We start from the raw sequence: 57,671 nt of genomic DNA, 5'->3' as shown, positions 1-57,671 counted from the left end.
GGGCGCCGCAGACGCAGCGTGCGCCACGGGTGTTCCGCAGCCGGTACGGGGTGTTCTGCCAGCCCCACTCGGCCAGGATCTGCCGTGCGTAGCCGAGATGGGCCGACGGGCGGAGGTCGCTCTGCCCGACCCGCCGCCAGAGGTGGACGCGGTCGGGCAGCATCGCACCCAGCCTCCCGGGCAGCGGACGCTCGTGCGGGGGCGCGGCGGGCAGCGTCCGCAGGGTGTCGTCGACGAGCCGGTACACGGGCACGGACAGCAGGGTCCGCCAGTCGAAGGGCTCTGTGGGCGCCGGTTCCGCAGGTTTCGTGGGTTCCACGGGCCGTGCGGACGTGGGCTCCGCCGGAGTGAGCAGGGCCTCGGAAGGCTCGGGAACCGTGCGCTCCCAGCCCGTGACGATCTGCTGCCACGCCTGAGTGTCGTGCAGCTGGGAAGCCTGGCCGTCGAGCTGGTCGGGGGTGAGGAGAGCGGTCGCCATGAATACGTCATCTCCGTACATTTCGGTCCTCTGTGTGAGGCGAATGTCGGTCACGCACGGCGATTGCTCTAGTGGAACGTGGCGTTCGGGTGTGTGACATCCGAACGGATCGGATGCCTGACGCCTGTCCCCTGACGCCTGTTCCCTGATGCCTGACGCCTGACGCCCGCCACCTGATCTGAGGTGGCGGGCGTCAGAGGGCAGATCTCGGAGGCATGCCCGGGATCTGATGCCCGGGCGCCAGCTCCCGGCCACCAGCTCCCGGCGACCGGCTCCCGGGCGTCAGCTCCCGGGTCAGGTTGAGGTGGCGGCGGAGATGACGGGAAGGCCCGCGCCGCGCCACGCCTGGAAGCCGCCGGTCAGGTCGGTGGCGCGGTGCAGGCCCAGTTGCCGCAGGGAGGCGACCGCGAGGCTGGAGGCGTATCCCTCGTTGCAGATGAGGACGATCCGGAGGTCGTGGCCGACCGCTTCGTCGGCGCGGTGGCTGCCGCGGGGGTCGAGCCGCCACTCCAGTTCGTTGCGTTCGACGACCAGTGCGCCCGGGATCAGTCCGTCCCGGGCGCGGAGCTCCGCGTACCGGATGTCCACCAGGAGGGCCCCGGCCTCCGCCGCCGCGGCAGCCTCGGGCGGGCTGATCCGGTCGTAGCCGGCCCTGACCCGCTCCAGCAGTTCGTCGATGCCCAGGGGCATCGGGGCGGCCGGCACGGCCTCGCCCCGGTCCGTGTTCCGGTCCTCGCTCACTGCCAGTCCTCTGGGCTCTCGGTCTGCTCCAGGCGGAGCACCGCACCGGTGCGGCTGAACCGGCGGATCCGCGGCAGGGGCGGGTAGTAAGCGTGGACGGAGACCGCGTGGGCGACCTCGGACTCGTTGAGGACCTCATGGACGTGGTTCTGTCCGAAGGCCCTGCCCTGACCGGTCGCCAGCTTCCTCGACCGGTCCACCCCGTCCGTCAGCTCCAGCGTCTTCCAGCCGTCGGTGGGCAGCCGCACGGCCAGCGAGTGCTCCTTGAGGGCGCCGGCAGCGGTGGTGAACGCGCCGAACGAGTCGGCGTGGTCGTGCCAGCCCGTGCCGGTGCCCGGCGGCCAGCCGATCAGCCATGCTTCGCTGCCGCCCGGTCCGTCGAGCCGGATCCAGGTGCGGCCCTCGGGATCGAGGGGGAGCGAGGCGATGAGCGACTCGTCCCGAGCGGCGCCGCGGACGAAGTCCATCAGCTCCGCGACGGTCGGTGCGGCGGAAGAGATTGCGGAGCCCCCGGCCACAGGGGTGGAAGTTGCGGAGCCCCCGGCCACAGGGGTGGAAGGGGAAGGAACAGCGGCAGCCGTGGGCACGGCGGAGCTGGGGGAAGACACGAGGACCGTCCTGGGAGTTCGCGCGCGGGTTCCGGCCGTGCGGAAAACAGCACGTACCGGCGGAGGGAGGCGAGTCAGCAGGACGGGCGACACACGCAGCCCGCGTAACGGACGAGGTCCATATGGACCCTCCGCCACAGGCGCACATCGGTGTCGGTCATGATCTGGAGTACACCACGCGCGCCTGTGACGGTCAATCGATCAATGGAGACCGGCGGTCCCGTCGGCGTGGACCCGTGCCCGGGGCTCCGGTTCGCGCCCCGCGTCGTGTTCGTCCCCGCCGTCGCCCGGTTCCACGGGCTCCCGCTCTTCGCGGGGCGCACCGCCCAGAGCGGCCCGTGCCGCGGTGAGCAGCTCCGCCGGCCGTACGCCGCCGAAGGCGGCCACCAGATGCCCGTCCGGCCTGACCAGCAGGACGGTGTGCGCCGATGCTCCGGGATAGCTCTCGGTGACCAGCAGCTCCGTCGCCCCGGGGAGTGCCGCCACGGCGTCCGTGAGGCGGGGCATGACGCCTGCGGTCTGCCAGTGCCGCCGGTCCCAGACTCCGGTCCCCGGTGCGACCAGGACCACCAGCGGATGGCCCTGCCCCAGCCGCTCCCTCAGCCGCACCGTCGTCCCGTCCGGCGCGGTCACCATCACATCGGCGACCGGCGCACCGGAGGGCGTACCGACGACGGCGTGCGCCTCCGTGTGCGGTGGTGCAAGGGGGGAGTGCGAGTACGAAGGGGGCGCACCCAGCGCTCCGCAGCCCAGATGGCCGTCGGAGAGCAGGGTGTCGTGACCACGTGCGGCGCCCGGGACCAGGGTCCGCAGACCGCCTCCGCCGCGCAGTATCGGCAACGACTGGTCGGCGGCGCGCAGTCGCGAGGCCACCGCCGCCCGGCGCTCCGCCTGATAGCTGTCGAGGAGGTGCTCGGCCGGGCCGTGGTGCCAGGCGTGGGCCAGTTTCCAGGCCAGGTTCTCGGCGTCCCGGATCCCCTCGTCCAGTCCCTGCGTGCCCACGGCGCCCAGCAGGTGCGCCGCGTCCCCCGCCAGGAAGGCCCGCTGCTTGCGCCAGCGCCGGGCGAGCCGGTGGTGGAGCGTGTGGACGCCGGTGTCCAGCAGCTCGTACGCCGGGGTCTCGCCGCACCAGCCGGCCAGCGTGTCCCGGATACGGGTGATCAGAGCTTCGGGAGTGACCAGTTCGCCACGTGGCGGCAGCAGCCAGTCCAGCCGCCAGACGCCGTCCGGAAGCGGCCGGGCGGAGACCTCGGCGCCCCCGGTCCGCCAGGGAGGCTGCCGGTGCAGGACGGCCTCGTCGGGCCAGGGCAGCTCGGCCCGGAGTGCGGCGACGGCATGCCGCTCCACCGCCGTACGGCCGGGGAACCGGATGTCCAGCAGCTTGCGCACGGTCGACCGGGCGCCGTCGCAGCCGACCAGATAGCTCCCGCGCCACCAGGTCGAGCCCGGCTTCCTCGTGTGCACCGTGATGCCGTCGGGGTCCTGCTCCAGCGTGTCGATCCGGCTCAGCGGCACACGCTGGACCAGCGGTTCCTTGTCCGCCGCCGCGCGCAGCGCGGCGCTCAGCGCATGCTGCGTAACATGGAGCGGCGCGGGAAGGAGCCCGGTGAGCGGGACCTCGTCCGCGTCGCCGCCGCCCCCGTTCAGCGGCACGTTCCGGACCAGCTGCTTCCGGCGCATCGAACGCCACCCGGACCAGCGCAGTCCGGCCCGGTCCAGCTCCCGGCAGCCGAGGCGGCCCACCAGATCGGCGGTGTCCTCGCGCAGTACGACCGTGCGGGCGGGGCGGGGCTCCTCCGTGCCGGGGCCCTCGTCGAGAACGACCGAGGGGACGCCCTGGGCGGCGAGGGCCAGCGACAGCGTCAGTCCGACGGGCCCGCCGCCGACGACGATCACCGGGTCCACGGCTCGTACCCTCCGGCCCTTACGGTCATGCGGAACGTGGCATAGGAAGCCGGGTGCGTGATCACAGAACGTATGCAACCCACTGGTGGTGCTTGCGTCAAGTGACCGAGGCAGCGACGCGTGCGCCGCTGCCTCGAATGCTCCTGCTCGTCAGGGCCGGGAAGGGCCCGGGGACGGTCAGTCCTTCCTCACACCGGTCCCACCGGCACCGTCGGCCGTCGGGCCTGCGCCCCCTGCGCCCCCCGCGTCCGGGCCGGGAACGGCCTCCATCGCCGGGATGCCGGCGGCCGGGGCGCCGGGCGCCACCTTGATGCCGGTCTTGGCGCGGCGGCCCCGCTTCTCGATCCACGTCGCCAGCGCCGAGAGCAGCAGGCACATCGCGATGTAGAGCGTGCCGATGACGACGATCGTCGAGACGTACGGGTACTGGCCGTTCACCTGCGTGTTGGAGGCGATCAGCCGCGCGGTCTGGAGCAGCTCCGGGTACAGGATGATGAAGCCGAGCGAGGTGTCCTTGAGGGTCACCACGAGCTGACCGATGATCGTCGGCAGCATCGACCGGACGGCCTGCGGCATCAGGACGCTGACCATGACCTGCGTCTTGCTCATGCCGAGCGCGTACGCGGCCTCGCTCTGGCCCTTGGGCACCGAGTTGATGCCGGCCCGCAGCACCTCGGCCTGGACGCAGCCGTTGTAGACGGACAGACCCGCGGCCAGCGCCCACATCGAGTAGTCGGTGAGGAAGCCGACCCAGATGGCGTAGATGGTGATCAGCAGCGGGAGCGAGCGGAACAGCTCGATGAAGGTGGTCGCCGCCCAGCGGACCGGCTTGTGGTCGGAGAGCCGGCCCACCACCAGCACCACACCGAGGACCAGCGAGCCGACCGCGGCGAGACCGAACGCCTTGAGCGTGGCGATCAGGGCGTCGGCGATGTTCTGCCGGATGCCCGTGTAGTTGAAGATGTCCCACATCGCGGGGGCGAGATGCCCCTTGTCGGCGAGCCGCATGATGCTGATCGCGATCAGCGCCGCGATGGCGAGGCTGCCGACGACCGCGTAGATCCGGTTGCGGACGACGGCCTTGGGACCCGGGGCGTCGTAGAGAACGCTGGCGCTCATCGGGCGACCTCCATGCGACGCTCCAGCAGCCGGAAGAGGCCGCTGATGGTAAACGTGACGATCAGGTAGCCGATGGCCACCCAGATGAAGACGGGGACGATGTCGTAGCCCTTGTCGCTCATCAGTTTCTGCCAGCCGAACAGCTCGGCGACGCTGAAGGCGCCGGCGATCGCGGAGTTCTTCGTCAGCGCGATGAAGATGCTGCTCAGCGGCGGGATCACGGTCCGGGTCGCCTGCGGGAGCACCACGATCTGCAGGGTCTGGGCGAACGTCATGCCGATGGAGCGCGCGGCCTCGGCCTGTCCCAGGGGCACGGTGTTGATGCCCGAGCGGACCGCCTCGCACACGAACGAGGAGGTGTAGAAGCCGAGCGCCAGCGAGCCGAGCACGAACGGGCTCATCCCCGGGAAGAGGATCTCGGGTACGACGAAGAAGAAGATCAGGAAGAGCAGCGTCAGCGGGGTGTTGCGCATCAGCGTCACCCAGGCGGTGCCGAAGTACCGCAGCGGCGGCACCGGCGAGACCCGGAATCCGGCGATGAGCACACCGAGGACCAGGGCGATAACCGAGCTGACGGCGGTGATCGACACGGTTCCTATGAAGCCGTCGCGGAACTCTGGGAAATTGTCGAGCAGTACGTTCATGAGGTCTCCGCGTCGGCGGTCAGCGGCATCAGGGCAGGGGAAGGGGCGCCCCGTACGCCCGCGGCCCCCGGAAGAACCGGGACGGCGGTGGTGTACGGGACGCCTGGGTCACTCGCGGGGCGTCGTGACGGATGACGGGGTGCCGGCCGACGGACGGCGGGCCGGAGCCCGCGGCCCGTCGGCCGACGGCGTCAGTAGCGCTCGATGGCCGGCGGCTCGACGTAGTCCGAACCGGACAGACCCAGCGTGGCCTCGTAGATCTTCTTGTACGTGCCGTCCTTGACGCGCTCCTCCAGCGACTTGCTGATGGCCTCGCGGAGCACCTTGTCGTCCTTGTTCAGGCCGACGCCGTAGGGCTCGTCGGTGAACGGGTCGCCGACGACGTGGAGCTTGCCGGAGTTGGCGGCGGCGTAGCCCTTGAGGATCGAGTCGTCCGTGGTGACGGCGTCGACCTGCTTGGTCAGCAGCTGCTGCACGCAGTCGGAGTACTTGGCCAGCTCGACGACGCTCGCGCCGTACTCCGGCTTCTTGATCTCCTGGAGCGGTGTGGAGCCGACGATCGAGCAGACCTTCTTGCCCTTCACCGAGTCCTTGCCGGTGATCGACTTGTCGTCCTTGCGCACCAGGAGGTCCGCGCCGGCCTTGTAGTACGGCCCGGCGAAGCCGACCTGCTTCTTGCGCTCGTCGTTGATCGTGTACGTGCCGACGTAGTAGTCGACCTGGCCCTTAGAGATGGCCGTCTCACGGACGCCGGAGTCGACGGTCTTCCACTCGATCTGCTTGTCGGAGAAGCCGAGGTCGGCCGCGACCATCTTGGCGATCTCGATGTCGAAGCCCGAGCGCTCCTTGGTCGACTGGTCCTCGAAGCCGAGGTACGGCTGGTCGGCCTTGGCACCGATGATCAGCTTGCCGCGCTCCTTGGCCTTCTTGAAGACCGGGGAGTCCAGGGCGACGTCCTTGGCCGCGGTGTACGTGGGCAGTGCGGGGGCCTCGGAGGAACCGGGCTTCGTGCCGCCCGGCTTGTCGCCGGCGGAGCCCTCCTTGCCGCCGCAGGCGGTCGCGGTCAGGGCGAGGACGGCGATGGCCGCGACGGCGGCGGACTGACGGAGCTTCATGTGAGCAATCCTTAGGTCGTGGGTCGTTGTCGTCAGTGGTGAAGGATCTTCGACAGGAAGTCCTTGGCCCGGTCGCTGCGCGGGTTGCTGAAGAACTGGTCGGGGGTCGCCTCTTCGACGATCTTCCCGTCGGCCATGAACACGACGCGGTTGGCGGCGGAACGGGCGAAGCCCATCTCGTGGGTGACGACGATCATCGTCATGCCGTCCCGGGCCAGCTGCTGCATGACCTCCAGGACCTCGTTGATCATCTCCGGGTCGAGCGCCGACGTGGGCTCGTCGAAGAGCATGACCTTCGGGTCCATCGCCAACGCCCGTGCGATCGCGACGCGTTGCTGCTGGCCACCGGAGAGCTGCGCCGGGTACTTGTCGGCCTGTACGCCGACGCCCACCCGGTCGAGCAGGGTCCGGGCCTTCTCCTCCGCCGCCTTCTTGTCGGCCTTGCGGACCTTGACCTGGCCCAGCATGACGTTCTCCAGCACCGTCTTGTGTGCGAAGAGATTGAACGACTGGAAGACCATGCCCACGTCGGCACGCAGCCTGGCCAGCTCCTTGCCCTCCTGGGGCAGGGGCTTGCCGTCGATCGAGATCGCTCCCGAATCGACCGTCTCCAAGCGGTTGATCGTGCGGCACAGCGTGGACTTGCCGGACCCGGAAGGCCCGATGACGACCACGACCTCGCCACGGGCGATGGTCAGGTCGATGTCCTGGAGCACATGCAGCGCGCCGAAGTGCTTGTTGACGTTGCTCAGTACGACCAGGTCGTTCGCCGCGGGCGCGGCATCCTCGGCGTCCTTGGTCACTGAAACTCCGCTCATCGGCTTCTTGCTCCGTCCTCCTCGGTTGAACAAGGACAGTAATGACGCAGTGCTACCAACGTCATTACATCTGAGCGGAAATTGAGCATAACGATCCGGCGGCAACCGGACACTCCGCGTGAACAGGACGTCACGCGCCGCCCCGGAGGCGTACCGGGTGCGTAACGGAACCCTGCTGTAACCGGGAGGCTCTTGACTGGTGTGCCGTTCATCGGCGTGGATGCCAGGAACGAGAAAGACGTGAAACACCGCAGAACGGGAAGTCTCATCGGGGCTCACGGGAGATCTCGTGGATGAAGCGCGGGTTAATGTCGGGCCCTACGCGGTGACGCCGTGCGACGGTGCTGCCGACGGAACGACGAAGCGAACGTCCCCCAGGAGCCGCACGGCCCCGGGGGAGCACGGAGACCCGAGGAGCCGCACGGCCCCGGGAGAAACGGAGAGGAGGGCCATGAGACTGCTGCTCGTCGAGGACGACGACCATGTCGCGGCGGCCCTGTCCGCCGTGCTCGCCCGGCACGGATTCCAGGTCGTGCACGCCCGTAACGGCGAGGAGGCCCTGCGCGCCCTGCTGCCCGCCGACAAGGAGCCCTTCGGGGTGATCCTCCTCGACCTCGGCCTGCCCGACCAGGACGGCTACGAGGTGTGCGGGAAGATCCGCAAACGCACCGCGACCCCCGTGATCATGGTCACCGCCCGCGCCGATGTGCGCTCACGGATCCACGGCCTCAACCTCGGCGCCGACGACTACGTCACCAAGCCGTACGACACCGGCGAACTGCTCGCCCGTATCCACGCGGTCGCCCGGCGCACCACCAGCGGCGAGGACACCGCGCCGACCCCCGCCGCCGCCCTGCGCCTCGGTCCGGTCGCCATCGAGCTGCCGACCCGCCGGGTCAGCGTCGACGGCGCGGAAGTCCAGCTCACCCGCAAGGAGTTCGACCTGCTGGCCCTTCTCGCCCAGCGCCCCGGCGTCGTCTTCCGCCGCGAGCAGATCATCAGCGAGGTCTGGCGCACCAGCTGGGAGGGGACCGGACGCACCCTGGAGGTCCACGTCGCCTCCCTGCGCTCCAAGCTGCGGCTGCCCGCCCTGATCGAGACCGTGCGGGGCGTCGGCTACCGGCTCGTCGCGCCGTCCGCGTAACCGGCGGGTACGTCTCCCGGTGCGCTCCCGTCTGCTCCCGCTGCTCATCGTCCTGATGGCCGCCGTCCTGCTCACCCTCGGCTTCCCGCTCGCGATCAGCGTGGCCGCCGCCGAGCAGCAGCGGCTGGTGATCGACCGGATCGACGACACCGCACGGTTCGCCGCCCTGGCGCAGTCCATCACCGACACCTCCCCGGACAGCGAGGAGCGGCGCCGCACCCTCCAGACCGACCTGGAGCTCTACGCCTCCGTGTACGACATCCGCGCCGGCGTCTTCTTCCGGCACTACCGGGCCCTGGCCAAGGCCCCCGGCTACTGGACCCTGCCCGCCGAGGGCGAGGGCCGCACGGCCTTCAACGAGGCGCTGCTGGGCCGCCGCTCGCACGACCCCCCGCAGATCTGGCCCTGGCGCGACGGACGCGTCGTTGTCGCCTCACCGGTCGTGCGCGACGGCGATGTGGTCGCCGTGGTCGTCCTCGACTCGCCCACCGGCGAGATGCGGTCCCGGATCCTGCGGACATGGCTGTTCATCGGCCTCGGCGAGGCGCTGGCGCTGCTGGTGGCGGTCGGCGCGGCCGTACGGCTCACCGGCTGGGTCCTGCTGCCCGTACGGACCCTGGACGCGGCCACCCACGACATAGCCGGCGGCCGTATGCGCTCCCGGGTCGCCGCCTCCGCCGGGCCACCGGAGCTCAGACGCCTGGCGCGTTCCTTCAACGAGATGGCGGACAACGTCGAGGACGTGCTGGAGCAGCAGCGCGCCTTCGTCGCCGACGCGTCGCACCAACTGCGCAACCCGCTCGCCGCCCTGCTGCTGCGCATCGAGCTGCTCGCCCTGGAGCTGCCCGAGGACAGCGAGGAGATCGCGGCCGTGCGCACCGAGGGCAAGCGGCTGGCCCGGGTTCTCGACGACCTCCTGGACCTCGCGCTGGCCGAGCACGCCGAGGCGGACCTCCAGCTGATCGACATCGTCCCGCTCGCCGCCGAACGGGTCGCCTCCTGGCGCCCGATGGCGGAGCGGGAAGGCGTGAACCTCACCCTGGACGGGGCCCCGGCGGCCACCGCCTGGGCCGACCCCGTCGCGCTCTCCAGCGCCCTGGACGCGGTGGTCGACAACGCCCTGAAGTTCACCCCCGCCGGAGAGGACGTCACCGTCACCGTCGCCGCCGGAGCCCGCGCGGCGACCGTCGTGGTCTCCGACCGTGGCCCCGGTCTCACCGAAGCGGAGCTGGAGCGTGTCGGGGACCGCTTCTGGCGCAGCACCCGCCACCAGAACGTCAGTGGATCGGGCCTGGGCCTCTCCATCTCCCGGGTGCTGCTCGCGGCGGGCGGCGGCTCGATCGCGTACGAGCACCACGAACCGCACGGCCTGCGGGTGACCGTCTCGGTCCCCCGCGACCTGACGGGGAGCTGACGGGGAGCCGGACGGGAGGCGCCGTGGGCCCCTCAGGAGCGGCGGGGCTTCAGGAGCGGCGGGGCTTCAGGCGCGGCGGGGCTTCGCGCGGCGGGGCTTCACGGCTTCACCGAGCGGTAGTAGGCCTTGGCCCCGTCGTGCACGTCCAGCGGATCCGTGTAGATCGCCGTCCGCAGATCCACCAACTGCGCCGCGTGGACCTCGCCGCCGATCCGGTCCCGGCTGTTGATCACCGTCCGGGTGAAGGCCTCGGTCATGGCCGCGTCCGTACGGTCGGTCGTCACGAGCAGGTTGGCGACGGCGACCGTGGGCACCGCCTGACCCTGCTGGGCCTGCGGATACGCGTCGCCGGGCATCATGGCGGACCGGTAGAAGCGGGTGGGACCGGTCGCCGACTGGAGCTTCGCGACCAGCTCGGCCGCCAGCGGCACCAGCCGGATGTCGAAGCGCCGCGACAGCTGCTGCACGGCCGCGGTCGGCAGCCCGCCCGACCAGAAGAACGCGTCGAGCCGGCCCTGGGTCAGCCGTACGGGCATGGTGTCGATGCCCACCGGCACCGGTGTGACGTCGGCGGCCGGATCGAGCCCCGCCGCCGCCAGCAGCCGGTCCGCGACCAGCCGCACCCCGGAACCCTCCTGGCCGACGCCCACCCGCTTGCCCCGCAGATCGGAGACCCTCCGCACGTCGGAGTCGCGGGGGACGACCAGCTGGACGTAGTCGTCGTACAGCCGGACACAGCCGCGCAGGCGCTGGGCCCCCGGCCTGCCGTCGCGCAGATAGGTGGCCACCGCGTCGGCGGTGGCGATGGTGAAGTCCGCCTCGCCCGTCGCCACCCGGGCGAGGTTCTGCTGCGACCCCTCGCTGGTCCGCAGCTGTGTGGACACCTCCGGCATGTCCTTGGCGAGCGCGACCTCCAGCCGCTCCCCGTACCGCTGGTACACACCGCTGGGCACACCGGTGGAGAAGATGAGCGACCCGCTCGGGTCCCCCTCGTCCCCCTCGGGCTGCAACCACCACACGAGCAGCCCGAGCACGACCGCGAGGACGGCGCCCGTCCGCAGGGTGCGCCGGCGGCCGTATCGGGACAGAGCGTGGAACATGCGCGCGATCCTGCCAGCTCGACCGCCCCCCTGACCAGGCTTCCCCATGAGGCCCGGCCCACAGCGGACCGGGTGGGCGGCGGACGGAAGGCAGACGGGCGGCGGACGGGAGGGGCCGGGCAAGGGGATGGGAGGGGCCGGGGAAGGGGACGGGAGGGGGCCGCCCGGCAACCGCCTACCCTTGTCCCATGAGCAGCGGCAACCGGAGCGAAGCAGTGGGCGTCCAGAAGAGCTACGAGGTGCGCACCTACGGGTGTCAGATGAACGTCCACGACTCCGAACGGCTGTCGGGTCTCCTGGAGGGCGCCGGCTACGTCCGGGCTCCCGAAGGCTCCGACGGCGACGCCGACGTCGTCGTCTTCAACACCTGCGCGGTGCGGGAGAACGCCGACAACAAGCTGTACGGAAACCTCGGCCGCCTCGCGCCCATGAAGACCAAGCGCCCCGGGATGCAGATCGCCGTCGGCGGCTGTCTCGCGCAGAAGGACCGCGACACCATCGTCAAGCGGGCCCCCTGGGTCGACGTCGTCTTCGGCACCCACAACATCGGCAAACTGCCGGTCCTCCTGGAGCGCGCCCGCGTCCAGGAGGAGGCGCAGATCGAGATCGCCGAGTCCCTGGAGGCCTTCCCCTCCACGCTCCCCACCCGCCGCGAGTCCGCCTACGCCGCGTGGGTCTCCATCTCGGTCGGCTGCAACAACACCTGCACCTTCTGCATCGTCCCGGCGCTGCGCGGCAAGGAGAAGGACCGCCGCACCGGCGACATCCTGGCCGAGATCGAGGCACTGGTCGCCGAGGGCGTCTCCGAGATCACCCTGCTCGGCCAGAACGTGAACGCGTACGGCTCCGACATCGGCGACCGCGAGGCCTTCTCCAAGCTGCTGCGCGCCTGCGGCGCCATCGAGGGCCTGGAGCGCGTCCGCTTCACCTCGCCGCACCCCCGCGACTTCACCGACGACGTCATCGCCGCCATGGCCGAGACGCCCAACGTGATGCCGCAGCTGCACATGCCGATGCAGTCCGGATCGGACAGCATCCTGAAAGCGATGCGCCGCTCCTACCGCCAGGAGCGCTTCCTGGGAATCATCGAGAAGGTGCGCGCCGCGATGCCGGACGCCGCCATCTCCACCGACATCATCGTGGGCTTCCCCGGCGAGACGGAGGAGGACTTCGCGCAGACGATGCACGCCGTCCGCGAGGCGCGGTTCGCCAACGCGTTCACCTTCCAGTACTCCAAGCGCCCCGGAACCCCCGCCGCGGACATGGACGACCAGATCCCCAAGGAGGTCGTCCAGGAGCGGTACATGCGCCTGTCCGCGCTCCAGGAGCAGATCTCCTGGGACGAGAACAAGAAGCAGGTCGGCCGCACCCTGGACGTCATGGTCGCGGAGGGCGAGGGCCGCAAGGACGGAGCCACCCGGCGCCTCTCCGGCCGCGCCCCCGACAACCGCCTGGTCCACTTCACCCAGCCCGAGAAGGCCGTGCGCCCCGGCGACGTCGTGACCGTCGAGATCACCTACGCCGCCCCGCACCACCTGCTCGCCGAGGGCACACCGCTCGCCGTACGGTCCACCCGCGCGGGCGACGCCTGGGAGAAGCGCACCACCGAGGCGGCCGCCAAGCCCGCCGGGGTGATGCTCGGCCTCCCCGGCATCGGCGCCCCGGACCCGCTCCCGGCCACCGCGGCCCCGGCCTGCGGCATCGGCTGACGGACCGGGCCGCTCAGCGGTCCCGGCCGGGACCCGCTCCAGCAGCCGGACGGAGGCTCGGGGCAGCAGCCGTCGGCCGCGGCGCACGGCCCCGTGGGCAGTGGCGTCGGCCCCGGCACGCGGCCCCGTGGGCAGTGGCGTCGGCCCCGGCACGCGGCCCGGTGAGCTGTGGCGTCGGCCCCGGCACGCGGGGCCGGCGCGGCCGACCGGCCCCCGGCCTCCGGCTGACGGCAAGTACGCTGACCGGCATGCTTGTCGCCGCCGCCGTGTGCCCCTGTCCGCCGCTCCTGGTGCCCGAGGTCGCCGCCGGGGCCGCCCCCGAACTCGACGCCGCACGTGACGCGTGCCTCGACGCCGTGGGGGTGCTCGCCGCCTCGCGCCCGGACCTGCTCGTCGTCGTGGGGCCGGGCGACGACCGGTCCGCCGGGCTCCACCCGGCAGGGGCGCGCGGGTCCTTCCGAGGCGTCGGCGTGGCCCTCGACGTGACGCTCGGCGACGCACCGCGGGACGCCGCCGCCCCGGACCGGCCGCTGCCGGGATCCCTCACCGTGGGCGCCTGGCTGCTGGGCCGGGCCCGGTGGACGGGCGCTCCCGTCGAAGGGTTCGCCGTGGCGGAGAGCGAGGCCGCCCCGGAGTGCGCGGCGGCCGGGCACTCCCTGGCCCGGCGTGCCGAGCGGGTCGCGCTCCTGGTGATGGGCGACGGCAGCGCCTGCCGCACCCTCAAGGCCCCCGGCTACCTCGACGAGCGGGCCGCCGCCTTCGACGCCCGCGCCACCGAAGCGCTCGGCTCCGCGGACCTCGACGCCCTCGCCGCGCTCGACGCGACGCTCGCCCGTGACCTCAAGGCGGCCGGGCGTGCCCCCTGGCAGCTGCTCGGCGGCGCCGCGCGGTCCGCCGGGCTCGCGGGCCGGCTGCTGTACGAGGACGCCCCGTACGGCGTCGGGTACACCGTCGCCGCCTGGTCCTGAACGGGCCGGCGGCGGGTACGGGACACTCTGCCCCGTACCCGCCGCCGGCCCGCGGTCACCGTGTCAGGGGGCGGGCGGCGGCGGAGGAGGGGTGTTGCCAGGGGTACCACCGGGCGTACCAGGGGTACCGGGCGTACCGGGAGCACCTGGGGTGCCAGGGGTGCCCCCGTCCTTGTTGCCCAGCTTGTCCACGGCCTCCTTGGCCTTGCGCGTCCCCGAATCGATCTTGTCGCTGTATTTGCCCTTGGTCTTCTGGTCGACCGTGCGCGCGGCCTTGTCGAGGCCCTGCTCGATCTTGCCCCCGTGCTGCTGCGCGAGGTCGCCGACCTTGTCCTTGGCCGGTCCCAGCTTGGCCTTCAGGTTGTCCAGGAACCCCATTGGGTCACCTTCCGTGCAGTGAGGACTGTTGAGAACTGTTCGCGGGAGCGTTCTCCCGCCCCCATTGTCCGTCACTTGTCCGTTCTTGCCGTTTTTACACGCCTCATTGCGCTTCCCCGGCGCTCCCCCGACGTCGCTCTCCGCGCACGGCCGCGCCCCCCACGGACACCCGGTGCGGTCGGGAGCGCCCGGATTTTTGGGAGACTGTCCGGGTGACCCCTCCCGCTCCCGCCCCCCGCGTCATCACCGTCGTAGGCCCCACCGCAGCCGGAAAGTCGGATCTGGGGGTCTTTCTCGCCCAGCGGCTCGGCGGCGAGGTGATCAACGCCGATTCCATGCAGCTCTACCGGGGCATGGACATCGGCACCGCGAAGCTGACGCTCCCCGAGCGCGACGGCGTGCCGCACCGGCTGCTGGACATCTGGGACGTCACCGAGACCGCCAGCGTCGCCGAGTACCAGCGACTGGCCCGCCTGGAGATCGACCGGCTGCTCGCCGAGGGACGCACGCCGATCCTCGTCGGCGGCTCCGGGCTGTACGTGAAGGGCGCCATCGACGCCCTGGAGTTCCCCGGTACGGACCCCGGGGTGCGCGCCCGCCTCGAAGCGGAACTGGCCGAGCGCGGCTCGGGCGTCCTGCACGAACGCCTCGCCGCCGCCGACCCGGCGGCGGCCCGGTCCATTCTGGCGACGAACGGCCGCCGCATCGTCCGCGCCCTCGAAGTCATCGAGATCACCGGCAAGCCGTTCACCGCCAACCTCCCCGGCGAGGAGCCGGTCTACGACGCCGTGCAGATCGGCGTCGACGTGGACCGCCCCGAACTGGACGAGCGCATCGCCCTGCGCGTCGACCGGATGTGGGAGGCGGGGCTCGTGGACGAGGTGCGCGCCCTGGAGGCGGCCGGGCTGCGCGAGGGCCTCACGGCATCGCGGGCCCTCGGCTACCAGCAGATCCTCACGGTGCTCGCGGGGGAGCGCACCGAGGACGACGCGCGGGCCGAGACCGTACGCGCCACCAAGCGCTTCGCCCGCCGTCAGGACTCCTGGTTCCGCCGTGACGCGCGTGTCGTGTGGCTTGGCGGCGGCCACCGCGACCGGGGGGAACTCCCGCACCGGGCGCTGGCGTTGGTCGAACGAGCGGTCACAGCCTGATCACGTGATGGCATCGGGAAGCTCCGCCCGTCAATTCGGCACCCGTGATCGTGCCATCATCGAGCATCGATCCACCAGTGGAGTCCGAGTTGGGAGGGCGCGTGGCGATGGAGGCCGGCCCTCGCGACACGGAGCAGCGCGACACAGAGCACGACGTGCCGTCACCGCGGGAGACCGCGGGACGGCTGAGTCCTGACGGTCCCGACGAGCAGGACATGACCCCCGAGGTCGAGGTCGAGCTGCGGCCCACCCGCAAGCTGCGGATCTGGCAGCTCGCCCCCATCGTCGTACTGGCCGCGGTCGGCTCGCTGATGTTCGCCTTTCCCCTCGCCTTCGAGTTCGGCGACGGCGGCGCCATCGTCGCCATGCTGGGGCTCCTGATCAGCTGCTGCGCGGCCGGCTGGGGCATGATGGCCGCCCGCCGCGTCGGGCACACCTGGCCGGGCCTGCCCTCCCGCGGCTCCGGCGCCCGCCCCGACTGGCGGGTGATCGCGCTGTACGCCGCGACCGGCGCCGCCCTGGTCGCGCTCGCCGTCTGGCGCGTGGACCGACTGCGCTGACGGCGGGACACGCCCTGCGCCGGGCCCGCCCGCGCGTCATGGGCCCCGGCGCCGGGGCCCTGTGCCGGTCGCGGGCCCGGCCGCCGGGTCCGCTCGTGCGGGTTGTCGGCGCCGCCTCGTACAGTTGGCCTGTGAGCACCTCGCAGATCGCCTTCCTCAAGGGTCACGGCACCGAGAACGACTTCGTGATCGTCCCGGACCCGGACAACGCCCTCACGCTGCCCGCCGCCGTCGTCGCCCGGCTCTGCGACCGCCGGGCCGGCATCGGCGGGGACGGCCTGCTGCACGTCGTGCGGTCCGCCGCGCACCCCGAGGCGCGCTCCATGGCGGACGCGGCCGAGTGGTTCATGGACTATCGCAACGCGGACGGCTCGATCGCCGAGATGTGCGGGAACGGCGTGCGGGTCTTCGCCCACTACCTCCAGCGCGTCGGCCTCGTCGAGGAGGGCGACCTCACCGTCGCCACCCGGGGCGGCCCCAAGCGCGTGCACCTCGCGAAGAACGGCGACATCACGGTCTCCATGGGACGCGCCCTGCTGCCCGAGGAGAACGTCACGGTCAGCGTCGGCGACCGCAGCTGGCCCGCCCACAACGTCAACATGGGCAACCCCCACGCGGTCGCCTTCGTCGACGACCTCGACCACGCCGGCGACCTGCTCACCGCCCCGCCCGTCAGCCCCGGCGCCGTCTACCCCGACGGCGTCAACGTCGAGTTCGTCGTCGACCGGGGCCCGCGCCACGTCGGTATGCGCGTCCACGAGCGCGGCTCCGGCGAGACCCGCTCCTGCGGCACCGGCGCCTGCGCGGTCGCCGTCGCCACCGCCCGCCGGGACGGCGCCGACCCCGCGAAGACCGGCCTGCCCGCCACCTACCGGGTGGACCTCCCCGGCGGCACCCTCGTCATCACCGAGCACCCCGACGGCGGTATCGACATGACCGGACCGGCGGTGATCGTCGCCGAGGGCGTCATCGACCCGGTCTGGCTCGAAACCTCCTGAGGAATGGCTCGCTCGAAACGATGACCAGCCCGAGCTTCGCTCGAATGGGTGATCCGTTTCACGCTGGGCGAGAGCTGGACTGCGCCACGTGGTGGGGTCGATAGCATCAAGCACCGGTCCCGAGGGGCATCCGCTCCTCCCCAGCGCCGGTCGACGTCGCCGGAGGTGCCCATGAGTGCAGAGGCCGCCGATCCCGGCGCTCCCCTACGCAGGCGGAGCCGCCCCCGGATCGACCTGCGCAGACTGGGCCGGGTGGCACTGCGGGGCCCGGTCTCCCGCGACCGGCTGCCCGACGCCATCGGACATGTCGCCGAGGCGCACCGCGCCCACCACCCCGACGCCGACCTGACCGTCCTGCGCCGGGCCTACGTCCTCGCGGAGTCCTCGCACCGCGGCCAGATGCGCAAGAGCGGCGAGCCGTACATCACGCATCCGCTGGCCGTCACCCTGATCCTCGCCGAGCTCGGCGCCGAGACCACCACCCTCACCGCCTCCCTGCTCCACGACACCGTCGAGGACACGGAAGTGACGCTCGACCAGGTACGCGAGCAGTTCGGCGACGAGGTCTGCTATCTCGTCGACGGCGTGACGAAGCTGGAGAAGGTCGACTACGGCGCCGCCGCGGAACCGGAGACCTTCCGCAAGATGCTCGTCGCCACCGGCAACGACGTCCGGGTCATGTCGATCAAGCTCGCGGACCGGCTGCACAACATGCGCACCCTCGGCGTGATGCGCCCCGAGAAGCAGGCCAGGATCGCCAAGGTCACCCGCGACGTCCTCATCCCGCTCGCCGAACGGCTCGGCGTGCAGGCGCTCAAGACCGAGCTGGAGGACCTGGTCTTCGCGATCCTGCACCCCGAGGAGTACGAGCACACTCGCGCCCTGATCGCCGCCGCGGCAGGCCCGGACGCCCCCCTCGACACCATCGCCGACAACGTACGGGGCACCCTGCGCGACGCGGGCATCACCGCCGAAGTCCTCATCAGGCCACGCCACTTCGTCTCCGTACACCGGGTCCGCGGGAAACGCGGCGAACTGCGCGGCACCGACTTCGGCCGACTGCTCGTCCTCGTCACCGAGGACGCCGACTGCTACGCCGTCCTCGGTGAACTGCACACCTGCTTCACTCCGGTGATCTCCGAGTTCAAGGACTTCATCGCCGCTCCCAAGTTCAACCTGTACCAGTCGCTGCACACCGCGGTCGTCGGCCCCGGAGGCGCCGTCGCCGAAGTCCTCATCCGCACGCACCGGATGCACAAGGTCGCCGAGGCGGGCGTGGTCGCGCTGGGCAACCCGTACGCCCAGGACCACGCCGCCACCCCGCAGAGCGAGCCGTCCGACGAGCGCGCCGACCCCACCCGGCCCGGCTGGCTCTCCCGGCTGCTGGACTGGCAGGAGTCCGCCACCGACCCCGACACCTTCTGGACCACCCTGCGCGACGACCTCGCCCAGGACCGGGAGATCACCGTGTTCCGCACCGACGGAGGCACCCTCGGGCTGCCCGCCGGGGCCAGTTGCGTCGACGCCGCCTACGCGCAGTACGGCGACCGGGCGCACACCTCCATCGGGGCCCGGGTCAACGGCCGCCTCGCCACCCTCAGCACCGTCCTCAGCGACGGCGACACCGTGCAGCTGCTGCTCGCCCAGGACACCGCGTCCGGTCCCTCGCCCGACTGGCTCGACCACGCGCGCACCCCCACCGCCCGGATCGCGATCACCGGCTGGCTCACCGACCACCCCGACGAGGCGAAGCCCACCCCCTCGACGATGACGTCCGTGGAGACGGGCGGACCCGGCCCGGCCGAGCCCGCCGCCCCGGAGCGCGACGCCCAGGCCACCGCGTCGGCGCGCACCCGGTCGGGCCCCCGCGCCACCGGCGTCCTCGTCGACGGGCCGGACGCGCCGGTGCGCCTCGCCGGCTGCTGTACGCCGGTGCCCCCCGACGAGCTGACCGGCTTCACCGTCCGCGGCGGCACGGTCACCGTGCACCGCCGCGAGTGCCCCGCCGTGGCCGCCATGCAGGAGATCGGCCGCGCCCCGGTCGGGGCACGCTGGGCCGAGGCGGAGGGCCGGGAATCCGGCGCGGGCTGCCGGGTCACCCTGGTCGCCGAGTCCTTCGGCCGCCCCCGGCTCCTCGCCGACCTCACCGAGGCCATCGCCACCGCCGAAGCAGCGATCGTCTCCGCCACCGTGGAACCGCCCAGCGAACAGCGCGTCCGCCACACCTACACGCTCCAGCTCCCCGACGCGGCGGGCCTTCCCGCCCTGATGCGTGCCATGCGCGAGGTCGCCGGGGTCTACGACGTCACCCGCGCCCAGCACCCGGCCCCGGCCGGCTGAGCCGCTGCCCGGACCCTCGCCGGCGGCCCCGGCGGGCTGAGCAGCCCCAGAAGCCCGGAAACCAGAAGCCCGGAAACCCGGAAGCGCCCCGGCCCGAGGCGGTGTCTCACGGCCGGCGGAACCGCTCCTCCCACCGGTGACGCGTTCTCGTTCGAGTGGCGCGGCGCGCGGCTCCCCGGCCGGGCGGCGATGCGCTGATAGCGGTAGTCCATGCCGCTCCTCTCCCGCCGCCTGCGCGCCGCCCTGCTGGCGTCCGCCTCGGCCACCCTCGTCGCCGCCACCCTGCCCGCCCCCGAGCCCCTGGGCATCGGCGACCGGCTCTTCCCCGAGCTGGGCAACCCCGGATACGACGTCCTCGCGTACGACATCGCCTTCACGTACCACGGCCGCAACACCGAGCCCCTGGACGCGGTCACGAAGATCAGGGCCCGCACCACCGCCCCGCTGGACCGGATCAACCTCGACTTCGCCCGGGGCACCGTCCAGGGGGTCGAGGTCAACGGACTTGCGGCCGACTTCGGCAGCAAGCGCGAGGACCTGGTCGTCCAGGCCCCCCGCCGCCTCCCCGCGGGCGTACCGCTGAACATCACCGTCCGGCACACCAGCGACCCGAGCGGATCCGGGGACGACGGCGGCTGGGTCCGCACCGCCGACGGCCTCGCCATGGCCAACCAGGCCGACGCCGCCCACCGGGTCTTCCCCGGCAACGACCACCCCTCCGACAAGGCGTACTTCACCTTCCGGATCACCGCCCCCGAGAAGCTGACGGCGGTCGCGGCCGGCCTGCCGGCGGGGAAGACCCGGCGCGGGGCCACGACCACCTGGGCCTACCGCACCGAGCACCCCATGGCGACCGAACTGGCCCAGGTCTCCATCGGCAGCTCCGCCGTCCTGCACCGCACCGGCCCCCACGGACTGCCGGTGCGCGACGTCGTCCCGGCCGCCGACCGGAAGAAGCTGGAGCCCTGGCTGAAGAAGACCCCGGCCCAGCTGGAGTGGATGGAGGAGCAGGTCGGCCGCTACCCCTTCGAGACCTACGGGGTGCTCGTCGCGGACAGCCCCATCGGCTTCGCCCTGGAGACCCAGACGCTGTCGCTGTTCGGGAAGTCCTTCTTCACCGAGCCCGGCTACCCGGAGTGGTACGTCGACTCGGTGATGATCCACGAGCTGGCCCACCAGTGGTTCGGCGACAGCGTCTCGCCCGCGAGCTGGTCCGACCTGTGGCTCAACGAAGGACACGCCACTTGGTACGAGGCCCGGTACGCCGAGGAGAACGGCGGCGGGACCCTGGAGCGGCGGATGCGTGAGGCGTACAAGCTCTCCGACGGCTGGCGCGCGGACGGCGGCCCTCCGGCGCACCCGGACGGCCCGGCCCCGGGGCAGAAGCTCAGCCTGTTCCGGCCCGTCATGTACGACGGCAGCGCGCTGGTGCTCTACGCCCTGCGCCAGGAGATCGGCGAGGCCGCCTTCGACCGGCTGGAGCGCACCTGGGTCCGGGTGCACCGGGACTCCACGGCGACCACCGCGGACTTCACCCGGCTGGCGTCCGGCATCGCGGGACGGGACCTGTCCGCCTTCTTCGACGGCTGGCTGTACGGCGAGAAGACCCCGCCGATGCCCGGCCACCCCGACTGGAGCAGCGCGAAACCCGCGTGACGGGCCCGGTGGGGCCGTGCCACTATCGACGCGTCGGCGCGGCGGACCGCACCGGAGTTCCCGGCAGGGAATCATCCGGGAAGATCACACGTTGTGACTGACGTAACGACTTCTATCGACGTAAGGATCCAATGACCTCCTCTTCTTCCCTTCCCCAGGACGCGCAGAACGCGCAGAGCGCCACGGAGAACGCGACCGAGAGCCTCACCGAGAGCCTTCGGGCCGACGCCCTGATGGAAGAGGACGTCGCCTGGAGCCAGGAGATCGACGGAGCGCGGGACGGCGATCAGCTGGACCGCTCCGAGCGTGCCGCGCTGCGACGCGTGGCCGGCCTCTCCACGGAGCTCGAGGACGTCACCGAGGTCGAGTACCGCCAGCTGCGCCTGGAGCGCGTGGTGCTGGTCGGTGTCTGGACCTCGGGGACGGTGCGTGACGCGGAGATCTCCCTCGCGGAGCTCGCCGCACTCGCCGAGACGGCGGGCGCACAGGTGCTGGACGCGGTGTACCAGCGGCGCGACAAGCCGGACCCGGCCACCTACATCGGCTCGGGCAAGGCGCTGGAGCTGCGGGACATGGTGCTCGAATCCGGCGCCGACACCGTCGTCTGCGACGGTGAGCTGAGCCCCGGCCAGCTGATCCACCTGGAAGACGTCGTCAAGGTGAAGGTGGTCGACCGGACCGCCCTGATCCTCGACATCTTCGCCCAGCACGCCAAGTCCCGCGAGGGCAAGGCGCAGGTCTCGCTGGCCCAGATGCAGTACATGCTGCCTCGGCTGCGTGGCTGGGGTCAGTCGCTCTCCCGTCAGATGGGCGGCGGCGGTTCCAGCGGCGGTGGCGGCATGGCCACCCGTGGTCCCGGTGAGACCAAGATCGAGACGGACCGGCGACGGATCCGCGAGAAGATGGCGAAGATGCGCCGGGAGATCGCGGAGATGAAGACCGGCCGCGAGATCAAGCGGCAGGAGCGCAAGCGCAACAAGGTGCCCTCCGTCGCCATCGCCGGATACACCAACGCGGGCAAGTCCTCGCTGCTCAACCGCCTGACCGGGGCCGGTGTCCTGGTGGAGAACGCCCTGTTCGCCACCCTGGACCCGACCGTCCGCCGGGCCGAGACGCCGAGCGGCCGCATCTACACCCTGGCCGACACCGTCGGGTTCGTCCGGCATCTGCCGCACCACCTGGTCGAGGCGTTCCGCTCCACGATGGAGGAGGTCGGCGAGTCCGATCTCATCCTCCACGTGGTGGACGGCTCCCACCCGGTGCCGGAGGAGCAGCTCGCCGCGGTGCGCGAGGTGATCCGGGACGTCGGCGCGGTGGACGTACGCGAGATCGTCGTGATCAACAAGGCGGACGCGGCAGACCCCCTGGTCCTCCAGCGGCTGCTGCGCAACGAGAAGCACGCCATCACGGTCTCGGCCAGGACCGGCGCCGGAATCGACGAGCTGCTCGCGCTCATCGACGCCGAGCTGCCCCGGCCGTCCGTCGAGATCGAGGTGCTCGTGCCGTACATCCAGGGGGCTCTGGTCTCCCGGGTGCACGCCGAGGGCGAGGTGCTCTCCGAGGAGCACACCGCCGAGGGCACCCTGCTCAAGGCCCAGGTCCACGAGGAGCTGGCCGCGGAGCTCGGGACCTTCGTCCCCGCCGCGCACTGACAGCCGTGTAACCGCGCGACAAGCCGACGGCCCGGCCCTTCCGGAGAGATCCGGGAGGGCCGGGCCTTCGGCGTGCGACCTACTGGCCCGCGTACTTCTCGCTCACCGCGCGGTAGATGCCCTCGGCCTCCTTGCCGAGCCGGGGCCCGGCCAGCCAGCCCGCGGTGACCGGGCCGATCGAGGTGTTCGAGACCAGGGCGGGCTTGCCGTCCTGCCCGGCCGCGACCCAGCCGCCGCCGGAGGAACCGCCGGTCATCGTGCAGCCGACGCGGTACATCGTGGGCTGGTCCTGGAAGACGGAGAGCCGACCCGGCTTGTCCTCGCACTGGAGCAGCTTCTGACCGTCGAACGGCGGCGCGGCCGGGTAACCCGTGGCCGTCATGGCGTCGATCTCCGGCACGGCGGGAGCGTCGAACTCGACGGGCAGCGCCGAACCGACCGTCTCCTCCAGCGACTTGCCGCCCGCGCCCTTCTCCGGCGTCACATGCAGCACCGCGAAGTCGTACGGGGCGCCCTGGCCGCCGACGGCCGCGCCCTCGGCGATCCACTGCTCGGAGGTCTGGGCCCACTGGCCCCACCACACACCGTAAGGAGCGATCTTCTCCTTGGGCGCGGTCTCCAGCTCGGCCAGCGACAGGCCGTCGTTGTTGTACGCCGGGACGAAGGCGATGTTGCGGTACCAACCGCCCTTCTTGCCCGCGTGCACACAGTGCCCGGCGGTCCACACCATGTTGGACTTGCCGGGGTTCGCCGGGTCCTTCACCACGGTCGCGGAACAGACCATCGAGCCCTGCGGGCCGTCGAAGAGCAGCTTCCCGGACTCGGGGGCGTTGTCGTGGTACGGCGTCGCGACCCCGGCGGCCTGGACCGGGGCCGGCGTCGGGTCCGTCACGCCGTCGTCGCCCGAGATGTCGTTGTCGACCGGGTTCTCCGGGGGCTTGTCGGCCTCCCGCATCCGGTCCGGGTCCCACAGGCCGTCGATGATCGGGTTGACGAAGTCCTTGGCCTCACGCAGCCACTTGTCCTTGTCCCAGTTCTTCCACTCCCCGTCCCGCCACTTGTCGGGGTCGATCCCGTGCTCCTTGAGACGGTTCTTGAGGTCGTCCGGGATGACGACCTTGCCGTCGGACGACTGGTCGGCCGAGGCACTGGGCGTGCCGCCCGCGTTGTCCTCCTCCGGACCGCACGCCGTGGCGGTGAGCGCCAGTACGGCGGCGACGGCGGTCGCGGCGAGCGCGGTGGAGGGCATGCGCCGTGCGCGCCTCCCGCGCCGTGCGGTATCGGTCGGGCGAATGGGTCGCATCTCGTGATCCCCCTGGGACTTCGTCACTCGGTACTCGTGCTGCATTGCGGACACTTCGGGCGCCGGGGCAGGTGCTTCCGCGCCGTTGTGCGGCCCCCACTATGCCGGTGCCGATGGTGACGGTGCGCGGCAGGTCCGCGGTTCCGTCGCCGCGAGGATGCTCCGATTCACCCGTGATCCATCGCGGACTGCGTCGTTGGTACGTACGGGGGACACCAGGACAGCGTTCACGCCCTCGGTGCGTCCACGCGAGAACGTACCGACGCGCAACGCAACTGTTACCGCAGGAGGACCAAGAGCCGTGTCCGTGACCGAACCCGCGCCGGTGGCGCCGCCCTCCGCACACGAGGGCATCCTCCGTCGCCAGACCCTGCGCGAATCGGCGGCGCGCACCTACGCGCGGTCCCTGCCGATCGTCCCGGTGCGCGCCCGCGGGCTCACCATCGAGGGCGCGGACGGACGCCGCTACCTCGACTGTCTGTCGGGCGCCGGCACACTGGCCCTCGGGCACAACCACCCCGTCGTGCTCGAAGCCATCCGGAAGGTCATCGACTCCGGCGCGCCCCTGCACGTGCTGGACCTCGCCACCCCGGTCAAGGACGCCTTCACCACCGAGCTGTTCTCCACCCTGCCGCGGGAGTTCGCCGACAACGCCCGCATCCAGTTCTGCGGCCCCGCCGGTACGGACGCCGTCGAGGCCGCGTTCAAACTGGTCCGCGCCGCGACCGGACGCACCGGCCTGCTGACCTTCACCGGTGCCTACCACGGCATGACCGCCGGGGCCCTGGAGGCCTCCGGCGGCGCCACCGACGTACGGGTCACCCGGCTCCCCTTCCCGCAGGACTATCGCTGCCCGTTCGGGACCGGCGGCGAGCGCGGCGCTGCGCTCGCCGCCCGCTGGACCGAACACCTGCTGGACGACCGCAAGGGCGGGGTGCGGGCCCCCGCGGGAATGATCGTGGAACCGGTCCAGGGCGAGGGCGGCGTCAATCCCGCCCCCGACTCCTGGCTGCGGCGCATGCGCGGGATCACCGAGGACCGCTCCATCCCCCTCATCGCCGACGAGGTGCAGACCGGGGTCGGCAGGACCGGCGCCTTCTGGGCCGTCGAGCACAGCGGCGTCATGCCCGACGTCATGGTCCTCTCCAAGGCGATCGGCGGCTCCCTGCCCCTCGCAGTGATCGTCTACCGCGCTGAACTGGATCTTTGGCAGCCGGGTGCCCACGCGGGTACGTTTCGTGGCAACCAGCTCGCCATGGCGGCGGGCGCGGCCACGCTCGCGTACGTCAGGGAGAACCAACTGGCGGACCGCGCTGCGGTCCTGGGGGCCTGGATGCTCGCCCGTCTGAGGGAGCTGCGGGTACATCACCCGGGAATCGGTGACGTACGGGGGCGTGGACTGATGATCGGCATGGAGCTGGTGGATCCCGAGCGCGCGCCCCTGCCCGCCGAGGCAGGCGACGACCACCCAGCGCCGCCGCCGGATCCGGCTCTCGCCCTCGCCGTCCAGCAGGAATGTCTGCGGCGCGGCCTCATCGTCGAACTGGGCGGCCGCCACGACGCCGTGGTCCGCCTCCTGCCGCCCCTCACCCTCACCGACGAGCAGGCCAGTGCCGTCGTCGACCGTCTCGCCGACGCGCTGGCAGCCGCGACACGCTCCCCGCACCGTCGGACCACCGCCGGGCCGACCACCTGAACCCGGAATCCCCACAAGGAAGAACGTCGTGAACCCCACCCCCGCGTCCGAGGCCGACGGCCACGGCACCCCCCAGCACCGAGGGCAGGACGGACCGGCCGCCCCCGGCACGGTCGAGGCGACGACCGTGCCCCGCCAGAAATCCCCCCGCGATCCCGACCCCGCCGCGTACCCGCCCGGTCCGGCCCTCCGCGCCCGGGCGGGCCGGGGCCCGAGCCCCGACGCCCTCGACGACCCGGACCCGCTGCGGGCCGCCGACGCGGCGGGCACGGAGAGCCTCCTGCGGTGCTGGACCCGGGAGAGCGACCTGCCCCGCCCCGACGGCGACACCCTGCGCATCGCCTTCCCCGCCAGCGGTACCGCCCTGCTCGTCCCCGTGCACTACTGGTCGGCCACCGGGGCCCACCGCTTCGGCGCACCCGTCCTGGAGAACGCCCCCGCCGGTGCTCCGCACGCCGACGCCGCCACCGTCGCCGTCCTCATCGGCCGTGAGGGCGGCGAGAGCGGCGCGGGCGATCTGGTCGCCCGGGTCGCCGACTCCGTACGCCACACCGCCGGCTTCATCGACCAGCGGCGGCGCAACCCGGCGGACCCCGCCGAGGCCGACCTCTTCCTCACCGCCGAACAGTCCCTGCTGCTCGGCCACCCCCTCCACCCCACGCCCAAGAGCCGCGAGGGCCTCTCCGAGTCGGAGTCCCGTCGCTATTCGCCCGAGCTCCACGGGTCCTTCCCGCTCCACTGGTTCGCCGTCGACCGGGCGCTGATCGCCACCGACTCCGCCTGGACCGAGGGCGGCCCGGCCACCGCCGAGGAGTTGCTCGCCCCGCACGCCGAAGGGCTGAGCCTGCCCCCCGGCACCGTCGCCGTCCCCGTGCACCCCTGGCAGGCCGCCGATCTGCTCCACCGCCCCCAGGTCCGCGCCCTCGCCGACACCGGCCTGCTCCACGACCTGGGCCCCCACGGCGAGCACTGGCACCCCACCTCCTCCATCCGCACCGTGCACCGCCCCGGCGCACGGGTGATGCTCAAGCTCTCCCTCGGCGTACGCATCACCAACTCACGCCGGGAGAACCTCCGCAAGGAGCTGCACCGGGGCGTCGAGGTCCACCGACTCCTGTCGACCGGACTCGCCGAGCGCTGGCAGCGGGAGCACCCCGGCTTCGACGTCGTCCGGGACCCCGCCTGGCTCGCCGTCGACGACCCCGAGGGGGCATCCGTCCTGGGGCTCGACGTCATGCTCCGCCACAATCCCTTCGGGCCGGGCGACGACGCCGCCTGCATCGCGGGACTCACCGCGCAGCGCCCCCGGCCCGGCCGGCCCGGCATGCGCTCCCGGCTCGCCGAGGTCGTCTCCGGCCTGGCCGCCCGCACCGGTCGCGGCGCCGACGCCGTCTCGACCGAATGGTTCCGCCGCTATCTGCACCACGTCGTGCGCCCCGTCCTCTGGCTCGACGCCCACGGCGGAGTCGCCCTCGAAGCCCACCAGCAGAACACCCTCGTCCTCCTCGACCCGGACGGCTGGCCCGTCGGCGGCCGTTACCGGGACAACCAGGGCTACTACTTCCGCGACTCCCGCCGGGACGAGCTGGAACAGCGGCTCCCCGGCATCGGCGCCGTCAGCGACACGTTCGTCTCCGACCCGGTCACCGACGAACGGTTCGCCTACTACCTCGGCATCAACAACGTCCTCGGCCTGATCGGGGCGTTCGGCGCCCAGCGCCTGGGCGACGAACAGGAACTCCTCACCGTCCTGCGCCGATTCCTCACCGAGACCGCGGAACTGGGCTCGCCCCTGCCCGCGTATCTCCTGGAGAACCGCGAGCTGCGCTGCAAGGCCAACCTGCTGACCCGGCTCCACGGCCTCGACGAGCTGGTCGGGCCGGTCGACACCCAGTCCGTGTACGTCACCATCGCCAACCCCCTGCACAGCTGAGCACCAACCGCCCCGGGCGGACTCCGACCGCACCCGCTCCGGAGACGCCCACCGACCGCACCCGGTCCAGAGAGGAGAGCGCCACCGTGCCTCCCGCCGAACCCTCAGCGGAATCCGCCGCCGCACCGGCCGACCACGGCTCCGTCGAACGGTCCGGCACCAAGCGGTCCGGCAGCCGCGCGGACGGCAGCGCCGGCGTCGAGGACACCCTCGACCTGGAGCTCACCGAGGAGCTCCTCGCCCTGATCGCCGAGGAACGAAGCGCCGGGGCGGCGGGGGCCCGGGTCGCCCACGAGCTGCTGGGCGACCCGGGGGCCTGGCAGCCCGCGACCACGGCGGCGGGAGAGTTCGCCCTCGTCCCCGTCCGGCCGGAGCGTGATCTCGCCGTCGTCAGCCGCTGGATGAACGATCCTGCCGTGGCGGCGTTCTGGGAGCTCGCCGGACCCGAGTCCATCACCGCCGACCACCTCAGGACCCAGCTCGAAGGGGACGGACGCAGCATCCCGTGCCTGGGAGTGCTCGACTCCACGCCCATGAGCTACTGGGAGATCTACCGCGCCGACCTCGACCCCCTGGCCCGCCACTACCCCGCCCGCCCCCACGACACCGGCGTCCACCTCCTCATCGGGGGCGTGAACAACCGCGGCCGGGGCGTGGGCACCGCCTTGATCCGCGCCGTCGCCGACCTCGTCCTGGACAACCTTCCGCGGTGCGGTCGGGTCGTCGCCGAGCCGGACCTGCGCAACACCCCCTCCGTATCCGCGTTCCTCAGTGCCGGTTTCCGCTTCTCCGCCGAAGTGGATCTCCCCGACAAACGCGCCGCGCTGATGATCCGCGACCGAACACACCGAGCCCAGCTGTGACTTACTCGCCGCACTTTCCACACCGCTCGAACCTCAGAGGTTCCATCCGGAGGAGTCCCCGTGCCGATATATCCCGCGAGCCGTGAATCAGCCGAGTCCCCGCAGCTGTTCAGCCCTCCGGAGCTGAACCGACAGATCTGGGACCGGGCCGCCGCACGGCTCCTCGCCAAGATGCTCGGCGAGTTCGCCTACGAGAAGATCATCGAGCCCGTCCCGCAGCCCGGAACCGTCGGACGCCACCGGCTGACCCTCGACGACGGGGGAGCGCTCGCCTTCACGGCCCGGCGCGGCGTGTACGGCAGCTGGCGCGTCGACCCCGACTCGATCGAGGTCACAGCGGGGCCGCCGGCCGCCCACGCCAACGGCTCACCCGCCGCCGCGAGCGCCGAGGCGCGGCCCAACGGCCCGGCCAACGGCCCGGCGACCGGCTCCCGGCCGTTCCGCGACCCGCTGACGTTCCTCACCCGGGCCCGGGCCCTCCTCGGGCTCGACGGCACAACGCTGGGCCACCTCATCCGCGAGCTGACCCGGACCCTGTCCGCCGACGCCCGGCTCGACCACACCGCGCTCACCGCCGAGCAGCTCGCCGCGCTCGACTACGCGGAGCTGGAGGGCCATCAGACCGGCCACCCCTGGCTGGTGGCGAGCAAGGGGCGGCTCGGCTTCTCCGCCGCCGACGCCGCCCGCTTCACCCCCGAGACCCGCAGCCCGCTCCGGCTGCCGTGGATCGCGGTCAGCACCCGCATCGCGCAGTACCGGGGCGTGGGCCGTGTCGGCACCCCCGAGCAGCTGTACGCCGGCGAGCTCGACGGGGACGTCCGGGACGCCTTCGCCGAGGTGCTGCGGGCCCGGGGGCACGACCCGCGGGACTACCTCTACCTCCCCGTACACCCCTGGCAGTGGGACGAGTGGATCGTGCCGCTCTTCGCCCCGGCCATCGCCGACGGCGACATCGTGGCCCTGCACACCGACGGGGACGCCCGCCTCCCGCAGCAGTCCATCCGCACGTTCGCGAACGTGGAACGGCCCGAGCGGCACACCGTGAAACTCCCGCTCTCCATCCTCAACACCCTGGTCTGGCGCGGCCTGCCGACCGAGCGGACCCTCGCCGCCCCCGCGGTCACCGCCTGGGTCCAGGGGCTGTGCGAGGACGACCCCTTCCTGCGCGACACCTGCCGGGTCGTCCTCCTCGGCGAGGTCGCCTCCGTCGCCGTGGAGCACCCGTTGTACGACCACCTCCCCGGAGCGCCTTACCAGTACAAGGAGATCCTCGGCGCGATCTGGCGGGAGCCCCTGCCGCCCCGCCTCGCGCCGGGCGAACGCGCCCGCACGCTGGCCTCCCTCCTCCATACGGATCCGGCGGGCCGCGCCTTCACCGCGGAGCTGGTGGAGCGCTCCGGCCTCTCCCCGGACGCCTGGCTGAAGCGGCTCTTCGCCGCGCTCCTGCCGCCCCTGCTGCACTTCCTCTACCGCTACGGAACCGTCTTCTCCCCGCACGGCGAGAACGCCATCGTCGTGTTCGACGAGGAGGACGTGCCCGTACGGCTCGCCATCAAGGACTTCGTCGACGACGTCAACGTCAGCGCCCACCCGCTGCCCGAGCACGCCGGCATGCCCGACGAGGTGCGCGCGGTCCTCCTCACCGAGGAGCCGTCCTTCCTCACCCAATTCATCCACTCCGGCCTCTTCGTGGGCGTCTTCCGCTATCTGTCCCCCCTGTGCGAGGAGCAGCTCGGCGTCTCCGAGGACGCGTTCTGGTCACTCGTCCGGGCGGAGATAGTCCGCCACCACGCCCGCTTCCCGGAGCTGAAGGAGCGGTTCCAGCTGTTCGACATGCTCACCCCCGAGATCGAGCGCCTCTGCCTGAACCGCAACCGCCTGCTCGTCGACGGCTACCGGGACCGCGCCAGCCGGCCGCACGCGGCGATCCACGGCACGGTCCCCAACCCGTTGCACCCCTCCGCCCGCGTCCGGGAGTGATCGCCGCTGTCAGTGGTGCGTCGTAGGGTGGTCGGGCTATGACGAAGCCATCCCTCCCCGAGCTCCTGCACGCCGCCGTCACCGCCGTCGGCGGTACGGAAAGGCCCGGCCAGGTCACCATGGCCGAGGCCGTCGCCGAGGCCGTCGACGACCAATCCCACCTGCTCGTCCAGGCCGGCACCGGTACGGGCAAGTCGCTCGGCTATCTGGTGCCGGCCCTGGCGCACGGGGAGCGGGTCGTCGTGGCCACGGCCACCCTCGCCCTCCAGCGGCAGCTGGTGGAGCGGGACCTGCCGCGTACGGTCGAGTCCCTGCACCCGCTGCTGCGCCGCCGCCCGCAGTTCGCCATGCTCAAGGGCCGGTCGAACTACCTCTGCCTGCACCGGCTCCACGAAGGGGTTCCGCAGGACGAGGAGGAGGGCCTGTTCGACCAGTTCGAGGCGGCGGCCCCGTCCAGCAAGCTCGGCCAGGACCTGCTGCGGCTGCGGGACTGGTCGGACGAGACGGAGACGGGCGACCGGGACGATCTGACCCCCGGCGTCTCGGACCGGGCCTGGGCGCAGATCTCGGTCTCCTCACGCGAGTGCCTGGGCGCGACGAAGTGCGCGTACGGCGCGGAGTGCTTCGCGGAGGCGGCCCGCGAGCGCGCGAAGCTCGCGGACGTGGTCGTCACCAACCACGCGCTGCTCGCGATCGACGCCATCGAGGGGGCGCCGGTGCTGCCGTCGCACGAGGTGCTCATCGTCGACGAGGCCCATGAGCTGGTCTCCCGGGTCACCGGCGTCGCCACCGGCGAGCTCACCCCCGCCCAGGTCAACCGCGCGGTCCGCCGGGCGGCGAAGCTGGTCAACGAGAAGGCCGCCGACGCCCTCCAGACCGCCGCCGAGGGCTTCGAACGGGTCATGGAGCTGGCGCTCCCGGGGCGCCTGGAGGAGGTGCCCGAGGACCTCGCGTACGCGCTGATGGCGCTGCGCGACGCGGCACGCACGGTGATCTCCGCCATCGGCGCCACCCGGGACAAGTCGGTCGAGGACGAGAACGCCGTCCGCAAGCAGGCCCTGGCCTCGGTCGAGTCGATCCACGCCGTCGCCGAGCGCATCACCCAGGGCTCCGAGTACGACGTCGTCTGGTACGAACAGCACGACCGGTTCGGACCCTCCGTCCGGGTCGCCCCGCTCTCCGTCTCCGGGCTGCTGCGCGAGAAGCTCTTCGCCGAGCGGTCCGTGGTGCTGACCTCGGCCACCCTCAAGCTCGGCGGAGACTTCAACGGGGTGGGCGCGTCCCTCGGGCTGGCCCCCGAGGGCACGGCGGGCGAGGACGTCCCCCAGTGGAAGGGGCTGGACGTCGGCTCCCCGTTCGACTACCCGAAGCAGGGCATCCTCTACGTCGCCCGGCATCTGAACACCCCGGGGCGCGAGGGGTCGCGTACGGACATGCTGGACGAGCTCGCCGAGCTGGTGGAGGCGGCCGGCGGCCGCACGCTGGGGCTGTTCTCCTCCATGCGGGGAGCCAAGGCGGCGGCCGAGGAGCTGCGGGGGCGGATGGACAGGCCGATCCTGCTCCAGGGCGAGGAGACCCTCGGTGAGCTGATCAAGAACTTCGCCGCCGACCCGGAGACCTGCCTCTTCGGCACCCTGTCGCTCTGGCAGGGCGTGGACGTCCCCGGAGCCAGCTGTCAGCTGGTGGTCATGGACCGGATTCCGTTCCCCCGGCCCGACGATCCGCTGATGAGCGCACGGCAGAAGGCGGTCGAGGAGGCGGGCGGCAACGGCTTCATGGCGGTGGCGGCTACGCACGCCGCGCTGCTGATGGCCCAGGGCGCGGGCCGACTGGTCCGGGCCACGGGCGACAAGGGTGTCGTCGCCGTGCTGGACCCGAGGCTCGCGAACGCACGGTACGGAAGCTATCTGCGTGCCTCGCTGCCGGACTTCTGGTACACCACCGACCGGAACCAGGCGCGCCGCTCACTGGCCGCCATCGACGCACAGGCCAAGGCGGCCGGGGCGTGATCCGCCGGTGACTCGCCCGGCCTCCCGACTCCGGGCGGCCGGGCAAGGCAGAGCCCCGGGACCGACGTCGTGCTCGACGTCCTAGGCAGTGACCCCGGGGCGGGCAGCTGTGACCGACGCGTTTCTCAGACCCGGCGCAGCACCGCGACCACCTTGCCGAGGATGGTCGCCTCATCGCCGGGGATCGGCTGGTACGCGGCGTTGTGAGGGAGCAGCCATACGTGACCGTCCTCCCGGCGGAAGCGCTTGACCGTCGCCTCGCCGTCGAGCATGGCGGCGACGATGTCCCCGTTCTCCGCGACGGGCTGGCGGCGGACGGTGACCCAGTCGCCGTCACAGATCGCGGCCTCGATCATCGAGTCGCCGACGACCTTCAGGACGAAGAGCTCACCGTCGCCGACGAGCTGGCGGGGGAGCGGGAAGACATCCTCGACGGACTCCTCCGCGAGGATCGGTCCACCGGCGGCGATCCGGCCCACCAGCGGTACGTAGGACGCGGCGGGCTTGCCCGTCGTGTCGGTCGCCTGGGTGCTGGGCTGGTCCGATCCGCGCACCTCGTAGGCGCGGGGCCGGTGCGGGTCCCGGCGGAGGAAGCCCTTGCGCTCCAGCGCCATCAGCTGATGGGCGACGGACGATGTGCTGGACAGGCCCACCGCCTGACCGATCTCCCGCATGGAGGGCGGGTATCCCCGCCGTTGCACCGAGTCGCGGATGACCTCGATGACCCGTCGTTGCCGGTCCGTGAGCCCCGAGCTGTCCGCCCGGATGCCGGGGGGCCTGCCGGGCATGGAACGTCCCGGGCGCGCGGGATCGGCCCCGTCCGTGTTCGTGACTGAGTCATTCATGGCATGCACCGGCTCAAGTCGGCTCTGGGAGCGGTGGTCCCGGGCGGTGATGGTGGCACTGTCTGCGGTGGTGGTCACGTCGGCCCCTCTCGAATGTTCTCCCTAGCTGGACAACGGTAGTAGCTTTCGAAAGGTTGCGCCAAACACACGTTCGAGTGAAAAACGAATAAAGGGGTGCCGCGCTGCTATCGACAGGTGTATGAGCAACAGGATAGGGGTCGCGAGAACGCTTCGCGGAGGCCCGTCGCGGCGCCGGGCCAAGTCTTTCACCCGAGCCCGCGCGTCGGAGCCCCGGCGGCTCGGCGGCCCCGCGTCTCCCGTACCCTCTTCTCTGGCCCACGCTCCCCCCGGGCGGCCTCCGACCGAGGTCCGGTGCGCGACACGCGATGGGGCCGAAAACGCGACTCAACCCTAGATCTAGTGGTTGGATTGCTCCGGTCGCCCAGAAGTTGTGGTCGCGGTTCAATCGCACCGTGGTCATCGCCTATGCTGGGGACTGCTTCCAAGGGCCCGGACAAGGCCCAGAAGAGGCTATTCAGTCGTGCGTGTGAGGGAGGGTTGGGAGCCATGCACTGCCCCTTCTGCAGGCACCCCGACAGCAGGGTCGTCGACAGTCGCACCACCGACGACGGGACGTCGATCCGCCGCCGCCGGCAGTGCCCCGACTGTTCCCGCCGTTTCACCACGGTGGAGACCTGCTCGCTGATGGTGGTCAAGCGCAGCGGCGTGACCGAGCCCTTCAGTCGCACCAAGGTCATCTCCGGCGTCCGCAAGGCATGCCAGGGGCGACCCGTCACGGAGGACGCCCTCGCCAAGCTCGGCCAGCGGGTCGAGGAGGCGGTGCGTGCCACCGGCAGCGCCGAGCTGACCACCCACGACGTGGGGCTGGCCATCCTCGGCCCGCTGCAGGAACTCGACCTCGTCGCGTACCTGCGCTTCGCGTCCGTCTACCGGGCGTTCGATTCCCTGGAAGACTTCGAGGCCGCCATCGTGGAACTGCGTACGCAGCGGCCTTCCGCAGAGGACCGCGGAAGCGGAGAGACCCTTGAGGTCCCCGCGCCCGCCATTGCCGCCGACTGAGCGGTACCCGCCCGGGACGCCCGTGCCCGCAGTCGCCATGACTGCGGACCGGCGGCAGGGCGACATGAGATGTGCTTCCGGCTGCCGAGTGCGGCTTCCGGAGCATCGGACACACATTGTGCCTGGGAAGATCTGGGCACTTCAGGGCGTTTTCGCCCACATATGGGAGGCGGCATGACAGAGACGGCGAGCGGCCCGGCACGAGGTTCCCGTACCAAGGGCGCCAAGGCGAGCAAGGGTCTGCGTATCGAGCGCATCCACACCAACCCCGGCGTGCACCCGTACGACGAGGTGGCGTGGGAGCGCCGTGACGTCGTCATGACCAATTGGCGCGACGGCTCGATCAACTTCGAGCAGCGTGGCGTCGAGTTCCCCGACTTCTGGTCGGTGAACGCGGTCAACATCGTCACCAGCAAGTACTTCCGCGGAGCTGTCGGCACGCCGCAGCGCGAGACCGGTCTCAAGCAGCTGATCGACCGGATCGTGAAGACGTACCGGAAGGCCGGCGAGGAGAACAGCTACTTCGCCTCTCCCGCGGACGCGGAGATCTTCGAGCACGAGCTGGCGTACGCCCTCCTGCACCAGGTCTTCAGCTTCAACTCCCCGGTCTGGTTCAACGTCGGCACGCCCCAGCCGCAGCAGGTCTCCGCCTGCTTCATCCTGGCCGTCGACGACTCCATGGAGTCGATCCTCGACTGGTACAAGGAAGAGGGCATGATCTTCAAGGGCGGCTCCGGCGCCGGCCTGAACCTCTCCCGTATCCGCTCCTCAAAGGAGCTCCTCTCCTCCGGCGGCAACGCCTCCGGTCCGGTCTCGTTCATGCGTGGCGCCGACGCGTCCGCCGGAACGATCAAGTCGGGCGGCGCCACCCGCCGTGCGGCCAAGATGGTCATCCTCGACGTCGACCACCCCGACATCGAGGACTTCATCGAGACCAAGGTCAAGGAGGAGGAGAAGATCCGCGCGCTGCGCGACGCGGGCTTCGACATGGACCTGGGCGGCGACGACATCACGTCCGTCCAGTACCAGAACGCCAACAACTCGGTCCGGGTGAACGACGAGTTCATGAAGGCCGTCGAGGCGGGCGGCAAGTTCGGGCTGCGTGCCCGGATGACCGGCGACGTCATCGAAGAGGTCGAGGCCAAGTCCCTCTTCCGCAAGATGGCCGAGGCCGCCTGGGCGTGCGCCGACCCGGGCATCCAGTACGACGACACCATCAACGCCTGGCACACCTGCCCGGAGTCCGGCCGGATCAACGGCTCGAACCCGTGCAGCGAGTACATGCACCTGGACAACACCTCGTGCAACCTCGCCTCGCTGAACCTGATGAAGTTCCTCAAGGACGACGGCCTGGGTCACCAGTCCTTCGAGTCCGAGCGCTTCGCCAAGGTCGTCGAACTGGTCATCACCGCGATGGACATCTCGATCTGTTTCGCGGACTTCCCCACGCAGAAGATCGGCGAGAACACCCGCGCCTACCGTCAGCTGGGCATCGGCTACGCCAACCTCGGCGCCCTGCTGATGGCGACCGGTCACGCGTACGACAGCGACGGCGGCCGTGCGCTGGCCGGCGCCATCACCTCGCTGATGACCGGCACCTCCTACCGCCGCTCCGCCGAACTGGCAGCGGTCGTCGGCCCGTACGACGGCTACGCCCGTAACGCCGAGCCGCACCAGCGCGTCATGAAGCAGCACTCCGACGCCAACGCCAAGGCCATCCACGTCGACGACCTCGACTCGCCGGTCTGGGCCGCCGCGACGGAGGCCTGGCAGGACGTCATCCGGCTCGGAGCGAAGAACGGCTTCCGCAACGCGCAGGCCTCGGTCATCGCGCCCACCGGCACCATCGGTCTCGCGATGTCCTGCGACACCACCGGTCTGGAGCCCGACCTCGCCCTGGTCAAGTTCAAGAAGCTGGTCGGCGGCGGCTCGATGCAGATCGTCAACGGCACGGTGCCGCAGGCACTGCGCCGCCTCGGCTACCAGCCCGAGCAGATCGAGGCGATCGTCGCCCACATCGCCGACCACGGCAACGTGGTCGACGCCCCCGGCCTGAAGACCGAGCACTACAGCGTCTTCGACTGTGCGATGGGCGAGCGCTCCATCTCCGCGATGGGCCACGTCCGGATGATGGCGGCCATCCAGCCGTGGATCTCCGGCGCGCTCTCCAAGACGGTGAACCTCCCCGAGACGGCCACCGTCGAGGACGTCGAAGAGGTCTACTTCGAGGCGTGGAAGATGGGCGTCAAGGCGCTCGCGATCTACCGCGACAACTGCAAGGTCGGCCAGCCCCTCTCCGCCAAGACCAAGGACAAGGAGAAGGAAGCGGTCACCGCGAAGGCCGAGGAGACCATCCGCACGGCGGTCGAGAAGGTCGTCGAGTACCGCCCGGTCCGCAAGCGCCTCCCGAAGGGCCGTCCCGGCATCACCACCTCCTTCACGGTGGGCGGCGCCGAGGGCTACATGACCGCCAACTCCTACCCGGACGACGGTCTCGGCGAGGTCTTCCTGAAGATGTCCAAGCAGGGTTCGACCCTCGCGGGCATGATGGACGCCTTCTCCATCGCCGTCTCGGTCGGTCTGCAGTACGGCGTCCCGCTGGAGACGTACGTCTCGAAGTTCACCAACATGCGCTTCGAGCCGGCCGGTATGACGGACGACCCGGACGTGCGGATGGCGCAGTCGATCGTCGACTACATCTTCCGTCGCCTGGCGCTCGACTTCCTGCCCTTCGAGACCCGCTCGGCCCTCGGTATCCACTCCGCCGATGAGCGCCAGCGCCACCTGGACACCGGCAGTTACGAGCCGTCGTTCGAGGCGGACGGGCTGGACGCGGACAGCCTGGCCCCGTCGGCCCCGGTCCGCGCCGAGCCTCTGAAGGTGGTGGCGGCTCCCGAGGAGTCCGCCGTGAAGCCCGCTCCGAAGACGGCGCACACCTCGGCCGAACTGGTCGAGATGCAGCTCGGCATCAGCGCCGACGCCCCGCTCTGCTTCTCCTGCGGTACGAAGATGCAGCGCGCCGGCTCCTGCTACATCTGCGAGGGCTGCGGCTCGACGAGCGGCTGCAGCTGACCGGAGACGGGACCGCGCCGACGCGCGGCTGACCCGCTGTTCACGAAGGGGACCGGCCATCGGCCGGTCCCCTTCGGCATGTCCCCGGCCCCTTCTCGGCGGGTCGCCGACGCCCGCGCCGGGTTGGCCGGAACTGACCGACATCACCCTTCGGCGGCCCGGCTTCCCATCACCGCCGCGAACGTGTCGGGGGCGCCGTCGAAGCCGCGTACGGCCGACCGGAAGCCCCAGAGTCCCGAGCCGCCGCGGGTGAACTCCCCGATGACCGCCGCGGTGGCCCACGCCACGTCGGAGAAGTCACTCTCGGTCAGGCTCGTGTAGCCCTCGCGGATCTCCATCGCCGTGTTCCCTATGTCGCCGAAGGTCTTGTGACCATCGCGCTGCTGGATGGCGACACCGACCACCACCCGCCCGTACGTGTCCGCCAGCCGGTTCAGCTCGATGGTCATGACCTCGTCGAAGCCGAAACCCTGGCCGGTCCGGCTGTCCCGGTTCAGCGTGATGGTGCCGTCCGGCGAGCGGCTGTCGAAGTGCACGAGGTAGGCGGGGGCGCCGTACGGCTCACCGGCCGGGTAGGTGGCCGCGATGATGTCGAGGTCGTTGGCGGCCGCCCCGTGCGGACTGGGGTCCCATTTGACCCGCACCTCGACCTTCTCGATGTCCTTGTTCGGAGTGCTCAAGGGACTTCCCTCCCGGCCGACGGCCCACGGACCGTTCCCATCACCTGATACACGATTCACCCGATCATGTACGCAACCGGCCGCGGAACCAACTGCTCCGGCCACGGGCGGCGGATTCGGGCCACTGTCCGGCCCCGGCACAGGTGGTGCGGCCTCTTTGGCCCCGCGCTCCGGTGATACGGGCGGAACGACCGGCCGGGGCACGCTCCCCGGGACCGTGACGTGTGCCACGTTCCGCGCCGTACGATGGCGCGGTGCTGGTGAAGTGGATTCGCTGCTCCGTGGTGGACCGTCATGGTTTCGAGCGGGGACAGCGGAAGTGGGCGGGGCTGCTCGGCGAGCCGGGGTTCCAGGGGCAGAGCGGCGGGTGGAGCCGAACGCGCCCCGACGTCGCCCACGTCTTCGCGTTCTGGGAGAACCGCGTCTTCTACGACTCCTTCATGGCCCGCGGGCACGACCGGCTGGCGGCCGGGCAGTCGGGCATGTTCCGCGACATGCAGGTCACGCTCTTCGAGCGCCGCTTCGACGTGAAGACGGGCTTCGAGCCCCACTTCGCCGAGGCGGACGTCGTCAGAGTCGCGCACAGCCGGGTGCACGAGGAGCGCGCCGAGCACTTCGTGCTGATGCAGCAGCAGGTGTGGAACCCCGCCATGGCCGGATCGCCCGGCATGCTGCGCGGCGTGTTCGGCGAGGCGCCCGGGAATGAGTTCCTGGCGCTGTCCCTGTGGAAGTCGAGCGCCGAGCGCGGCAAGTACCGCGCGGCGGGGGCCGAGCGGCTGGCGGCCCGCGCGGGGATCGAGACGGACGTGATCGCCCTGACGGGAGACGTCGTGGAGCTGGAACCCTCCTGGACCGTGTGACCCCGCTCCGACCTGGACCGTGTGACCTCGTTCCGACCTGGACCGTGTGACCCCGCTCCGTGCTCCGCGGGGCCCGACCATTCGTGCCGGCCCGACCCGATCTATGGTCGGGACATGGCACGACCGCAGCGCATTGTCCTCGTCCGGCACGGCGAGTCCGAGGGCAACGCAGACGACACGGTGTACGAGCGGGAGCCCGACCACGCGCTCCGGCTCACCCCCACGGGTCTGCGGCAGGCCCGGGAGACCGGGGTGGGGCTGCGCGAGCTGTTCGGCGAGGAACGGGTGAGCGTCTACATCTCGCCGTACCGCCGCACCCACGAGACGTTCCGGGCCTTCGGCCTCGATCCGGAACGCGTCCGCGTCCGCGAGGAGCCCCGGCTGCGCGAGCAGGACTGGGGCAACTGGCAGGACCGGGACGACGTACGGCTGCAGAAGGCCTACCGGGACGCCTACGGGCACTTCTTCTACCGTTTCGCCCAGGGCGAGTCCGGTGCCGACGTCTACGACCGGGTCGGCGCGTTCCTGGAGAGCCTGCACCGGAGCTTCGAGGCGCCGGACCACCCGGAGAACGTCCTGCTGGTCACCCACGGACTGACGATGCGGCTGTTCTGCATGCGCTGGTTCCACTGGTCGGTCGCGGAGTTCGAGTCGCTGTCCAACCCGGGCAACGGCGAGACCCGGACCCTGCTGCTGGGCGAGAGGGGCCGCTACACCCTCGACAGGCCCTTCCAGAGCTGGCGGACCCCCGAACCGTACGGCCGCACCGGATAGAGTGGCACGGCGATGACCGCTGATTCTGCTTCCGCGCGGCGCCTCGAACGCGCCCTGGCCAGCCTGCGTGGGCTGTCCGTGGGAGACGCCCTGGGCTCCCAGTTCTTCGTTCCGGCCAACTACCCCCTGCTGAAACAGCGGGCCCTGCCGCCCGGGCCCTGGCAGTGGACCGACGACACGGAGATGGCCTGCTCGGTCCTGGCCGTGCTCTCCGCGCACGGCCGCGTCGACCAGGACGCGCTCGCCCGCTCCTTCGCCGAGCACCACGACTTCGACCGGGGCTACGGTCCCGCCGTCAACCGGCTCCTCAGGCTCGTACGGGAGGGCGGCGACTGGCGGGAGCTGTCCTCGGCGCTGTTCCAGGGCCAGGGCTCCTGGGGCAACGGTTCGGCGATGCGCATCGCCCCGCTCGGCGCCTGGTACGCGGACGATCCGGAACAGGCCACGCACCAGGCGGAGATCTCCTCGTACACCACGCACCAGCACCGCGAGGCCGTCGTCGGGGCCATGGCCGTGGCCGCCGCCGCGTCGCTCGCCGCCGCCCCCGGCGGGCCGCCGAGTCCCGAGGACCTCCTCGACGGCGTCATCGCGCTCGTGCCCCGCAGCGCCGTCGGCGCGGGCCTGCGCCGGGCCCGGGACATGCTGGACTACCGGGACGCCGGGACGGTCGCCGCGGTCCTCGGCAACGGCCGCCGGACCAGCGCCCACGACACCGTGCCGTTCGCGCTCTGGTCGGCCGCGAGGAACCTCGGGGAGTACGAGCAGGCGTTCTGGGTCACCGCTCAGGCCGGCGGTGACGTCGACACGACGTGCGCGATCGTCGGCGGTGTCGTCGCGTCGGGCGAGGCCGGAGCGCCGCCGGCCGACTGGCTGGCACAGACGGAGGAGCCCCCGGCTTGGCTGACGCCGCTCCTTCGCTGACCGCGCCGGTTCCGTCCCGTCTCCCCTGAACCGGGGGTGCGGCCCACTGTCACGGTCCTGCCACAGGATCACTCTGCGTGTCCCCGAACGGGAGTTCGGGACTACTCTTTCGGCCACGCCGCCCCTCGTTGATCTTGAGGGCGTGCGCCGAATGAGACGCCGGGACAGGCGTACGGCCCAGGGCCGCGCGTGGACCCGGTGGGGGAGGGGTCCCATGTCCGATCAGCCGTCCGAGGCGTCCAGACCGCCGGAGAATCCGAAGGAAGCCGGGGCGCCCCGGCCACCGGAACCGTCGGCGGCCCGCGAGGCCGCCGGCACACCGGAGCGTCAACCGGATCCGACCGCGGCGCGGTCCGCCGGTGCGCCGGCGGCCGATACCGCGCGGCAGTCCGCGGTCTGGGATCCGGCCCCGCCGCAGGCCTCCGGCGACCGCGCCCGGGCCCAGGCGGCCCGGAAGGCCGCGCCCCCGGGCAGCCCCTGGCAGTACGGCGCCGGGGCGCACTCCGCCGAGGACAATGATGTGACGGCCCGCATCCGGCCCCCAGCGCCGCCCCTGATCGGCCCCGCCGTGCTCGGCTCGGTCCTGGCCACCGCGCTCCTGAGCGCGCTCTTCCTGGGCGACGGACTCGGGGTGAACCTCCTGATCGTGGCCGCGCCCGCCGCACTGGCCGCGTTCTTCGCCGCCCGGGCGGCAGGCCGCCGACTACGGCCCTGGACCGCGACCTGGGCGCTGGGAGGACTCGCGCTGCTCGCGGTGCCGGCACTCCGGGACGCGGGCTGGCCCACCTTCCTCGCCGTGGTGTCCGCCTTCGCGCTCGGCTCGCTCGCGCTGCACGGCAGCCGCAGCTGGCTGGGGGTGCTGATCGGCTCGCTGGGGCTGTTCGACTCGGTCGTCCCCGGCATCATCTGGGGCGTGCGGGGGGTTCGCGCCCGGGCCGACGGCTCCCGGGCGCGCTGGGGCGCCGCCCTGCGCACCACGGTGGTGGCCCTCGTGCTGCTGGTGGTGTTCGGCACCCTCTTCGCCAGCGCGGACGCCGCGTTCGCCGAACTGCTGGGCAGCCTCATGCCCGAGGCCTCGGTCGGCGAGGGACCGTGGCGGATCTTCCTCTTCGCCCTCGGGCTCGCGGGCGCGCTCGCCGCCGCGCACGCCGCGGCCGCCCCGGTGCGCTGGGACGGGATCACCGTACGGCCCGGCAAACCCCGGGGACGGGCCGAATGGGCCCTTCCGCTGATCGTCCTCAACCTGCTCTTCGCCGCGTTCATCACCCTCCAGCTCGTCGTGCTCTTCGGCGGCTACGACAAGGTGCGGGACGTGACCGGGCTCAGCCACGCCGAGTACGCCCGCCAGGGCTTCTGGCAGCTGTTGTGGGCCACGCTGCTCACCCTTCTCGTGATCGCCCTGGCCCTGCGCTGGGCACCGCGCGGCGGCGCCGGGGACCGCACCCTGGTGCGGTCGGTCCTCGGCCCCCTCTGCGTGCTCACCCTCGTCGTGGTCGCCTCCGCGCTGCGCCGCATGGACCTGTACGTCGACGAGTACGGCCTGACCAGGCTCCGGATATCCGTGGCCGCGATGGAGCTCTGGCTCGGGGTGGTGCTGGTCCTCATCCTGGCGGCAGGTGTCTTCGGGGCCCGGTTCCTGCCCCGGGCCATCGCGGTGAGCGCGGCGGCCGGCGTCCTGGCCTTCGGGCTGCTCTCACCGGACGGGTTGATCGCCGAGCAGAACGTCCAGCGCTTCGAGGACAGCCGGTCGACCGCCATCGACATCGACTACGTCAAGGACCTGTCCGCCGACGCCGTACCGGCCCTGGATCGACTGCCCGAACCGGAACGCTCCTGTGCGCTGCGGATCATCCAGAACGACGTCCTCGACGACGACACCCCCTGGTACGCGACCAGCTGGGGAGGGGCGCGGGCGAAGGAGATCCTGGAGAAGCGCCCGGTGAAGGGCGACGCGCGTGACTGCTACCGCGCGGGCAGGGAAGGGACCCGGGACGGTTACGAGCCGGACGACGACGGCTACGACCCGTACTGAGCCGACGGGCCCCTTGAGCCCGCGGGTTCAAGGGGCCCGACTCGCGAGTTCAGGGAGTCCGCCCTCGCGGGCCCAGGGGGGTCGGCGGGACCTCGAACCCGCCTCCGCCGACTGATTCGCAGGACGCACGGCGCCCCGGGGTGTTGTTGCCGTGGCTCTCGGCGTACGCTGGCTGGCGCCATGCCGTACGAAGCACCCACGCACACCGTCGAGCGCTCACTTCGCGCTACCACCGGTGCCAGGACCGTCGCCGGTGTCGATGAGGTCGGACGCGGAGCGTGGGCCGGACCCGTCACCGTGTGCGCGGCGGTCACCGGTCTGCGCCGACCGCCCGAAGGCCTCACCGATTCCAAGCTGTTGACCCCCCGGCGACGCGCCGAGCTCGCTCCCCTGCTGCGGAGCTGGGTCACCGCCTACGCGTTGGGCGACGCCTCGCCGCAGGAGATCGACGACCTCGGAATGACCGCCGCCCTCCGGCTCGCCGCCGTGCGCGCCCTGGAGGGGCTGCCGGTACGCCCCGACGCGGTGATACTCGACGGCAAGCACGACTATCTGGGCGTTCCCTGGAAGGTCCGTACCGTGATCAAGGGCGATCAGTCCTGTATCGCGGTCGCGGCTGCCTCGGTGATCGCCAAGGTGCACCGTGACCGGATGATGGCCGAGCTGGGCGCCGCGTCCGAGGACTGTGCCGACTTCGCCTTCGGTGCCAACGCGGGGTATCCCTCGCCCGTGCACCGGGCCGCGCTGGAGGAGCGGGGGCCCACGGCCCATCACCGCCTCTCCTGGGCGTATCTGGACGCGCTGCCCAGGTGGCAGCACCTGAAGAAGGTCCGTTTTTCCGCCGAGGCGGCCGCACTCGAAAGCGGGGGCCAGCTCGGCTTCGAATTCTGATCGCGCACACGCGCCCCTCCCACCGACGCCGACGACATCGGCGTTCGCCACAGACCACCTTCATGCCTCTGATCTCCGAGGAGCCTCAGATTCCCGAGAGCGCCCAGGGTCCCCGCGTCACTCCGGCCGCCGGCCGCACCGCGCCGACCCCCCGTCCCGTACCCGGTCCGCGTTCCGCGGCCACCCCGCGTCCCGGTCGTCCGGGCCCCGGCCCCGCGCGCCCCGCGCCCCCGGCGCAGCGCGCCCATCCCGCCCCCGCGGCACCCCCCGCTCCGGCGCCGGCCCCCGCCCGTCCGGAGCCGACGGAGGATCGTTCCGCGCCGCAGGTCCAGCTGATCCCGGCCCCGGCGGCCGGAGCACTCGACGCGGCCGAGGAAGCGGTCGACCTGCTGCTGGAGTCCGGTCGCGCACCGGGCGACATCCTGGTGCTCACCACCGGCGAACAGCACCCGTGGGCCGCCCACGAGCTGTCCTTCGGCGAAGCCGCGTACTGGGCCCAGCACGACGCGGGCGACGACGTCTTCTTCGCCGACATCTCCGCGGCGGACCGGGCCACGTCCCGGCCCGTGGTCGTCGTCGCCGTCAACGACGACGCGGACCCGGCCGTGGCCCGTACCCTGCCCGTCGCGCGTGACCGCGCCGCCGCGCTGTTGATCGTCTGCGGAGACCCGCAGACGATCAACTCCGCACTCGGCGCCGGGGTCTGAACACACCCACCGGTGCTCCCGGCCGCCCCCACGGGCGGGCGGGAGCACCACCGCCGGTCGCCCGGCCGCGACGGGGACCGACCGGTGCCCGCCCGGCAGGTGCGCCGTGCCCGCTCAGCGGGCCGCGGTGCGCCGCAGCGCCTCCGCCGCTCCGCCTCCCGACCGCGTCGGCGTGGTCCGGTGCTCGACGACGGCGTCGGCCAGGAGCGCCGGCTCCGACAGCGAACTGGGCCGCCGCCCGCCCCTCCCCTCGCCGAGCACCTGCCAGCCCCCGCGGGTGAGCGTGATGTAGGCGCCGCAGCGGAGGCCGTGCAGGGTGCAGGCATCCCGCAGGCCCCACATCCACGCACCGTCCTCCTCGGTCCAGCGTTCGTCGCCGTCGCGGCAGTACAGAAGCACGGCCGTACGGACCGGAGTGCGGCGTCGCAGATCGTGCGGGATGACGCGCCGCAGCTGTGCCAGCAGAGCGTTGCGGAACTCCCAGCCGTCCGCGGCCACCGTCGACCGGCGGGCGAACGAGGCGCTCGCCGTGAGCCGTTCCTCATGATCGAGGACCGCGACCACGGCGGTGGCCGGAGTCGGCCGGTGCCGGGAGTGCAGTCCGCTGACGACCTCCCGGGGGTTCCGGAGCAGAGGTATGCCCGCCGAGGCCCACTCCGCTGGTTCGAGCATCCGGGCAAGGCGGTTGTCGGAGTCTGCGGAAACCGAGGACGCCGCTGTCGAAGTGGCTGTGGACGGGGCGAATCCGAAGGTCACGGTCCTCCCTTCGCTACGCGCCCACGGTGCGGGCAGGGTCGAATGAGGGCGCGCCGCGGCACAGCCCTTCCGGGCCCGATGAGGAACTGTGCGGGGGCAGCTCCAATTCTCCCTGGCCTACCGGCAGGCGGCAACGAGCAATTGCTGTGGCTGACGGGAATCAGCCGGAATGACACTGATATCCCTGCCCATACCCGCCCGGGATGACTCCCTCCGTCCCCCCTGAATCGCGAGGACCAGCAGAAACACCGTCGTCGCGGTGGGTGGATTCGCTGATTGTCAGTCCCATCGGGTTGCATGGAGGCATGGACACCCTGGAGCTCCGCACCGAAGCCGACGCCATCCTCGCTGAGCTGGTCGGTGCGCCCGGAGGGTCGGCGCGGCTGCGGGAGGATCAGTGGCAGGCGGTGGCGGCCCTGGTGGAGCAGCGCCGTCGCGCGCTGGTGGTCCAGCGCACGGGGTGGGGGAAGTCCGCGGTGTATTTCGTGGCCACCGCGCTGCTGCGGCGGCGCGGAGCCGGCCCGACGGTGATCATCTCGCCGCTCTTGGCGTTGATGCGCAACCAGGTCGAGTCGGCGGCGCGGGCAGGCATCCAGGCACGCACCATCAACTCGGCCAACCCCGAGGAATGGGAAATGATCTACGGGGAGGTGGAGCGCGGCGAGACCGACGTTCTCCTGGTGAGCCCGGAGCGCCTCAATTCCGTGGACTTCCGTGATCAGGTGCTGCCCAGGCTCGCGGCGACGACCGGCCTGCTGGTGGTCGACGAGGCGCACTGCATTTCCGACTGGGGCCATGATTTCCGGCCCGACTACCGTCGCCTGCGCACGATGCTCGCGGAGCTGCCGGCGGGAGTGCCGGTGCTCGCCACCACCGCCACGGCGAACGCGCGGGTGACCGCGGACGTGGCGGAGCAACTGGGCACCGGGGGCGGGGACGCGTTGGTGCTGCGGGGGCCGCTGGACCGCGAGAGCCTACGGCTGGGCGTGCTGGAACTGCCGAACGCGGCGCACCGGCTCGCGTGGCTGGGGGAGCGGCTGGGGGATCTGCAGGGTTCGGGGATCATCTACACGCTGACGGTGGCGGCGGCGGAGGAGGTCGCCGCGTTCCTGCGGCAGCGCGGATATCCCGTGGCCTCGTACACGGGGAAGACGGAGAACGCCGACCGGTTGCGGGCGGAGGAGGATCTGCTGGCGAATCGGGTGAAGGCCCTGGTGGCGACCTCCGCGCTGGGGATGGGTTTCGACAAGCCGGACCTCGGCTTCGTGGTGCACCTGGGATCACCCTCGTCGCCGATCGCCTATTACCAGCAGGTGGGGCGTGCCGGGCGCGGCGTGGACCATGCCGATGTCCTGCTGCTTCCGGGCAGGGAGGACGAGGCGATCTGGGCGTATTTCGCTTCGGTGGGCTTCCCGCCCGAGGAGCAGGTGCGGCGCACTCTGGACGTGCTGGGGCAGGCGGGCCGTCCGTTGTCGCTGCCGGCGCTGGAGCCGTTGGTGGATCTCCGGCGCTCGCGTCTGGAGACGATGCTGAAGGTCCTGGACGTGGACGGTGCGGTCAAGCGCGTGAAGGGTGGCTGGACCGCGACGGGACAGCCGTGGGCGTACGACACGGAGCGGTACGCGTGGGTCGCGAAGCAGCGGGCGGCGGAGCAGCAGGCGATGCGGGACTACGTGGCGACCACCGGGTGCCGCATGGAGTTCCTGCAGCGGCAGCTCGACGACGAGAAGGCGGTGCCGTGCGGCCGCTGCGACAACTGCGCCGGCCCCTGGCTGGACCCGGCCGTCTCCTCCTCGGCCCTCTCGGCGGCGACAGGTGAGCTGGACCGGCCGGGCGTCGAGGTCGAGCCCCGCAAGATGTGGCCGACGGGCCTGGCCTCGGTAGGCATGGACCTGAAGGGCCGGATCCCCGCGGGGCAGCAGGCGATGACGGGACGTGCGCTGGGAAGGCTGTCCGACATCGGCTGGGGCAACCGGCTGCGCCCGCTCCTGTCGGCGCAGGCGGCGGACGGGCCGGTCCCTGACGACGTATTGAACGCCGTGGTGGAGGTGCTGGCGGACTGGGCCCGCTCGCCGGGCGGCTGGGCCGGCGGATCTCCCGACGCGATGCCGCGCCCCGTGGGGGTGGTCGTCGTGCCGTCACGCACCCGCCCCCAACTGGTCACCTCCCTGGGCGAGGGCGTGGCCCGGGTCGGGAGGCTCCCGCTCCTGGGCAGCCTGGCCTACACCCCGCATGCCGACGAGCACGCCGCGCACCGGAGCAATTCCGCGCAGCGGCTGCGTGCCCTGGCCGACTCGTTCACGGTGCCCGACGAACTCGCCGCCGCGCTGGCCCAAGCCCATGGCCCGGTTCTGCTCGTCGACGACTCCACGGACTCCGGCTGGACCCTCGCCGTGGGCGCGCGTCTGCTCCGCCAGGCCGGCGCCGATCAGGTGCTCCCGCTGGTCCTGGCCGTGGCGGGATAGGCCGAGCCCCGATCGCTCTACCGTCCCCGTTCCGGCCCCGGGAGCGAGCTCGAAAGGTGAACGCGCAGGAGTTCCGCCACTTCTGGAGCGGCCTGCTCCGGAATCCAGTGCCCGACTCCGGCCAGGGTGTGGAAGGTGTACGGGCCGGTCACGAACCTGCGTGTGTGCTCGCCGCCTGTCGGGTCGAGGACCGGATCGCTGTCGCTGTTGATGAACAGCGTCGGGACGGTGACCTCGGCCAGCTGGCTCGATGTGCTGAAGGGCATCGCCCGATACCAGTTGAGGGCAGGGGTGAGAGCGCCCGACGCCACCAGGAACTCCAGGTCGCGGGCGAGACGGGCCGCGGTCTGCCCGGCCGCCATGCGCTCGGTGGCGCGCGGAGCCGTGGACGGATCGAGGCGGCGTATCAACAGCTCTGGAATCCAGGGAAGTTGGAAGGCGAACATGTACCAGGACATGAGGAACTGGCGGCTGGTGAAGACGGCCCGCATGAAGGCGGCGGGATGCGGGACGGAGAGTGCGGTCAGGGTGGCCACCACGTCCGGCCGGGCTGCGGCCAGCGTCCAGGCGACCGCGGCTCCCCAGTCGTGCCCGACGACGTGCGCCTTGCCGCCGCGTGGTGCGGTCGCCTCGATGAGGGCGACGACGTCCTCGGTGAGCTGGGACATGCGGTAGGAGATCCTGCCGCGCGGCCGGGCCCGGGGCGAATACCCCCGCTGGTCGGTGCCAGAGTGCGGTATCCCGACGCGTGCAGCAGCGGCGCGAGCAGGTCCCAGGCGCTGGACCTCTGGGGAAACCCGTGCAGCAGCACGACGACCTCCCCGGCGAGCGGTCCCTGGTCCACGAGGTCGAAGACCAGACCGCCGCGGCCGAACGACGTCAGCCGTCCGTCGGCGCCGAGCCGAGCCGTCACGCGCGGTCCCACCGTCCGCGACGCAGGTCCATGAACACTCCGAGAACACTCCGATGTGATCAGCGAATACACGCGGGTAATCGCTGATTACATGGGCTGCTCGGGGGAGTGTCAAGGTGCGGTGCGGCAGCGGCGAACTACGGCAGGTCAAAACCGAGTTGATCCGGACCGGGTGTGCCCGCCTCCGGGAGCGAGAGAACCGAACCGGACCGAGCACAGCACGATAGTGCGCCCCGGGCGACGGGAGCGACCCCTGTGGATAACGTTATCCACAGGGGTCGCGGGGCGGGACGGACTGAGGGACCGTCAAGGCATGAACAAGCACCATGAATCCACTGGCCCGGCCGCGGAGCAGCAGATCACCCTGCGCGGCCCCGCCGAGCTCGCCGACGCCCTCCCGTATCTGATGGGCTTCTATCCCAACGACAGCGTCGTGATGGTCGCCCTGCACGGCGGCCGGGGCCGGTTCGGCGGCCGGCTCCGTCTCGGAATTCCGCAGGCGCCCGGCGAATGGGGTCCGGTCGCCGACCAGTTGGCGGATTGCCTGGTATCGGGGAGCGAGCGCCGCGAAGGACGGCCCGACGCGATCGTGATCTTCCTCTGCCAGGACTCTCCGGACGGGGCAGGCGGCAGGCTCACGATGGAGCGGCTCAGGCCTTTCGCGCAACGCCTGCGCACGGCGTGCGGAGCACTCGACGTTCCCGTCCTCGAAGCGCTCTGCATCTCCGACGGCCGCTACTGGTCCTACTGCTGTCCCGACCCCCGGTGCTGTCCCGACCAGGGAAATCCCCTGGCCATGCCCGGCACCACGGTGATGGCCGCGGCGGCCGCCTACGCGGGCGTCCATGTGCGGGGCACGCTGCGCGACATGGAGGCGCGGCTGCGGCCCTGGCGGACCCCGGCAGCCGTGGCCGCGCAGGAGGAGGCCCTGGACAGGGCGGGGCCCGCGCTGATCCCGCGGCTCCTCGACGAGCGGGCCCGGGGGGAGGTCGCGGCGGAGACCCTCCGGCTGGCGCGCACCCTCATGGACCGTATCGAGGAGACGCAGCCCGCACCGCCCGCGCTCTCGGACGCCGGGGACGACCAGTTGATCGGCCCCGACGAGGCCGCGGCCGTCATCCTCGGGCTCCAGGACCGGGAGACCCGGGACAAGGCCGCGGCCTGGATGGAGGGGGCGGAAGCGCAAGCGGCCCTGCGGCTCTGGCGGACGCTGGCACGGCGTTGCGTCGGACCCTACGGGGAGCACGCCGCCGCTCCGCTCACCCTGGCGGGCTGGGTCTCCTGGTCCACGGGCGACGAGCCGGGCGCGCGGGTCGCCCTGACGCTGGCGCTGCGCGCCGATCCCGGCTACACGTTCGCCCAGCTGCTGCACCGGGCCTGCAACGAAGGGCTCGACCCGGAGGCCCTGCGCCGTTGCCTGCGCGAGGCCGCGGACGGGGCGAGCCCCGACGCCCGGGCCGTGCGGGCGGTGATGGACACCGCCGCCGACCGGGGCGCCACCTCGCTGCGCGTCCGCAAGGTCCGCCCGCTGCCGGACGGGGGCCGGCGGCGGGGGCGCGCTCACCGGCGCCCGGGTGCGGGGCGGGTGAAGCCGTCACCCGCTTCGGCCCGTCCCCGGGCCTCGGTGGCCGGGCGGCGGTCGCACGAGGCCCGGCAGTACGGGCGACGCGGCAGCAGGACGCGGAGGTGACCCGGGTGCGAGCCGGGAAACCGCCGGGGCAAGTCCGTCCCGGCCTGCGGGCCGGCCGTCCGGCCCGGCCCGCCGACCGCCGGGATCCGGGCCACCGCCCGACTGATCGCCACGCATCCGAAATCGTGGCGCCCCGACTGATCACGAGCATGCCGAAGGGAGTGTTTATCGTCAGGAAGACGACTATGATCGCGGCATGCCGCCCTACGACCCGTCGACCTTCCCGCCCTTCGCTGTCACCGTCGACCTGGTCGTGCTCACGGTGCGCCGTCACGCGCTCTGCGCGTTGGTCGTCCGCCGCGGAGAGACCCCGTTCCAGGGCAGCTGGGCGCTGCCCGGCGGTTTCGTCAGGATGGACGAGGACCTGGGGTCCGCGGCGGCGCGTGAACTCGTCGAGGAAACCGGCCTCTGCGCGCACGACCCGGCGAGACCGGCCGCGGGTAACGGGGCCCATCTGGAGCAGTTGGCCACGTACGGAGATCCGGCCCGCGACCCCCGGATGCGGGTGGTCAGCGTCGCCCACCTCGCCCTCGCGCCGGACCTGCCCGCACCCCGGGCGGGCGGCGATGCCAACAGCGCGCGCTGGGCGCCGGTCGAGGACCTGCTGCATCCCGGCGCCGGACGGGAGGGCGAGCAGGCGGCGCCGCTGGCCTTCGACCATGCGCGGATCCTGGCCGACGGCGTGGAGCGCGCCCGCTCCAAGATCGAGTACTCCTCGCTGGCCACCGCGTTCTGTCCGCCGGAATTCACGGTCGGCGAGCTGCGCCGGGTGTACGAAGCGGTCTGGGGTGTGGTCCTCGACCCCCGTAACTTCCACCGCAAGGTCACCGGAACGCCCGGATTCCTGGTGCCTTCCGGTGGGACGACCACACGTCAGGGGGGCCGGCCCGCGCAGTTGTTCCGGGCCGGGGCGGCCACGGTGCTCAATCCGCCGATGTTGCGACCCGAGGTCTGAGCCACCGGGCGTTCCGCTGCGACGGCCCCGCGGAACGCCTGTCGGCCCACCCCTGCGCCAAAAGTCTGAAATGTCGCGTTATGTTGCTGCGGTACCCCTGCCGCCGAGCGGTCTCACCTTCCGCGAGAGACGCGAGAGAAGCGATGCTCCAGGCCATCGGACTCACCAGCACCCCCCGTCGCGACGCCCCGCCCGCCGTGAACGATCTGACCTTCGAGGCTCCCCCCGGCCGTGTCACGGCCCTGCTGGGCGCCCCCCGCTCGGGCAGGACCACGGCCCTGCGGCTGATGCTCGAACTGGACGCGGGGCGAGGCGTCGCTTACTTCCGGGGGCGGCCGCTCCACCGCATCGCCCACCCGGCCCGGGAGGTGGGCGTACTGCTCGGCGACGTACCGGGTCATCCCGCCCGGACCGCCCGAGGGCAGCTCCGTATGCTCTGCGCGGCCGCGGGCGCGCCCGCGACCAGGGCCGACGAGGTGCTCGAGGTCGTCGGTCTCGCCGGGCTCGGGGACCAGCGCCTGGGCACCCTCTCGGTGGGGATGGACCGGCGGCTCGGCCTCGCCTCCGCGCTGCTCGGGGACCCCCACACCCTGATCCTGGACGAGCCGGCGGAGGGGCTGTCCCCGCGGGAGAACAGTTGGCTGTACGGGCTGTTGCGCGCGCACGCGGACCAGGGCGGCACGGTCCTCTACACCACCGGCGACCCCAAGGAGGCGGCCCGCACGGCCGACCGTGTCGTCACCATCGGCGGCGGGCGTCTCGTCGCGGACCAGGACGTCTCCGACTTCGCCCGCACCCGGCTCCGGGCCCGGGTCGCCGTCCGCACCCCGCACGCGGCCAGGCTGGCTGCCGTGGTCAGCCGGGAGGCCCGAGCCGCGCGGCGCTCCGTCGAGGTGGTCGAGGAGTCGAGCGGCCGGCTGACGGTGTACGGCAGCAGCTGCGCGGAGATCGGGGACACCGCGTACCGGCACGGCGTCCCCGTGCACCGGCTCGCCGACGAGATCGGCGACACCGGGCCGGCCACCCCGGCGGGGGCCGGGAGCGAGGAACGGGGCGACTCGACCGTCGCGCTGTCCGAGCTACCGCCCCCGATCCGGGTGCGCCCCGCGCGCGGCCCCCTGCGCCCCCTCCGGTACGAACTGCGACGCTCCCTGGGCGTCCGGACAACGGCCATGATCATGGCGGCCGTTCTGGTGGTGTCGGCCGCGGTGTCCGTCCTGCTCGCCCGCACGGACGGCACCACGCTGCCCCGTGTGCTCGCCGCGTGGCCCGCTCTGCTGCCGCTCCCACCCGCCGCGCTCGGCGCGGGTCTGCTCGGGGCGCTGTCCTTCGGGGACGAGTTCCGATATCCGGCACTCGCCTCCGCGCGCGGCACCGTGCCCCGGCGGCTCGGACTGCTGCTGGCCAAGCTGACCGTGACCGCGAGCTTCGCGCTGCTGCTCGCGGGCCTGGCCGTGGTGTGCGGAGCGCAGAGCCTCCGGCTCGTGTACGGGCCGGATTTGATCGAGATCCCCTCGAACGCCGTCGCGCTCGGTGCGAGTTGGGCCGGTCTGACAGTCGGCTGTGCCTGGGCGGGGCTGTTGGCCGCCGGTGTCTTCCGGGTGGCCGGGGCGGGGATCGCCGCGGTGCTGGCCGTTCCGGTACTTGTCGTTCCGCTGGTGCAGAAGCTCTTCGCGGCGCCGTCCGCGCGTTCGGTCGCCGGGCTCCCGGGCCGACTGCGCGAACTGGCCGGGTGGCAGCTGCCGCAGCAGGCGGACCACTGGGTCCTGGCCGTCGCGCGGGTGGTGGCGCAGCCTGTCGGCACCGCACTCGCCCTGTCGTTGTCAGCCCTGATCTGCGCGTATCTGTTCACCAGCCTTCGGGGAAAGGCGCGTTGGTGATCGCCGTCGCCCCGCATCGAGGACAGAGGTCCACAACTCCCTGAGAAATGACTGATTTATGTGGATATGGCGTCAATTGCGGAGCGAGCGCCGATCACCCTTTCGTGTGCTTTTCACCAAAGACCTCAAGGGGCGGGCGAGCCGCGCCGACAAAGGATGCGTGAGTACCCTTGCGCACACCATGATGACCGCCGCCCGCACCGCCGATTCCGGCCTGGCCGGCGCGGGCGAACTCGACCGCTATCCCTATACGGAGGCGCCGGCCGGCGAGCGTGCCGCTTCCCGGGCCTGGGGCGGTTCCGATTCCGAGCTGGGGCGGGCGAGCCGACGCGGGTCTGCCAGCCGGGGGCGCGGTCTCCACGGCCAACTCGTCCAGCAGCTCGGCCAGATGATCGTTTCCGGTGACCTCGGCGCGGACCGTCCCCTCGTTCCCGAGGAGATCGGCCAGCGGTTCGAGGTGTCCCGCACCGTCGTACGCGAATCCCTGCGCGTCCTCGAAGCCAAGGGGCTGGTCAGCGCGCGCCCCAATGTGGGTACGAGGGTCCGCCCGGTCAGCGACTGGAACCTGCTGGATCCCGACATCATCGAATGGCGGGCCTTCGGTCCGCAGCGCGACGACCAGCGCCGTGAGCTGGCCGAGCTCCGCTGGACCATCGAACCGCTCGCGGCCCGTCTCGCGGCCGGGCACGGCCGGGACGACCTCCAGCAGCGGCTCGGCGACATGGTGGAGATCATGGGGCACGCGATGGGGCAGGGGGACACGATCACCTTCTCCCGTGCCGACGCGGAGTTCCACGCCCTGCTCATCCAGGCGGCGGGCAATCGAATGCTCGAGCACCTTTCCGGCATCGTCTCGGCCGCCCTTCATGTCTCCGGCGGTCCGGTCACCGGCTGTGACCGTCCGGGCGAGACCTCGCTCGCGCACCACGCGCGCATCGCCGACGCCCTCGCCTCCGGTGATTCCGGGGCAGCCGAGACGGCCATGCGCCAACTGCTCGTCGTCCACCCCGACGTCGAGCGTGTGGTTCCCGCGCCGCGCGAGCACTGACCGGGCGCGGCCGGGGTGCGTGGGCCCGGTGCCGCCGGACCGCACGGGTCCGGCGGCATAATTGTGGTGGGATGGCACCCTTGGCCGCTTTCGTCGCGTATGGGGTGTGACTCGGGCCACGCGGATTGGCCGTAACACTCCTTGAAGCAGCGCGATGACTTAAGAGGTGAGCGTCGCGGAAGGAATACAGCAGCCCTCGGGTGCGCTGTGCAGTTCTGAGGCCAAACCCGCGCCGTCGGCGACATCCCCAGTCGACGGTCGTCGGTTCCAGCCCTCTCCAGGGCCGGGCCGGAAGCCGTTTCCATCGTTCCGAGAGGTTGTTCGTGTCGGCCAGCACATCCCGTACGCTCCCGCCGGAGATCGCCGAGTCCGAATCTGTGATGGCGCTCATCGAGCGGGGAAAGGCTGATGGGCAGATCGCCGGCGATGACGTGCGTCGGGCCTTCGAGGCTGACCAGATTCCGCCAACCCAGTGGAAGAACGTTCTGCGCAGCCTCAACCAGATCCTCGAGGAAGAGGGTGTGACGCTGATGGTCAGTGCCGCGGAGTCGCCGAAGCGCGCCCGCAAGAGCGTCGCAGCGAAGAGCCCGGTCAAGCGCACCGCCACCAAGACTGTCGCGGCCAAGACCACCGTGACCAGGACCGTCGCGGCCACCGCCGCCCCGGCGGCCGAGAGCGCGGACGCGGTGGCCGACGACGCCGTCGCGGCCGCTCCTGCCAAGAAGACGGCAGCCAAGAAGACGGCTGCCAAGAAGACCGCCGCGAAGAAGACGGCCGCGAAGAAGACGGCGGCGAAGAAGTCCGGCAAGCAGGACGACGAGATCCTCGACGGCGACGAGGCGGCCGAGGAAGTCAAGGCCGGCAAGGGCGAGGAAGAGGAGGGCGAGGGCGAGAACAAGGGCTTCGTCCTCTCCGACGACGACGAGGACGACGCACCTGCGCAGCAGGTTGCCGTCGCCGGCGCCACGGCCGACCCGGTCAAGGACTACCTGAAGCAGATCGGCAAGGTTCCCCTCCTCAACGCCGAGCAGGAGGTCGAGCTCGCCAAGCGCATCGAGGCCGGCCTCTTCGCCGAGGACAAGCTGGCGAACGCCGACAAGCTCGCGCCGAAGCTCAAGCGCGAGCTGGAGATCATCGCCGAGGACGGCCGACGGGCCAAGAACCACCTTCTGGAGGCCAACCTCCGCCTGGTGGTCTCCCTGGCCAAGCGCTACACCGGTCGCGGCATGCTCTTCCTGGACCTGATCCAGGAGGGCAACCTAGGTCTGATCCGCGCGGTCGAGAAGTTCGACTACACCAAGGGCTACAAGTTCTCCACGTACGCCACCTGGTGGATCCGTCAGGCGATCACCCGCGCGATGGCCGACCAGGCCCGCACCATCCGTATCCCGGTGCACATGGTCGAGGTCATCAACAAGCTCGCGCGCGTGCAGCGCCAGATGCTCCAGGACCTGGGCCGCGAGCCCACCCCGGAGGAGCTGGCCAAGGAACTCGACATGACCCCCGAGAAGGTCATCGAGGTCCAGAAGTACGGTCGCGAGCCGATCTCGCTGCACACCCCGCTCGGTGAGGACGGCGACAGCGAGTTCGGTGACCTGATCGAGGACTCCGAGGCCGTGGTCCCGGCGGACGCGGTCAGCTTCACGCTTCTCCAGGAGCAGCTCCACTCCGTGCTCGACACGCTCTCCGAGCGTGAGGCCGGCGTGGTCTCGATGCGCTTCGGGCTCACCGACGGTCAGCCGAAGACGCTCGACGAGATCGGCAAGGTCTACGGCGTGACGCGTGAGCGCATCCGTCAGATCGAGTCGAAGACGATGTCGAAGCTTCGGCACCCGTCGCGCTCGCAGGTGCTGCGCGACTACCTCGACTAGATCGCGGAAGATTCACCGGCCGAGGGCCCGGAACCCCCAGGGGATCCGGGCCCTCCGGCGTGTCCTCGGGTGCGGACGGTGACCGGCTGGATCACGCTGGGTGGACCGTTACCGCCTCAGCGTCAGGAGCCTCCATGCCCCGTTCCGTCGTCCGTGCCCTGACCGGGGTGCTCGCCCTGACCGCCGCCGCGACCGTGGCGCCCCTCGTCTCGCCCTCCGCGGCGGTCGCGGACAGCATCATCGTCGGCGGACAGCCCGCTCCGGTGGCGGACAGCCCCTGGGTGGTGGCGCTGTCGAGCCGGGACCGGTTCGGAGGGGCGCGCTCGGGACAGTTCTGCGGCGGCGTCGCCGTGGCGCCCACGAAGATCCTGACGGCCGCCCACTGTCTGAGTGACGAGGCGCTCGGTGGACCGGCGGAGCGGGTGAGGGATCTGCTGGTCATCGCCGGCCGGGAGCGGCTGAGTGACTCCGGCGGCCAGGAGATCCCGGTCCGGTCCATCTGGGTGAACCCGGCGTACGACCCCGCCTCCAACGCCGGCGACCTCGCGGTGCTGACCCTGTCCCGCGCGATGCCGAAGGGCGGCGTCATCCCGACGGCCAAGGGCGGGGACCCCGCCTACCGGGCCGGTACGGCCGCGGCCGTCTACGGGTGGGGCGATACGACGGGGAGCGGCGCGTACGCGTCCGTGCTGCGCTCCGCGCGGGTCCAGGTCCTGCCGGACAGCGACTGCGCGCGGGCCTACCCGGGCGGCCAGGAGGGCACGTACAAGGCCTCGGCGATGCTCTGTGCGGGCGATCCGGCGGGTGGCAGGGATGCGTGCCAGGGCGACAGCGGCGGGCCGCTGGTGGCCCGTGGGCGGCTCATCGGGCTGGTGTCCTGGGGCAGCGGCTGCGGCCGCGCGGGCAGCCCGGGTGTGTACACACGGGTCTCCGCCGCACTGGACTGGGCCGAGGGCCGCGTCTGACCCGCGCCAGGATCGAGTGCGGGTGGTGATTCGCCGCGCTGTGTCCGCGCGGGGCCTCGCCGACGAGAACGGGCGGCTCCCCCCGGTGGGGGAGCCGCCCGTCGGCCGGTCCTGGACCGGCCCCTGGCTCGTCGTGGATGCGAGGTATCAGTGTTGTTCCTCGTCGGCAGCAGCCGTCTGCACGGCGGTGAGCCGATCCGTCTCATCCTGTATTTCCGCGGCGATCTTCTTGAGTTCCGGCTCGAACTTGCGCCCGTGGTGGGCGCAGAAGAGCAGTTCACCGCCACTGATCAGGACGACGCGCAGATATGCCTGGGCGCCGCAACGGTCACAGCGGTCTGCTGCGGTCAGCGGGCTCGCGGGGGTCAGAACAGTAGTCACGTCGCCTCTTCTCTAGCTCGACGAGCTGTCGTACCAGGGTCAACATCCAACCAGGCCGAAAACGTTCCCGCTCGTGGCTTTTCTTCGAAACTTCTTCTCGGTGTGGCTGTCTGTCGCCGGTTGGCGGCGAATGTGCCGTATGCGGAGCGCTACGGTTTCGCATTGCTTGTCTAGGGGTCGGTCCCGCCGGCCGGCTTGCCGGTTTGTTCATGAGGACGTGCCCGGAGCCTAAATGGTTCATGCGCCGAAGGGAACGTGATGTGCACGTCACTCCAACGAATGATCGAACACCCATGCGAGCCCGGAAGAAGCTCGACTAGCATGAGGATTCCCCGAGGGTGGCGTTACAACCGCTCTACCAGGCCTCTGTAGGCTCTCAGCGGCAACCGAAGACCAGCCCTGTACCCACGGGGGCCCAGATGAAATTCAGCGAGGAGCGAACCGCGTGACCGCCGAAACGTCCGTGCCGTCCACCGCGATGCTGACCGGAGCAGGCGGCGACCGGGACAGCTCCAACTACACCGCGCGGCACCTTCTCGTCCTCGAAGGTCTTGAGGCGGTCCGCAAGCGGCCCGGCATGTACATCGGGTCCACCGACAGCCG

48 protein-coding genes (2 of these 48 cut by a window edge) are annotated in these 57,671 nt (G+C 71.7%); 31 read left to right on the top strand and 17 right to left on the bottom strand.

The genetic code is table 11. The features are described 5' to 3' along the window. The 9 genes from AB0F29_RS36025 to AB0F29_RS35985 all read right to left on the bottom strand — a co-directional run. On the bottom strand, nucleotides 1-478 hold the 5' portion of the coding sequence (locus AB0F29_RS36025; RefSeq protein ID WP_361881505.1) for a hypothetical protein. 197 nt of this gene lie to the left of the window's left edge; the window shows 478 of its 675 coding nt (coding positions 1-478); it begins with the start codon at nucleotides 476-478; the stop codon falls past the left edge of the window. A 294-nt stretch (nucleotides 479-772) separates the two neighbouring features. Beyond that, on the bottom strand, nucleotides 773-1,168 hold the full coding sequence (locus AB0F29_RS36020; protein WP_361881520.1) for a rhodanese-like domain-containing protein: 396 nt from the start codon (nucleotides 1,166-1,168) through the stop codon (nucleotides 773-775). 47 nt (nucleotides 1,169-1,215) lie between these two features. After that, nucleotides 1,216-1,827, bottom strand: a complete 612-nt coding sequence (locus tag AB0F29_RS36015) for a cysteine dioxygenase (RefSeq protein ID WP_361881502.1) — start codon at nucleotides 1,825-1,827, stop codon at nucleotides 1,216-1,218. 74 nt (nucleotides 1,828-1,901) lie between these two features. Then, nucleotides 1,902-1,988, bottom strand: a complete 87-nt coding sequence (locus tag AB0F29_RS36010) for a putative leader peptide (RefSeq protein ID WP_311605579.1) — start codon at nucleotides 1,986-1,988, stop codon at nucleotides 1,902-1,904. Between the two features lie 40 nt (nucleotides 1,989-2,028). Continuing rightward, on the bottom strand, nucleotides 2,029-3,732 hold the full coding sequence (locus AB0F29_RS36005) for an FAD-dependent monooxygenase (protein WP_361881500.1): 1,704 nt from the start codon (nucleotides 3,730-3,732) through the stop codon (nucleotides 2,029-2,031). Nucleotides 3,733-3,909: 177 nt separating this feature from the next. Next, entirely contained in the window at nucleotides 3,910-4,851 is a 942-nt protein-coding gene (locus AB0F29_RS36000) for an amino acid ABC transporter permease (protein WP_361881498.1), read from the bottom strand. Further along, entirely contained in the window at nucleotides 4,848-5,495 is a 648-nt protein-coding gene (locus AB0F29_RS35995; RefSeq protein ID WP_007458744.1) for an amino acid ABC transporter permease, read from the bottom strand. Before AB0F29_RS35995 ends, AB0F29_RS36000 begins: the two co-directional genes overlap by 4 nt. Nucleotides 5,496-5,686: 191 nt before the next feature. Beyond that, the gene (locus tag AB0F29_RS35990) at nucleotides 5,687-6,610 is read right to left on the bottom strand and encodes a glutamate ABC transporter substrate-binding protein (RefSeq protein WP_018961837.1); all 924 of its coding nucleotides are present in this window, start codon (nucleotides 6,608-6,610) and stop codon (nucleotides 5,687-5,689) included. 32 nt (nucleotides 6,611-6,642) lie between these two features. Continuing rightward, nucleotides 6,643-7,428, bottom strand: coding sequence for an amino acid ABC transporter ATP-binding protein (locus tag AB0F29_RS35985; RefSeq protein WP_026291196.1), 786 nt, complete (start codon nucleotides 7,426-7,428; stop codon nucleotides 6,643-6,645). A gap of 451 nt (nucleotides 7,429-7,879) precedes the next feature. Between AB0F29_RS35985 and AB0F29_RS35980 the strand changes: the two genes are divergently transcribed. Both AB0F29_RS35980 and AB0F29_RS35975 read left to right on the top strand, forming a co-directional pair. Further along, the gene (locus AB0F29_RS35980; protein ID WP_361881493.1) at nucleotides 7,880-8,572 is read left to right on the top strand and encodes a response regulator transcription factor; all 693 of its coding nucleotides are present in this window, start codon (nucleotides 7,880-7,882) and stop codon (nucleotides 8,570-8,572) included. Nucleotides 8,573-8,591: 19 nt separating this feature from the next. Beyond that, a complete protein-coding gene (locus tag AB0F29_RS35975; protein WP_361881490.1) occupies nucleotides 8,592-9,986 on the top strand; it encodes a HAMP domain-containing sensor histidine kinase in 1,395 nt (464 codons plus the stop codon). A gap of 98 nt (nucleotides 9,987-10,084) precedes the next feature. On the opposite strand, the gene AB0F29_RS35970 is transcribed toward AB0F29_RS35975, so the two are convergent. Further along, on the bottom strand, nucleotides 10,085-11,086 hold the full coding sequence (locus AB0F29_RS35970) for a TAXI family TRAP transporter solute-binding subunit (protein ID WP_361881487.1): 1,002 nt from the start codon (nucleotides 11,084-11,086) through the stop codon (nucleotides 10,085-10,087). Nucleotides 11,087-11,274: 188 nt separating this feature from the next. On the opposite strand from AB0F29_RS35970, the gene miaB reads away from it, so the two are divergent. Next, complete coding sequence (miaB, locus tag AB0F29_RS35965) at nucleotides 11,275-12,795, top strand: tRNA (N6-isopentenyl adenosine(37)-C2)-methylthiotransferase MiaB (protein WP_361881484.1); 1,521 nt, start codon at nucleotides 11,275-11,277, stop codon at nucleotides 12,793-12,795. 248 nt (nucleotides 12,796-13,043) lie between these two features. Beyond that, nucleotides 13,044-13,763: a class III extradiol dioxygenase subunit B-like domain-containing protein gene (locus AB0F29_RS35960; protein WP_361881481.1), complete on the top strand. Its 720-nt coding sequence runs from the start codon at nucleotides 13,044-13,046 to the stop codon at nucleotides 13,761-13,763. 63 nt (nucleotides 13,764-13,826) lie between these two features. Here the strand turns inward: AB0F29_RS35960 and AB0F29_RS35955 are convergent, their stop codons facing one another. Next, on the bottom strand, nucleotides 13,827-14,141 hold the full coding sequence (locus AB0F29_RS35955; protein ID WP_361881479.1) for an antitoxin: 315 nt from the start codon (nucleotides 14,139-14,141) through the stop codon (nucleotides 13,827-13,829). A gap of 212 nt (nucleotides 14,142-14,353) precedes the next feature. Here AB0F29_RS35955 and miaA point away from each other — a divergent pair, with 212 nt between their 5' ends. The 6 genes from miaA to hflX all read left to right on the top strand — a co-directional run bounded on the left by miaA (nucleotide 14,354) and on the right by hflX (nucleotide 22,498). After that, nucleotides 14,354-15,292: a tRNA (adenosine(37)-N6)-dimethylallyltransferase MiaA gene (miaA, locus tag AB0F29_RS35950; protein WP_361881476.1), complete on the top strand. Its 939-nt coding sequence runs from the start codon at nucleotides 14,354-14,356 to the stop codon at nucleotides 15,290-15,292. A 107-nt stretch (nucleotides 15,293-15,399) separates the two neighbouring features. After that, complete coding sequence (locus tag AB0F29_RS35945; protein ID WP_361881517.1) at nucleotides 15,400-15,852, top strand: hypothetical protein; 453 nt, start codon at nucleotides 15,400-15,402, stop codon at nucleotides 15,850-15,852. 131 nt (nucleotides 15,853-15,983) lie between these two features. Then, complete coding sequence (gene dapF / locus AB0F29_RS35940; RefSeq protein ID WP_361881473.1) at nucleotides 15,984-16,850, top strand: diaminopimelate epimerase; 867 nt, start codon at nucleotides 15,984-15,986, stop codon at nucleotides 16,848-16,850. Between the two features lie 171 nt (nucleotides 16,851-17,021). Continuing rightward, nucleotides 17,022-19,190, top strand: coding sequence for an HD domain-containing protein (locus tag AB0F29_RS35935; RefSeq protein WP_361881470.1), 2,169 nt, complete (start codon nucleotides 17,022-17,024; stop codon nucleotides 19,188-19,190). 210 nt (nucleotides 19,191-19,400) lie between these two features. Beyond that, nucleotides 19,401-20,846: a M1 family metallopeptidase gene (locus tag AB0F29_RS35930; RefSeq protein ID WP_361881467.1), complete on the top strand. Its 1,446-nt coding sequence runs from the start codon at nucleotides 19,401-19,403 to the stop codon at nucleotides 20,844-20,846. A 131-nt stretch (nucleotides 20,847-20,977) separates the two neighbouring features. Continuing rightward, a complete protein-coding gene (gene hflX / locus AB0F29_RS35925; protein WP_361881464.1) occupies nucleotides 20,978-22,498 on the top strand; it encodes a GTPase HflX in 1,521 nt (506 codons plus the stop codon). 79 nt (nucleotides 22,499-22,577) lie between these two features. Here the strand turns inward: hflX and AB0F29_RS35920 are convergent, their stop codons facing one another. Next, a complete protein-coding gene (locus AB0F29_RS35920; protein ID WP_361881461.1) occupies nucleotides 22,578-23,747 on the bottom strand; it encodes a hypothetical protein in 1,170 nt (389 codons plus the stop codon). 355 nt (nucleotides 23,748-24,102) lie between these two features. Between AB0F29_RS35920 and AB0F29_RS35915 the strand changes: the two genes are divergently transcribed. From AB0F29_RS35915 to AB0F29_RS35895, 5 genes are all read left to right on the top strand, one after another. Then, a complete protein-coding gene (locus AB0F29_RS35915; RefSeq protein ID WP_361881458.1) occupies nucleotides 24,103-25,497 on the top strand; it encodes a diaminobutyrate--2-oxoglutarate transaminase family protein in 1,395 nt (464 codons plus the stop codon). Nucleotides 25,498-25,525: 28 nt separating this feature from the next. After that, on the top strand, nucleotides 25,526-27,430 hold the full coding sequence (locus AB0F29_RS35910; protein WP_361881455.1) for an IucA/IucC family protein: 1,905 nt from the start codon (nucleotides 25,526-25,528) through the stop codon (nucleotides 27,428-27,430). An 86-nt stretch (nucleotides 27,431-27,516) separates the two neighbouring features. Then, nucleotides 27,517-28,293 (top strand): GNAT family N-acetyltransferase, encoded by a 777-nt coding sequence (locus AB0F29_RS35905; RefSeq protein ID WP_361881453.1) that lies wholly within the window; start codon nucleotides 27,517-27,519, stop codon nucleotides 28,291-28,293. 60 nt (nucleotides 28,294-28,353) lie between these two features. After that, complete coding sequence (locus tag AB0F29_RS35900) at nucleotides 28,354-30,273, top strand: IucA/IucC family siderophore biosynthesis protein (RefSeq protein WP_361881450.1); 1,920 nt, start codon at nucleotides 28,354-28,356, stop codon at nucleotides 30,271-30,273. A gap of 38 nt (nucleotides 30,274-30,311) precedes the next feature. Beyond that, nucleotides 30,312-32,282 carry an ATP-dependent DNA helicase gene (locus AB0F29_RS35895; protein ID WP_361881448.1) on the top strand — a complete coding sequence of 657 codons (1,971 nt, stop codon included), beginning with the start codon at nucleotides 30,312-30,314 and terminating at the stop codon, nucleotides 32,280-32,282. A gap of 125 nt (nucleotides 32,283-32,407) precedes the next feature. Here AB0F29_RS35895 and lexA read toward each other — a convergent pair whose 3' ends face one another. Beyond that, entirely contained in the window at nucleotides 32,408-33,205 is a 798-nt protein-coding gene (gene lexA, locus AB0F29_RS35890; protein WP_361881445.1) for a transcriptional repressor LexA, read from the bottom strand. A 489-nt stretch (nucleotides 33,206-33,694) separates the two neighbouring features. Here lexA and nrdR point away from each other — a divergent pair, with 489 nt between their 5' ends. Both nrdR and AB0F29_RS35880 read left to right on the top strand, forming a co-directional pair. Next, nucleotides 33,695-34,207 carry a transcriptional regulator NrdR gene (gene nrdR, locus AB0F29_RS35885; protein WP_018962021.1) on the top strand — a complete coding sequence of 171 codons (513 nt, stop codon included), beginning with the start codon at nucleotides 33,695-33,697 and terminating at the stop codon, nucleotides 34,205-34,207. A gap of 174 nt (nucleotides 34,208-34,381) precedes the next feature. Then, the gene (locus AB0F29_RS35880; RefSeq protein ID WP_361881442.1) at nucleotides 34,382-37,279 is read left to right on the top strand and encodes a vitamin B12-dependent ribonucleotide reductase; all 2,898 of its coding nucleotides are present in this window, start codon (nucleotides 34,382-34,384) and stop codon (nucleotides 37,277-37,279) included. 143 nt (nucleotides 37,280-37,422) lie between these two features. Here the strand turns inward: AB0F29_RS35880 and AB0F29_RS35875 are convergent, their stop codons facing one another. Then, entirely contained in the window at nucleotides 37,423-37,959 is a 537-nt protein-coding gene (locus tag AB0F29_RS35875; RefSeq protein WP_361881439.1) for a TerD family protein, read from the bottom strand. 254 nt (nucleotides 37,960-38,213) lie between these two features. Between AB0F29_RS35875 and AB0F29_RS35870 the strand changes: the two genes are divergently transcribed. The 6 genes from AB0F29_RS35870 (at nucleotide 38,214) to AB0F29_RS35845 (ending at nucleotide 44,144) form a co-directional block, all read left to right on the top strand. After that, on the top strand, nucleotides 38,214-38,819 hold the full coding sequence (locus tag AB0F29_RS35870; RefSeq protein ID WP_361881436.1) for a YdbC family protein: 606 nt from the start codon (nucleotides 38,214-38,216) through the stop codon (nucleotides 38,817-38,819). Nucleotides 38,820-38,933: 114 nt separating this feature from the next. Continuing rightward, nucleotides 38,934-39,593 carry a histidine phosphatase family protein gene (locus tag AB0F29_RS35865; protein ID WP_361881433.1) on the top strand — a complete coding sequence of 220 codons (660 nt, stop codon included), beginning with the start codon at nucleotides 38,934-38,936 and terminating at the stop codon, nucleotides 39,591-39,593. 12 nt (nucleotides 39,594-39,605) lie between these two features. Further along, on the top strand, nucleotides 39,606-40,514 hold the full coding sequence (locus AB0F29_RS35860; RefSeq protein WP_361881431.1) for an ADP-ribosylglycohydrolase family protein: 909 nt from the start codon (nucleotides 39,606-39,608) through the stop codon (nucleotides 40,512-40,514). A gap of 214 nt (nucleotides 40,515-40,728) precedes the next feature. Beyond that, complete coding sequence (locus tag AB0F29_RS35855) at nucleotides 40,729-42,546, top strand: DUF4153 domain-containing protein (RefSeq protein WP_361881428.1); 1,818 nt, start codon at nucleotides 40,729-40,731, stop codon at nucleotides 42,544-42,546. Nucleotides 42,547-42,726: 180 nt separating this feature from the next. Beyond that, nucleotides 42,727-43,437, top strand: coding sequence for a ribonuclease HII (locus AB0F29_RS35850; protein WP_361881425.1), 711 nt, complete (start codon nucleotides 42,727-42,729; stop codon nucleotides 43,435-43,437). Between the two features lie 62 nt (nucleotides 43,438-43,499). After that, on the top strand, nucleotides 43,500-44,144 hold the full coding sequence (locus tag AB0F29_RS35845; RefSeq protein ID WP_361881422.1) for a hypothetical protein: 645 nt from the start codon (nucleotides 43,500-43,502) through the stop codon (nucleotides 44,142-44,144). 114 nt (nucleotides 44,145-44,258) lie between these two features. Here the strand turns inward: AB0F29_RS35845 and AB0F29_RS35840 are convergent, their stop codons facing one another. Next, nucleotides 44,259-44,900, bottom strand: coding sequence for a hypothetical protein (locus AB0F29_RS35840; RefSeq protein ID WP_361881419.1), 642 nt, complete (start codon nucleotides 44,898-44,900; stop codon nucleotides 44,259-44,261). Between the two features lie 305 nt (nucleotides 44,901-45,205). Here AB0F29_RS35840 and AB0F29_RS35835 point away from each other — a divergent pair, with 305 nt between their 5' ends. Then, nucleotides 45,206-47,365: a RecQ family ATP-dependent DNA helicase gene (locus tag AB0F29_RS35835; protein ID WP_361881416.1), complete on the top strand. Its 2,160-nt coding sequence runs from the start codon at nucleotides 45,206-45,208 to the stop codon at nucleotides 47,363-47,365. 17 nt (nucleotides 47,366-47,382) lie between these two features. Here the strand turns inward: AB0F29_RS35835 and AB0F29_RS35830 are convergent, their stop codons facing one another. After that, nucleotides 47,383-48,327 carry an alpha/beta fold hydrolase gene (locus AB0F29_RS35830; RefSeq protein WP_361881413.1) on the bottom strand — a complete coding sequence of 315 codons (945 nt, stop codon included), beginning with the start codon at nucleotides 48,325-48,327 and terminating at the stop codon, nucleotides 47,383-47,385. Between the two features lie 264 nt (nucleotides 48,328-48,591). Between AB0F29_RS35830 and AB0F29_RS35825 the strand changes: the two genes are divergently transcribed. The 6 genes from AB0F29_RS35825 to AB0F29_RS35800 all read left to right on the top strand — a co-directional run bounded on the left by AB0F29_RS35825 (nucleotide 48,592) and on the right by AB0F29_RS35800 (nucleotide 56,687). Further along, nucleotides 48,592-49,968 (top strand): DUF4192 domain-containing protein, encoded by a 1,377-nt coding sequence (locus tag AB0F29_RS35825; protein WP_361881410.1) that lies wholly within the window; start codon nucleotides 48,592-48,594, stop codon nucleotides 49,966-49,968. 196 nt (nucleotides 49,969-50,164) lie between these two features. Next, the gene (locus AB0F29_RS35820; protein WP_361881407.1) at nucleotides 50,165-50,923 is read left to right on the top strand and encodes an NUDIX domain-containing protein; all 759 of its coding nucleotides are present in this window, start codon (nucleotides 50,165-50,167) and stop codon (nucleotides 50,921-50,923) included. Nucleotides 50,924-51,066: 143 nt separating this feature from the next. Further along, complete coding sequence (locus AB0F29_RS35815; RefSeq protein ID WP_361881404.1) at nucleotides 51,067-52,803, top strand: ATP-binding cassette domain-containing protein; 1,737 nt, start codon at nucleotides 51,067-51,069, stop codon at nucleotides 52,801-52,803. Between the two features lie 181 nt (nucleotides 52,804-52,984). Then, on the top strand, nucleotides 52,985-53,851 hold the full coding sequence (locus AB0F29_RS35810) for a FadR/GntR family transcriptional regulator (protein ID WP_018957090.1): 867 nt from the start codon (nucleotides 52,985-52,987) through the stop codon (nucleotides 53,849-53,851). Between the two features lie 323 nt (nucleotides 53,852-54,174). Then, a complete protein-coding gene (locus AB0F29_RS35805; RefSeq protein WP_361881401.1) occupies nucleotides 54,175-55,722 on the top strand; it encodes an RNA polymerase sigma factor in 1,548 nt (515 codons plus the stop codon). A gap of 134 nt (nucleotides 55,723-55,856) precedes the next feature. Beyond that, nucleotides 55,857-56,687 (top strand): serine protease, encoded by an 831-nt coding sequence (locus AB0F29_RS35800; protein ID WP_361881398.1) that lies wholly within the window; start codon nucleotides 55,857-55,859, stop codon nucleotides 56,685-56,687. A 147-nt stretch (nucleotides 56,688-56,834) separates the two neighbouring features. Here AB0F29_RS35800 and AB0F29_RS35795 read toward each other — a convergent pair whose 3' ends face one another. Further along, nucleotides 56,835-57,068 (bottom strand): hypothetical protein, encoded by a 234-nt coding sequence (locus AB0F29_RS35795; RefSeq protein WP_018957087.1) that lies wholly within the window; start codon nucleotides 57,066-57,068, stop codon nucleotides 56,835-56,837. 445 nt (nucleotides 57,069-57,513) lie between these two features. Here AB0F29_RS35795 and AB0F29_RS35790 point away from each other — a divergent pair, with 445 nt between their 5' ends. Further along, on the top strand, nucleotides 57,514-57,671 hold the 5' portion of the coding sequence (locus tag AB0F29_RS35790; RefSeq protein ID WP_361881395.1) for a DNA topoisomerase IV subunit B. 1,969 nt of this gene lie beyond the right edge of the window; 158 of the gene's 2,127 nt are visible here — the first part of the coding sequence; its start codon is at nucleotides 57,514-57,516; its stop codon lies beyond the right edge, outside the window.

Origin of the sequence: Streptomyces sp. NPDC026589 (assembly GCF_040638385.1) — a bacterium.
Classification (GTDB): domain Bacteria; phylum Actinomycetota; class Actinomycetes; order Streptomycetales; family Streptomycetaceae; genus Streptomyces.
Note: the sequence above shows the minus strand (reverse complement) of the source record. Positions and strands in the feature narration are given on the sequence as shown.

Coding starts and splice junctions, on each gene's coding strand:
- AB0F29_RS35820 (WP_361881407.1), top strand. CDS start 50,165: ATGCCGCCCTACGACCCGTCGACCTTCCCGCCCTTCGCTGTCACCGTC.
- AB0F29_RS35850 (WP_361881425.1), top strand. CDS start 42,727: ATGCCGTACGAAGCACCCACGCACACCGTCGAGCGCTCACTTCGCGCT.
- AB0F29_RS35955 (WP_361881479.1), bottom strand. CDS start 14,141: ATGGGGTTCCTGGACAACCTGAAGGCCAAGCTGGGACCGGCCAAGGAC.
- AB0F29_RS35855 (WP_361881428.1), top strand. CDS start 40,729: ATGTCCGATCAGCCGTCCGAGGCGTCCAGACCGCCGGAGAATCCGAAG.
- AB0F29_RS35990 (WP_018961837.1), bottom strand. CDS start 6,610: ATGAAGCTCCGTCAGTCCGCCGCCGTCGCGGCCATCGCCGTCCTCGCC.
- AB0F29_RS35880 (WP_361881442.1), top strand. CDS start 34,382: ATGACAGAGACGGCGAGCGGCCCGGCACGAGGTTCCCGTACCAAGGGC.
- AB0F29_RS36010 (WP_311605579.1), bottom strand. CDS start 1,988: ATGACCGACACCGATGTGCGCCTGTGGCGGAGGGTCCATATGGACCTC.
- miaB (WP_361881484.1), top strand. CDS start 11,275: ATGAGCAGCGGCAACCGGAGCGAAGCAGTGGGCGTCCAGAAGAGCTAC.
- AB0F29_RS35960 (WP_361881481.1), top strand. CDS start 13,044: ATGCTTGTCGCCGCCGCCGTGTGCCCCTGTCCGCCGCTCCTGGTGCCC.
- AB0F29_RS35895 (WP_361881448.1), top strand. CDS start 30,312: ATGACGAAGCCATCCCTCCCCGAGCTCCTGCACGCCGCCGTCACCGCC.
- AB0F29_RS35860 (WP_361881431.1), top strand. CDS start 39,606: ATGACCGCTGATTCTGCTTCCGCGCGGCGCCTCGAACGCGCCCTGGCC.
- AB0F29_RS35970 (WP_361881487.1), bottom strand. CDS start 11,086: ATGTTCCACGCTCTGTCCCGATACGGCCGCCGGCGCACCCTGCGGACG.
- AB0F29_RS35865 (WP_361881433.1), top strand. CDS start 38,934: ATGGCACGACCGCAGCGCATTGTCCTCGTCCGGCACGGCGAGTCCGAG.
- AB0F29_RS35980 (WP_361881493.1), top strand. CDS start 7,880: ATGAGACTGCTGCTCGTCGAGGACGACGACCATGTCGCGGCGGCCCTG.
- AB0F29_RS35945 (WP_361881517.1), top strand. CDS start 15,400: ATGGAGGCCGGCCCTCGCGACACGGAGCAGCGCGACACAGAGCACGAC.
- AB0F29_RS35930 (WP_361881467.1), top strand. CDS start 19,401: ATGCCGCTCCTCTCCCGCCGCCTGCGCGCCGCCCTGCTGGCGTCCGCC.
- AB0F29_RS36020 (WP_361881520.1), bottom strand. CDS start 1,168: ATGCCCCTGGGCATCGACGAACTGCTGGAGCGGGTCAGGGCCGGCTAC.
- hflX (WP_361881464.1), top strand. CDS start 20,978: ATGACCTCCTCTTCTTCCCTTCCCCAGGACGCGCAGAACGCGCAGAGC.
- AB0F29_RS35995 (WP_007458744.1), bottom strand. CDS start 5,495: ATGAACGTACTGCTCGACAATTTCCCAGAGTTCCGCGACGGCTTCATA.
- AB0F29_RS35835 (WP_361881416.1), top strand. CDS start 45,206: ATGGACACCCTGGAGCTCCGCACCGAAGCCGACGCCATCCTCGCTGAG.
- AB0F29_RS35920 (WP_361881461.1), bottom strand. CDS start 23,747: ATGCCCTCCACCGCGCTCGCCGCGACCGCCGTCGCCGCCGTACTGGCG.
- AB0F29_RS35845 (WP_361881422.1), top strand. CDS start 43,500: ATGCCTCTGATCTCCGAGGAGCCTCAGATTCCCGAGAGCGCCCAGGGT.
- AB0F29_RS35810 (WP_018957090.1), top strand. CDS start 52,985: ATGATGACCGCCGCCCGCACCGCCGATTCCGGCCTGGCCGGCGCGGGC.
- nrdR (WP_018962021.1), top strand. CDS start 33,695: ATGCACTGCCCCTTCTGCAGGCACCCCGACAGCAGGGTCGTCGACAGT.
- AB0F29_RS36000 (WP_361881498.1), bottom strand. CDS start 4,851: ATGAGCGCCAGCGTTCTCTACGACGCCCCGGGTCCCAAGGCCGTCGTC.
- AB0F29_RS35935 (WP_361881470.1), top strand. CDS start 17,022: ATGAGTGCAGAGGCCGCCGATCCCGGCGCTCCCCTACGCAGGCGGAGC.
- AB0F29_RS35800 (WP_361881398.1), top strand. CDS start 55,857: ATGCCCCGTTCCGTCGTCCGTGCCCTGACCGGGGTGCTCGCCCTGACC.
- AB0F29_RS35985 (WP_026291196.1), bottom strand. CDS start 7,428: ATGAGCGGAGTTTCAGTGACCAAGGACGCCGAGGATGCCGCGCCCGCG.
- AB0F29_RS35815 (WP_361881404.1), top strand. CDS start 51,067: ATGCTCCAGGCCATCGGACTCACCAGCACCCCCCGTCGCGACGCCCCG.
- AB0F29_RS35825 (WP_361881410.1), top strand. CDS start 48,592: ATGAACAAGCACCATGAATCCACTGGCCCGGCCGCGGAGCAGCAGATC.